35 protein-coding genes and 2 riboswitches are annotated in these 40,943 nt (G+C 47.0%); of the genes, 9 read left to right on the plus strand and 26 right to left on the minus strand.

Annotated elements, in window-relative coordinates:
- Positions 1 to 71: 71 nt before the first annotated feature.
- The 6 genes from IC21_RS00075 to IC21_RS00100 form a co-directional block, all read right to left on the minus strand.
- Positions 72 to 560 (minus strand): glycosyltransferase, encoded by a 489-nt coding sequence (locus IC21_RS00075; protein WP_050996438.1) that lies wholly within the window; start codon positions 558 to 560, stop codon positions 72 to 74.
- Between the two features lie 25 nt (positions 561 to 585).
- On the minus strand, positions 586 to 1,284 hold the full coding sequence (locus IC21_RS00080; protein WP_029142499.1) for a sugar transferase: 699 nt from the start codon (positions 1,282 to 1,284) through the stop codon (positions 586 to 588).
- 12 nt (positions 1,285 to 1,296) lie between these two features.
- A complete protein-coding gene (galU, locus tag IC21_RS00085; RefSeq protein WP_029142498.1) occupies positions 1,297 to 2,193 on the minus strand; it encodes a UTP--glucose-1-phosphate uridylyltransferase GalU in 897 nt (298 codons plus the stop codon).
- A 322-nt stretch (positions 2,194 to 2,515) separates the two neighbouring features.
- Positions 2,516 to 3,280, minus strand: a complete 765-nt coding sequence (locus IC21_RS00090; protein ID WP_029142497.1) for a tyrosine-protein phosphatase — start codon at positions 3,278 to 3,280, stop codon at positions 2,516 to 2,518.
- 125 nt (positions 3,281 to 3,405) lie between these two features.
- On the minus strand, positions 3,406 to 4,101 hold the full coding sequence (locus IC21_RS00095) for a CpsD/CapB family tyrosine-protein kinase (RefSeq protein WP_017550934.1): 696 nt from the start codon (positions 4,099 to 4,101) through the stop codon (positions 3,406 to 3,408).
- Positions 4,091 to 4,828 (minus strand): YveK family protein, encoded by a 738-nt coding sequence (locus IC21_RS00100; protein ID WP_029142496.1) that lies wholly within the window; start codon positions 4,826 to 4,828, stop codon positions 4,091 to 4,093. Before IC21_RS00100 ends, IC21_RS00095 begins: the two co-directional genes overlap by 11 nt.
- Positions 4,829 to 5,121: 293 nt before the next feature.
- Between IC21_RS00100 and IC21_RS00105 the strand changes: the two genes are divergently transcribed.
- On the plus strand, positions 5,122 to 5,934 hold the full coding sequence (locus IC21_RS00105; RefSeq protein ID WP_029142495.1) for a hypothetical protein: 813 nt from the start codon (positions 5,122 to 5,124) through the stop codon (positions 5,932 to 5,934).
- A gap of 173 nt (positions 5,935 to 6,107) precedes the next feature.
- On the opposite strand, the gene IC21_RS00110 is transcribed toward IC21_RS00105, so the two are convergent.
- Positions 6,108 to 6,701: a sigma-70 family RNA polymerase sigma factor gene (locus IC21_RS00110; RefSeq protein ID WP_019720335.1), complete on the minus strand. Its 594-nt coding sequence runs from the start codon at positions 6,699 to 6,701 to the stop codon at positions 6,108 to 6,110.
- 287 nt (positions 6,702 to 6,988) lie between these two features.
- On the opposite strand from IC21_RS00110, the gene IC21_RS00115 reads away from it, so the two are divergent.
- Both IC21_RS00115 and IC21_RS00120 read left to right on the plus strand, forming a co-directional pair.
- Complete coding sequence (locus tag IC21_RS00115; RefSeq protein ID WP_029142494.1) at positions 6,989 to 7,462, plus strand: competence protein ComK; 474 nt, start codon at positions 6,989 to 6,991, stop codon at positions 7,460 to 7,462.
- A gap of 458 nt (positions 7,463 to 7,920) precedes the next feature.
- Positions 7,921 to 8,106 carry a CsbD family protein gene (locus tag IC21_RS00120; protein WP_013858290.1) on the plus strand — a complete coding sequence of 62 codons (186 nt, stop codon included), beginning with the start codon at positions 7,921 to 7,923 and terminating at the stop codon, positions 8,104 to 8,106.
- 882 nt (positions 8,107 to 8,988) lie between these two features.
- Here the strand turns inward: IC21_RS00120 and metH are convergent.
- The 6 genes from metH to IC21_RS00160 all read right to left on the minus strand — a co-directional run bounded on the left by metH (position 8,989) and on the right by IC21_RS00160 (position 19,506).
- Positions 8,989 to 12,453, minus strand: coding sequence for a methionine synthase (metH, locus tag IC21_RS00130; protein WP_029142492.1), 3,465 nt, complete (start codon positions 12,451 to 12,453; stop codon positions 8,989 to 8,991).
- 76 nt (positions 12,454 to 12,529) lie between these two features.
- Positions 12,530 to 14,365, minus strand: coding sequence for a bifunctional homocysteine S-methyltransferase/methylenetetrahydrofolate reductase (locus IC21_RS00135; protein WP_029142491.1), 1,836 nt, complete (start codon positions 14,363 to 14,365; stop codon positions 12,530 to 12,532).
- Positions 14,366 to 14,432: 67 nt separating this feature from the next.
- Positions 14,433 to 14,534: riboswitch (SAM riboswitch) on the minus strand.
- Positions 14,535 to 14,834: 300 nt separating this feature from the next.
- Positions 14,835 to 15,614 carry a hypothetical protein gene (locus IC21_RS16925; RefSeq protein WP_168940014.1) on the minus strand — a complete coding sequence of 260 codons (780 nt, stop codon included), beginning with the start codon at positions 15,612 to 15,614 and terminating at the stop codon, positions 14,835 to 14,837.
- Between the two features lie 174 nt (positions 15,615 to 15,788).
- Positions 15,789 to 16,751, minus strand: a complete 963-nt coding sequence (locus IC21_RS00150) for an LCP family protein (protein WP_029143163.1) — start codon at positions 16,749 to 16,751, stop codon at positions 15,789 to 15,791.
- Between the two features lie 849 nt (positions 16,752 to 17,600).
- A complete protein-coding gene (gene uptA, locus IC21_RS00155; RefSeq protein WP_013858283.1) occupies positions 17,601 to 18,200 on the minus strand; it encodes an undecaprenyl phosphate transporter UptA in 600 nt (199 codons plus the stop codon).
- Between the two features lie 31 nt (positions 18,201 to 18,231).
- Positions 18,232 to 19,506, minus strand: a complete 1,275-nt coding sequence (locus IC21_RS00160; protein WP_029142900.1) for a VTT domain-containing protein — start codon at positions 19,504 to 19,506, stop codon at positions 18,232 to 18,234.
- A gap of 1,165 nt (positions 19,507 to 20,671) precedes the next feature.
- On the opposite strand from IC21_RS00160, the gene IC21_RS00170 reads away from it, so the two are divergent.
- Positions 20,672 to 20,995: a winged helix-turn-helix transcriptional regulator gene (locus IC21_RS00170; protein ID WP_017554234.1), complete on the plus strand. Its 324-nt coding sequence runs from the start codon at positions 20,672 to 20,674 to the stop codon at positions 20,993 to 20,995.
- A 44-nt stretch (positions 20,996 to 21,039) separates the two neighbouring features.
- Here IC21_RS00170 and IC21_RS00175 read toward each other — a convergent pair whose 3' ends face one another.
- The 5 genes from IC21_RS00175 to IC21_RS00195 all read right to left on the minus strand — a co-directional run bounded on the left by IC21_RS00175 (position 21,040) and on the right by IC21_RS00195 (position 25,161).
- Entirely contained in the window at positions 21,040 to 22,125 is a 1,086-nt protein-coding gene (locus IC21_RS00175) for a DUF1648 domain-containing protein (RefSeq protein ID WP_029142902.1), read from the minus strand.
- Entirely contained in the window at positions 22,113 to 22,514 is a 402-nt protein-coding gene (locus tag IC21_RS00180) for a GntR family transcriptional regulator (RefSeq protein WP_017554236.1), read from the minus strand. Before IC21_RS00180 ends, IC21_RS00175 begins: the two co-directional genes overlap by 13 nt.
- Positions 22,515 to 22,899: 385 nt before the next feature.
- Positions 22,900 to 23,607, minus strand: a complete 708-nt coding sequence (locus IC21_RS00185; RefSeq protein ID WP_029142903.1) for an amino acid ABC transporter permease — start codon at positions 23,605 to 23,607, stop codon at positions 22,900 to 22,902.
- Between the two features lie 25 nt (positions 23,608 to 23,632).
- Positions 23,633 to 24,286, minus strand: a complete 654-nt coding sequence (locus IC21_RS00190) for an amino acid ABC transporter permease (protein WP_029142904.1) — start codon at positions 24,284 to 24,286, stop codon at positions 23,633 to 23,635.
- A 65-nt stretch (positions 24,287 to 24,351) separates the two neighbouring features.
- Complete coding sequence (locus IC21_RS00195; protein ID WP_013858275.1) at positions 24,352 to 25,161, minus strand: transporter substrate-binding domain-containing protein; 810 nt, start codon at positions 25,159 to 25,161, stop codon at positions 24,352 to 24,354.
- Positions 25,162 to 25,221: 60 nt separating this feature from the next.
- Between IC21_RS00195 and IC21_RS00200 the strand changes: the two genes are divergently transcribed.
- The gene (locus IC21_RS00200) at positions 25,222 to 25,413 is read left to right on the plus strand and encodes a hypothetical protein (protein ID WP_029142905.1); all 192 of its coding nucleotides are present in this window, start codon (positions 25,222 to 25,224) and stop codon (positions 25,411 to 25,413) included.
- A 209-nt stretch (positions 25,414 to 25,622) separates the two neighbouring features.
- Here IC21_RS00200 and IC21_RS00205 read toward each other — a convergent pair whose 3' ends face one another.
- The 3 genes from IC21_RS00205 to IC21_RS00220 all read right to left on the minus strand — a co-directional run bounded on the left by IC21_RS00205 (position 25,623) and on the right by IC21_RS00220 (position 28,263).
- Positions 25,623 to 26,351 carry an amino acid ABC transporter ATP-binding protein gene (locus IC21_RS00205; RefSeq protein WP_029142906.1) on the minus strand — a complete coding sequence of 243 codons (729 nt, stop codon included), beginning with the start codon at positions 26,349 to 26,351 and terminating at the stop codon, positions 25,623 to 25,625.
- Between the two features lie 309 nt (positions 26,352 to 26,660).
- On the minus strand, positions 26,661 to 27,686 hold the full coding sequence (locus IC21_RS00215; protein ID WP_017551741.1) for an AI-2E family transporter: 1,026 nt from the start codon (positions 27,684 to 27,686) through the stop codon (positions 26,661 to 26,663).
- Positions 27,687 to 28,077: 391 nt separating this feature from the next.
- The gene (locus IC21_RS00220) at positions 28,078 to 28,263 is read right to left on the minus strand and encodes a twin-arginine translocase TatA/TatE family subunit (RefSeq protein ID WP_013858271.1); all 186 of its coding nucleotides are present in this window, start codon (positions 28,261 to 28,263) and stop codon (positions 28,078 to 28,080) included.
- Between the two features lie 175 nt (positions 28,264 to 28,438).
- On the opposite strand from IC21_RS00220, the gene IC21_RS00225 reads away from it, so the two are divergent.
- The gene (locus IC21_RS00225; protein ID WP_029142908.1) at positions 28,439 to 29,275 is read left to right on the plus strand and encodes an undecaprenyl-diphosphate phosphatase; all 837 of its coding nucleotides are present in this window, start codon (positions 28,439 to 28,441) and stop codon (positions 29,273 to 29,275) included.
- Positions 29,276 to 29,753: 478 nt separating this feature from the next.
- On the opposite strand, the gene kimA is transcribed toward IC21_RS00225, so the two are convergent.
- The 4 genes from kimA to IC21_RS00250 form a co-directional block, all read right to left on the minus strand.
- Positions 29,754 to 31,574 carry a potassium transporter KimA gene (gene kimA / locus IC21_RS00230; RefSeq protein ID WP_029143121.1) on the minus strand — a complete coding sequence of 607 codons (1,821 nt, stop codon included), beginning with the start codon at positions 31,572 to 31,574 and terminating at the stop codon, positions 29,754 to 29,756.
- A gap of 109 nt (positions 31,575 to 31,683) precedes the next feature.
- Positions 31,684 to 31,832, minus strand: a riboswitch (cyclic di-AMP (ydaO/yuaA leader).
- A 1,185-nt stretch (positions 31,833 to 33,017) separates the two neighbouring features.
- Positions 33,018 to 34,400 (minus strand): glycine--tRNA ligase, encoded by a 1,383-nt coding sequence (locus IC21_RS00240; protein ID WP_029141278.1) that lies wholly within the window; start codon positions 34,398 to 34,400, stop codon positions 33,018 to 33,020.
- A 472-nt stretch (positions 34,401 to 34,872) separates the two neighbouring features.
- The gene (locus tag IC21_RS00245; protein WP_029142995.1) at positions 34,873 to 35,895 is read right to left on the minus strand and encodes an HD-GYP domain-containing protein; all 1,023 of its coding nucleotides are present in this window, start codon (positions 35,893 to 35,895) and stop codon (positions 34,873 to 34,875) included.
- A 135-nt stretch (positions 35,896 to 36,030) separates the two neighbouring features.
- On the minus strand, positions 36,031 to 36,504 hold the full coding sequence (locus IC21_RS00250; protein ID WP_029142994.1) for a hypothetical protein: 474 nt from the start codon (positions 36,502 to 36,504) through the stop codon (positions 36,031 to 36,033).
- 143 nt (positions 36,505 to 36,647) lie between these two features.
- Here IC21_RS00250 and IC21_RS00255 point away from each other — a divergent pair, with 143 nt between their 5' ends.
- The 3 genes from IC21_RS00255 (at position 36,648) to ric (ending at position 39,596) form a co-directional block, all read left to right on the plus strand.
- Positions 36,648 to 37,766, plus strand: a complete 1,119-nt coding sequence (locus IC21_RS00255) for an NADH-dependent flavin oxidoreductase (RefSeq protein WP_029142993.1) — start codon at positions 36,648 to 36,650, stop codon at positions 37,764 to 37,766.
- 280 nt (positions 37,767 to 38,046) lie between these two features.
- A complete protein-coding gene (locus tag IC21_RS00260; RefSeq protein WP_029142992.1) occupies positions 38,047 to 38,583 on the plus strand; it encodes a YceI family protein in 537 nt (178 codons plus the stop codon).
- A gap of 308 nt (positions 38,584 to 38,891) precedes the next feature.
- Positions 38,892 to 39,596 (plus strand): iron-sulfur cluster repair di-iron protein, encoded by a 705-nt coding sequence (ric, locus tag IC21_RS00265; protein ID WP_029142991.1) that lies wholly within the window; start codon positions 38,892 to 38,894, stop codon positions 39,594 to 39,596.
- Positions 39,597 to 39,649: 53 nt separating this feature from the next.
- On the opposite strand, the gene IC21_RS16930 is transcribed toward ric, so the two are convergent.
- On the minus strand, positions 39,650 to 40,150 hold the full coding sequence (locus IC21_RS16930) for a hypothetical protein (protein WP_168940015.1): 501 nt from the start codon (positions 40,148 to 40,150) through the stop codon (positions 39,650 to 39,652).
- Positions 40,151 to 40,943: the final 793 nt, after the last annotated feature.

The following is a 40,943-nucleotide window of genomic DNA, read 5'->3' on the forward strand; positions in this document are numbered from 1 at the left end:
ATTTGAAAACCTGGAAGAAAAGAAAAAAACAGGATCATTAATTCTCTAGAGCCTCGTTCAAGGGTAATTTTTTATTTTGGCAGAGGCTCTGAATTAACTAACTCATGCTTTGAAATATTTAATATTAGATCTGTTCTATACGCTAATATTTTTTCTATAAGACCATATAATCGTTTTTTTAAATTAGATGTTTCCATTAAAAAACTCCAACCATGGGGACAGTAAACAATTTTTATATTCTTTTTTGAACAAAAAAAGAATGGTATTCTTACTATTATTCCAGCAAAAGTGCTGTGCACGTGAACTATATCTGGTTGTATTTGATTAATTAGCCTTTTTATAAATAGCATGGCTTTAATTATATAAAACGGATTTCTTTTATATTTATAAAAGAATATATTATTTTTGCATATTGGGAATTCCTTTTCTGATTTACTGTCACTTAAAGCTAAAAAAACACTATCAAATTCTTCACTGTTTTTTTGATAACGAAGAACATTATATAAATAAGTATATACCCCCCCTTTTACGTATTCTCCAACATGTAAAATTTTTTTCATTAAATCTCCACCGATTCATTTCATTTTAGTAGGCATTATTTGGTATTATCATAATTTTCAAAGTTTTTAATATTAATTTTATGTCTAACCAGATCGTTCTATTTGTAATATAATTAATATCCAAATCCACCATTTCACAAAAACTTAGTTCGCTTCTACCACTTACCTGCCATAAACCTGTGCATCCAGGTTTAACAAGTAATCTTTGCATATCATACTTAGTATAGTCAGCAACCTCTCTTGGCAACGGTGGCCTTGGCCCCACCAAACTCATTTCTCCCTTTAGTACATTCCATAGTTGAGGAAGTTCATCAATACTTGTTTTTCGAATAAACTTTCCTATCTTGGTAACACGCGGATCTTCTTTAAGTTTAAACATAGCACCTTCAATTTCATTATATTTCAAAAGGTCTTTTAGTTTTTCTTCCGCATCGGACACCATGGAGCGGAATTTATACATGTAAAAGGTCTTGCCATTTTTTCCAACTCTTACTTGTTTAAAAAAGACTGTCCCTTTAGGATCTTCAATTTTTATGAGAACAGCAACAATTAAAAATAACCATGATAAAAAAATGAGCCCCATACTCGCACCAATTATATCCATCCCACGTTTTATCATTGTATAGGTTTTTTTCTCTTCAAATTCAATCTTTTTTGTGGTCTCTATTTTCTGGGTAGCAGAGGGCCTTACAACCGAACTGGAAGCATAACTGGTGTCAGCCACTTCAAATACCCCCTATTTCGTTTCCAATACACTTGTATTTGTTTTTTCAATGATTCCTTTCATCATTTTTAACAAGTCTTTGCTCAATGTCTCATCCTGTAAAGCCATTTCAATTTGGGATTGAATAAAGCCAAGCTTTTCCCCTACATCATACCGCTTACCCTCAAACTGATAAGCAAATACTCTTTGAATTTGATTCAACTGCTGAATCGCATCCGTCAACTGAATCTCTCCGCCGGCACCCTTTTCCTGCTTATCCAAAAACATAAATATCTCAGGCGTCAGCAGATAGCGCCCAATAATCGCAAGATTAGATGGTGCCGTTCCCTGTTCTGGTTTCTCAACAAACTTTTCTACTTGATAACTACGTCCGTTTTGGGAAGCTGGTGCAATGATCCCATAACGGTGCGTTTCTTCTTCCGGTACTTCCTGTACACCTATTACAGAAGAATGGGTTTTTTCATATTCGTCAATGAGTTGTTTTAAACATGGCGGGTCATTCTGCACGATATCATCACCAAGCAGGACCGCAAATGGCTCGTCCCCAATAAAATTTCGTGCACACCAAACAGCATGTCCCAAACCAAGAGGCTCTTTCTGTCGGATATAGTGGATATTGGCTAAATTGGAAGAATAGCGGACTTTATCTAAGAGGTCGAACTTCCCTTTTTCAGCAAGGTTTTGTTCGAGTTCCCAAGCGTTGTCGAAATGGTCTTCAATTGCGCGTTTCCCTTTTCCGGTTACAATGATGATGTCTTCGATGCCGGATTCAACGGCTTCTTCGACTATGTACTGGATCGTAGGCTTGTCTACAATCGGCAGCATTTCTTTCGGCATGGCTTTTGTTGCAGGCAAAAATCGTGTTCCGAGCCCTGCAGCCGGAATGATCGCCTTTCTCACTTTTTTCACGTAAATTCCTCCTTATTCTAATTGATTTTTAAGATTTGCGCAGTGCGATAAAAACAATCGATGTTTGTTCTTCCAACATTCGGGTATAAAAATAATTATCGGGCATCTAACCCGCCCTCACACCACACTCTTGACGACAGGCGTCTAAGGTGCACGCGCACCCACAGCATGGCCGAGTGCCTCGCACGATAACGGATGAGAGACATACCCGAAAATAGCTGTTCCAAAATCAAACAATGTTGGATAAAACTGTTTGCTAAAAACAGCGGAGCAGCCCACATAGCATCATTCATCTACCCGGAATGTTAAAAAAGAAAGCCGATTAAAACAAACCAAACAGTTTCTTTTGTTTTACCGGCTGCGGAATTTCTCTGTAGATAGCTTGGCCTTTGGCAAGCAGTTCGGCGTTTTCCGTAAAGAAATAGAGCATATCTGTGCCGTATTTCTTTTCGAGTTCATCCGTTGCTTCATCCATTTTAAAAGCACGGGTTTTCACATTATGGGCGTCTGATGCAAGAAAATGGGTGAGATTTGCTTCTATCAGCTGTTCAGTGAATTTTTTAATCTTTTTCCCGAAAGCACCCGTTAAGCTTGCGGCTGTAATTTGTGTTGCCACACCATTATTCACCATTTCATACAACCGATCCGGATGCTGGATCAATTCCGCGTTCCTTTCCGGATGAACAATAATTGGCATTAAGCCCTTCACTTGTATCTCATATAAAAGGGTTTCCGCATAGCGCGGCACATGCCCCGAGGGGAACTCGATAAACAGGTAAGAAGTGCCGGCCAGCGTTTGAATTTCTCCTTTTTCATAGTCTTCCAAAATTTCGCCATAAATCCGGTTTTCCTGCCCTGGCAGAATCTCCAGATCAATTTGTTCTTCTTTCAATCTTTCATTCAGTTCATTGACTTTTTGAACGATTTCTGTTTTGCGGTTTTCATATTTTCCGTTCATATGATGAGGGGTAGCAATAATCTGCTTGATCCCCTGGGAGACGGCTTGTTTTGCCATATCAAGGCTGTCGTATATCGTTTGCGCACCGTCGTCAATGCCTGGTAAAATATGGCAATGGATATCCATCATCCCGAACCCCTCCAAACCTGTCAAGAAATGAAATTTCGTTTCAATTAAAATCAAACCCTATACAAAATTATAGTGCATTTTTACCATTTTTCAATAGTTATTGGAAAACTTACGTGCAAATGGTGTCAATCTTTTCCGTAATAGTAATAATAATGCGTGTTTTGGGTTTTCTTGTTGTTCAGGACAACGCCAAGCAGATTGGCATTGGCAGATTCCAGCAATTCTTTTGCCTTTTTGACAGCTTCCACTTCCGCTTTCCCGCTTGAGACGACAAGAATCGTGCCATCACACTGGTTGGTCAGCACCTGCGCATCGGTCACAGCCAAAACCGGCGGGGTATCCAGTAAAATAATGTCGTACTGTTCTTTTGCTTCTTTTAAAAATTCCTTCATTGCCCGTGAGCTTAACAGTTCTGCCGGATTTGGCGGAATTGGGCCGCTCGGCAGGAGATGCAGATTTTTCACATCACATTTTGAAACAGTCTCCAGCAATGTCCCCTGCTTGGTCAAAACCGTTGTCAGTCCGAATGTATTGGTCATGCCAAACGTATAATGGACGGTCGGACGCCGCAAATCGGCATCGGCGAGCAGCACCTTTTTTCCTTGCTGGGCAAAAACGACAGCGAGGTTGCCGACAATCGTCGATTTCCCTTCTCCAGGCCCGCTTGAGGTAACCATCAGAATCTGCAGGTCATTGTCAACGGAAGAAAAACTGATATTTGTACGGATTGTCCGGAACTGTTCGGAAATCGGTGACTTTGGATTTAGCTTTGCGATTAATTTTCTTCTCGTGTTCAACAGCTTTGTTTTTTTAGGCGCCAACCGTCTCAACCTTTCCTTTTGTTTTTTTTCCTGCACGGTGCAAACCATTCAGTTCCTGATCATCAATCTGCCCGATCACGCCGAGGACAGGCAATTGCAAAATTTGTTCAACATCTTGCTCATCTTTAATCGTATTGTCGAGGTATTCAAGCAGAAAGGCAATCCCGACACCCGCCATCAGGCCGACCACAAGCGCAATTGCAATATTTAAAAGCGGTTTCGGGCTGACAGGTCCCTCGGGCACTTGTGCTTTTGAAATGACAGTCACATTGTCGACTTTCATAATGGATTTGATTTCTTTTTTGAACACTTCCCCGATTTTATTGGCAATTTTGGTTGCTATATACGGGTTTGTATCTTTTACCGTCAAAGTAAAGACTTGTGAATTTTGCTCTGTGCTGACTTCAATTTTGTCGTTCAGTTCGTCCGTTGTCATGTTGAGTTTCAGTTCGTCAATCACTTTATCCAGGATCGATGGGCTCTTAATAATCACATTATATGTATTGACCAGCTGAACGTTTGTTTGTACGGCATTGGTGGTATACATCGATTGGTCATCGCTTGCTTTATTGACAAGGATTTGTGTCGAAGATTCATAGACAGGCGTCACCACAAAATAGGTCACAATGGCCGTCAAAATCATCGCCCCCAGTGTAATCAGTGCGATCATGGAAAGGCGTTTGCGCAGCACCTGCATCAATTCTTTTAAACTAATTGTGTCTTCCATAAGTTCCTCCCCTAAAATTTGCAGCACAAATGCGAAATAGATAGAAAACTATCATACATTATATCATAGATCATCCCGAAATTTGCGGGAAACTGAAATAAATTTAAACAATTTGATACACTTTGTATTAAACCACAATATTTTGCAGAAAGAAACCGGTTAGATAATCTTCCTGTATTTACCTTTGGCGGATTTTCTTTCAATTTTGGTTGTGTAATTTGTCTTTTTTTGTCATAATTTTTTATAGGTTTGCACGGGCGTTTCATAAGTGATGATGAGCGGAGGTATGATGTATGAAAATATTCACGGCGATTTTGTCGGCTGTTGTCGTCATTGCCGTATTGGTAGTTGGGCATCTGTACTGGGGGTATAAAACGGATCCAAGCCGGTTCAAGCCGGATTCTGTAGCAGTAAAAGCGGAAAAGACAAAGGCAGAACCGACCACGGGGAAAAAGCGCGACGTAAACAAAACGGGCCAGCCGGAGACTTCTCTAGTGGCTTACACGAAAAACTGGCCGAAAAAAGCCCGCGCGGATTTTGAAAACGCACTTTCCAAGAAGCGAGCCTACAAAATTGCGATTGTCGGTTCGGACGCGATGGGTGCGAATACGCATGGCTGGGGGCCACAGTTGAAGCAGGCGTTGAATGATACGTACGGCAGCCATGTGTCGGTTTCCCTTTTTTCCTATCATTTAAATTCCGATGAGTTTATCCGTGAAGGCAAGTATAAAGACGTCGCCCATTTCAAACCGGATCTCATTTTGTTTGAGCCGTTTATTTTAATCAACAACGGGGCTGTGGCGATGGACAATCAGCTTGAGGATATCAAAACGGCCGCTGCTGCCTGGGGTGATGCAGTGCTTGTGATCCAGCCGTCATACCCGCTCTATAAGGCGGCAAACTATCCGGCGCAGGTGAAAGAGCTTGAATCGTACGCAAAAAAAGAAGGTTACACGTATCTGGACCATTGGAAAAACTGGCCGGATCCGGACAGCGACGCATTTAAATCGTATGTCACCTTTCAAAACGGCGAGCAAACCGCCCCGAGCAAAAAGGGCACAACAGCATGGTACGACTACTTGCGCAAGTTTTTTATCGCAGATTGAGGAAACCGTTCGGCAGCCTTGGGAAACCGGGGTGTCCTGGACGGGGGAGGCAAGGGCAAAAGCGGCGAACACCCAATCATCGTGGATGCTCGCCGCTTTTTTAGTTTATCAGTTTTTAGTTCGTTTCATGTTGCTTTCGCTACCCCGGATGTATTGCCTTCACGGGCACGCATTCAGTGCTGCCTCTCTTTTTGTTCCATATTTTTTTTGATTTTCTCGAGGGCTTGCCTCCGCCATTTTTTTACCGCCTCGGCGGACTTGCCTTCGCGGGATGCGATTTCGCCTTGTTTCAGTTGTTCATAAAAGGCAGCCACTACCCACTTTTTCTCTTTTTCCGAAAGGCCGTCGCAATACGACAGCAACGTTTCAAGTTCAAGCGGGGGGCGGAGCGACTCGTCCACTTTCACATTCCAAAATTCATCTTTCGGGCACGCAAACATTTCTTCCTCCCTCCGCTTTTTCGTAAGTTCGGTCAGCATTTTCCCGCGGATCGTGTTGTATGCGTAACTTGTGAATGACCCTTTGTCATCCTGCCTGTTTTGATACGCTTCCCACAGTGCAATCATGCCGATCTGCTCAAACTCATCGATGTTTTTGTAAATGCGGAGTTTGCGGATCATATGAAAAATCATCGGCCGGTATTGCCGGAGCACTTCTTCAAAACTTTCCATTTTGCTTCCCCTTTTGGAAAGCGCGCTTTCCTTGAATTCCCGGGTTGATTGTAAAATAACAGGTTCAAAGGGAGAGGGCGAACCGGCGATGTGCATCTTTTCGTTTCCAAAACATCCAGTTTTCCGCACGAAAATTTAATGTTTTTTAAGGGGAAACGTGAAATTTTGCCCAAAATTTACACGGATTATAAATAATAACAAAATTGTAAATTCATACTTTATTTTTTAGAGATTTATAGTATAATAGGACCAGGGAACAAATGATATCCCTCTCTTTCAGGGGAAGGATATTTTGGCAGCAGCAAGACACGGCACCCCTGGCCTCCTGCCCTTCATACAGAAGAGAGGGAATGCACAATTGACAACAGGGGGGAGTTTTTTAGATGAATAAAACAGATTACCTCATTAGAGAAGAAACGATGGCGCTGGATACCGCATTTGACCCGGAATATCAGACAATCATTTATGATCAGGACGGCGTTTTTCACTCACGGAAGAGCAAGCTTGAATTGTTGCGGGAAGCTTGCATTCATTACCGGATGTGCGATTTTGAAGGCGTTCTCAAAGGCACAAAACAAATTTTTAACTTTAATAAGGCACCGGTTGTGTTGGGGGATGGTTTGATTGCAACGCCGACAAAATCCCCGAAATCGTATGACTGCCAGTTCATTTTCCTTGCGAATGTGGTAGACTTTAACGCCACAGCGGACGGCCTTTATGTGACTTTTTCCAACCAGCAAAAGCTAAAGCTGAACTGCTCCATGCATACATTTCAAAAGCAATTCAGCCGCACAATGATTTGTGCCGGCTATTACCATGGCCTCGGCAAATACATACCATGGAAGAAAATGATCTAGGGGCATTCCGGGGGCTTTGAGAACGGGCGTGCAATTCCTGAAGTTGGGCGATACAGGAATAAACGAAACGAACATTCATCCACTCTGCAAAACCATCCAACCAATGTACGCATGCGTTTCCTTCCAATTTTGCCGGACGGAGAAATGATGCGCATGCGTTCCCTTTACCTATGTTCCGCTTTATGAATTTTAAATTTACCTGTCCCCTACTCTTGTTGCGAATCTACATATTTTGGGTTATGGCAGTTTTTCCTATCTGATTTGGCCAGGATTGTGAAGTGCCGATCCTGTATTTTGGCGCGGCTGTCCAAATTTTGCGCATGGCTTTGATTTGGTTTTGCCTCAATTTGCGCCATTTTGGATGTTGATCCTCTCCATCGATTTCTTTTGCATTTTTCGTTTATCGGCCTGAGATCAGGGAATAGGAAAGATGAACAATATGAATGGGAGGAATGAAAATGGATCAAGACGCCATGAAGGACAAGCTTAAAGGAAAAGGGAACAAATTGAAAGGCGAAGCAAAAGATACATGGGGTGACATTACCGGCGATGCGAAGAAAAAAGCTGAAGGCAAAATGGACAAATTGAAAGGCGAAGCCCAGGACTCGGTCGGCGATGCAAAAGACCGCCTCTCCCGTAAGTAAGCACTTTGCTTTTGATAAGACACTGGAAGATTGGCTAATGTCAGAACAGGACAAAACAGTTCAATGCGGATTTGACGCCCGTGCCACAAAGGATACGGCAGGGGCGGAAGGATGAAAATCCGCCGCAGTCGCCGCACATTTTCAGATAGATTTTTAAGCTCGGATTCCGATATCCGGGCTTTTTCATGTGGGTATTTCCGTGGAAATATTGCTGGTTTTGTCGAAATTAAGCCTATCATGTCATCTTGTTAGGGCAGCAAAAAAGCCAATATTCGCAGCGTTTGAGAATGTTAGGCTGGATGAGGAAGCATATGTCTTGGCCTTGGCAAGGGTTGTAACAGCACTGGCTGAATTTTAGATGTAAAGGTTGCACCCGGAGCTGATTTAATGTAGGCGTTCATGCCACAGGGAACGTGGCAGGTGAGTAATTTTATAGAAGGAAAACGGGGTCAAGCATTTTCGGGCTTGCTGGCAAGTGGTATTTGTTCAAAAAAACCTGTTCAACATGCACGGTTGCACAATTTTCATTGGAATGTTTCCCGTGGAACATTGAGGGCGGAACAGAAAAGCCAGTGCAAATTTTGTCGATTAATACGGTTTTTTGCAGAATGGTATATGGGTCCGGGTTCCGCATTCTTCTGTCGAAGCCGCAAAAATGCAGCATGGCGCCTATGGTAAGAAAGTGGCGGGTAAGCTACAAAATTTTCGACTGATTGTTAACATGGACTGCTCTACGGTAAGATTTTTGCCTGTCAGTTACACGATTAGGAAAGCGATGGAATTTTCAGCCGCTTGTTCACGTAGAAAACGTCCATGTTTTCTTGATGTATGGCCGTTCCTTGCTTTAAAAAACCCAAAGCGGTCCGGGGCCCGCTTTGGGGGTCATACCGCAAAGTATCTTGCCTCCGGATGGGAGAACACGAGCGCGGTGACGGCGGCTTCGGGTTCCATCATGTAGCCTTCGGTCAAGTGGAGGCCGATTTTTTGCGGTTGCAGCAATTTAAACAGTTTGGCCTGGTCTTCGAGGTTCGGGCAGGCCGGGTAACCGAAAGAGTAGCGCTGGCCCTGGTATTTGGCGGCAAAGCGTTGCTGCATTGTGAAACCGGCCGGGTCCGGGAAGCCCCATTGGCCGCGCATCAGTTCGTGCAGCCGCTCGGCGAAGCCTTCTGCCGTTTCGAGGGCAAGCGCCTGGAGGGCATGGCTTTTGAAATATTCGCCTGCCTCTTTTAAATAGCGTGCGTGGTGGCGGATGTTTTTGCCGGCGACGACCGCGAACATGCCGACATAGTCAACGACCCCGCTGTCCACGCTCCGGACATAATCGGCAAGGCACAAATACGGCGGCTTTGCCTGGCGCGGGAACGTGAACCGCTCTAAAATGGATAAAGATTTCGGATCTAATACTCCAGGCTCTCCAGCCGGTTCATAAACAATCAAATCATTACCATCCGCCTGGGCCGGGAAAAACTGGTATACGGCGGATGGCTGAAGCAGTTTTTCTTTCATCACCCACTCGCGCAGTTCATCCACCTGCTGCTTCAGCTTACTGGCGCGTTCGTCTCCCTCCGCAAGCAGTTTTTCGACGCGGCCTTTCAATCCTAAATGGTGGCCGAGGAGCATTTGCATGTTCACGTAGGGTTCGATATGGGAAAGCGGATAATTGCGCAGCACATGCCGCTTCAAATCCGCCGGCTGGTAAACGCGCGCATCCGGGGATACCGAAGAGCGGCGCGGTAAAGTCGCAACCGGCGCACCGCCGGCATTCGCCGCCGCCACCCTTGTCCCGCCGCTGCGCTGGTTGGCAAGTTCCGTTTCGAGCGAGCTGCGTTCCGATTCATCCTGCAATTTGTTTGCAAGCGTGAGGCCCTCCATTGCGTCTTTTGCATACAGCACAAGCCCCTCATATTGCGGAGCGATTTTATTTAACGTGAATTTTCGCGACAAGGCTGCACCGCCGACCAGTATCGGCTGGCGGATGCCCGCTTCCCGCAAATCCTGGGCAGTGACAACCATTTGCTGGGCGGATTTGACAAGGAGGCCGGATAGCCCGATCACATCCGGTTTCTCTTTGCGGACAGCGTGGATAAGATCAGCCGGCGCCACTTTGATGCCAAGGTCCACCACTTTATAGCCATTATTCGACAAAATGATGTCGACCAGATTTTTGCCGATGTCATGGACGTCGCCTTTCACGGTTGCGAGCAGCACTTTCCCCTTTGTGCTTGTTTCATTTTTTTCCATAAAAGGCTCAAGGAATGCGACAGATGCTTTCATAACTTCCGCACTTTGCAAGACTTCTGCGACGATGAGCTGGTTGTCATTAAACAGGCGGCCGACTTCCGCCATCCCGTCCATAAGCGGGCCGTTGATAATGGCGAGCGGATCCGGGTATTCTTTCAAGGCCTGTTCTAAATCCGGGATGAGGCCTTCTTTCGTCCCTTCGACAACATCATTCGCAAGCCGTTCGGCAAGCGTCATCGTGCTCTTTGGCGCTTTTTTCTCCTGCACTTTGCCGCGGTAATATTCGGTGAACGCGGCGAGGGCTTCGTCACTCGCTTCAAACAACAGTTTTTCGGCCATTTTCACGTTCTCTTCCGGGATGGACGCAAAGCGTTCAAGCTTTTCTGTATTTACGATGGCGTAATCCAGCCCGGCTTTCGTACAGTGGTAGAGAAACACGGAGTTGAGCACTTCACGCCCGGCAGGCGGCAGCCCGAATGAAACATTGCTGACGCCGAGGATCGTCTGGCATTCCGGCATCGCTTCTTTAATGAGCCGGATGCCTTCGACTGTTTCTTTTGCTGCGCCAAAATACTGCTTGTCGCCGGTGCCGGCAGGGAACACGAGCGGGTCAAAAATGAGATCACGCGGGTTGAGCCCGTACGTATGGACGAGCAGGTCATAAGAGCGGCGCGCAATCTCAAGTTTCCGTTCGGCAGTGACAGCCATCCCCTCTTCATCGATCGTGCCGACGACAACGGCACCCCCGTATTTTTTGAGGAGCGGCACGACTTTTTCAAACCGTTCCGTCCCGTTTTCAAGGTTAATGGAATTGACAATGCTTTTTCCTTGGCAGTATGTAAAAGCTTTTTCGATCACGTTTTCATCCGTGGAATCGATCATAAATGGCACTTTCACTTTTTTCACGGCGATTGAAATAAAGTTTTCCATGTCGCTGATTTCATCGCGGTCCGGGTCGGCGAGGCAGATGTCGATGATCTGTGCGCCGTTTTTGACCTGGGTGCGGGCAATTTCGCTTGCTTCTTCCCATTTGCCTTCTGCGATCAGGCGCCGGAACTTGCGCGAACCGATGACGTTTGTGCGTTCGCCGACAAAAATCGGGCGGGTGGACGGGTCATCGTAAATAAAAGGTTCGATGCCAGAGACGGCGTGGTGCTCTTCTTTTGCAGGCTGGCGCGGCGGGAGCCCGGCTAGTGCTTCATTCAGCGCTTTGATATGGGCAGGTGTTGTACCGCAGCAGCCGCCTGCGATGTTAAGCCAGCCTTTTTCGGCGAAGCCTTTCATTTTTACAGCGAGCGATTCCGGTGTTTCGTGGTAATGCCCTTCTTCGTCGGGAAGCCCGGCGTTCGGGTAGCAGCTCACTGCCGTTTTGGCGAGCCCCGCGAGTGTGCGGATAGAGTCAGCCATGAACTCCGGGCCAGTCGCGCAGTTGAGCCCGACGGCGGCCGGCTGCATATGCGCGACGGAAATGTAAAATGCTTCGATGTTCTGGCCGGCAAGCGTTGTGCCCATCGGTTCGATGGTGCCGGAGATGAGAAGCGGCAGTTTTTTTCCGGTTTCGTTAAATGCATCCGTAATGCCAAGAAAAGCGGCTTTGACGTTCAGCAAGTCCTGCGATGTTTCGAGGAGGAGCACGTCGGCCCCGCCTTTTATGAGCCCGCAAGCCTGTTCCTGGTAGGCGGTTTTGAGCGCGCCAAAAGTGGTGCCGCCTGTGACGGAGAGCGTCTTTGTTGTCGGGCCCATTGAACCGGCGACAAACCGCGGCCGGCCGGGTGTGGAAAATTTTCCGGCAGCCTGCTTGGCGATGCGCGCAGCTTCGATGTTGATTTTTTCGGCAAAGTGCCCAAGGCCGTACTCGTTAAGGACGATGGACGTTGCGCCAAATGTGTTCGTTTCGATGATGTCGGCCCCCGCTTCGAGATATGCTTCATGGATCGAGCGGATTAGATCGGGCGCTGTGAGATTCAAGTATTCATTGCAGCCTTCGTATGCTTCGCCGCCAAAATCTGCCGCGGTGAGGTGTTGCTGCTGGATCATCGTGCCCATCGCCCCGTCGAGAATGAGAATGCGGTTCGCAAGCTGCTGTTCAAATATCGTTTTCCCCATGAAAAATGCCCCCTTTGGTTGTGCGTTTGATCGGTTAAATTCAGGTTGCCGGGTAGCCAAAGAATCTCCTATACTTTTAGAAAATGCCCGCGCTGCGCACTGCTGTTTTTTCGTGGATGTAGCGCGTGCATTCCACTGTGAGTTCATAGCGTTCAAGCGGCGTAATCAGGTAAATGCCGTTGAAATAGGCGAGGGCCGCATCGATCAGGGTACGGCTGATCGCAAGGCTTTCTTCGCGCGCTTTCACAGGGTCGCCGTTTGTTTTTTCCATCGCTTGCAAAATATCATCCGTCAGTGTGATGCCCGGCACTTCATTGTGCAGAAAGACCGCGTTCCGGTAGCTGGTAAGCGGCATAATGCCAAGATAGATCGGCGCGTCCAAATGCTTCGTGGCTTCATGGATTTGCTCGATTTTTTCCGTGCTGAAGACAGGCTGGGTGATAAAATAATCAGCACCGTGGCGGATTTTGCGTTCCAACCTCCCGACCGTTTTATCGAGATTGCGGACGTTCGGGTTAAATGCAGCTGCGACGGAAAAATTTGTTTTCCGCTGAAGCGATTTGCCGGAATGGGAAATGCCATCGTTAAATTGCTTGATCATTGCGATCAGTTCCATTGACGACAAATCGTATACGCTCGTGGCCCCCGGGAAGTCGCCGATTTTCGACGGATCCCCTGTGACGGCAAGCACCTGGTCAATCCCGAGCGCGGCAAGGCCCATTAAGTGCGACTGCAGCCCGATCAAATTGCGATCACGGCATGTAATATGAACGAGCGGCCGGATGCCCTGTTTCTCTTTTAAAATCGCGGCAATCGCTGTGTTGCTGATGCGCGGGCTTGCAAGCGAGTTGTCGGCCATTGTCAAGGCATCGATGCCGGCGTCGTGCAGCGCTTTTGCCCCTTCGAAAAAGCGGGCTGTGTTCAGCGTTTTCGGTGTGTCCAATTCGACAATGACGGAACGGCTTTTTTTTACAATTTCATGCAACGGCGGTTCGTACTGCGCCGGGGCGGCCGCGATTTCGATTTTCGGCGGGCGGACCGTTTTTTCTGTGACAGGCAAAAGCCCCTGCACCCCTTCTGCGATTGCTTTGATGTGGGCCGGCGTTGTGCCGCAGCAGCCGCCGATCAGGCGCACACCCTGTTCGACAAGTTTTTCGGCGCATGTTTTAAAATAATCGGCGTTATTCGTAAATGTGAACCGGCCTTCCTCGTAATCTAAAAGACTTGCATTCGGGTATGCGGACAAAAAGGCACGCTTCGGTATCGGGATTTCTTCGAACGCCTGGATCATGTGGTGCGGACCGAGCCGGCAGTTCAGGCCGGTCACATCGGCGCCGCGGTTTTCAAGTTCCTTGAAAGCATCGCGGACCGGGGTTCCGTTTTGGAGCACGCCCGGTTCGATAAGCGAGAACTGGGCGATGACCGGGACATCCGCTTCTTTTTTCGCAATGTCAACGACCGTATACAGTTCTTCAGCGTCAAAATACGTTTCCAGAAGCAGGGCATCGACTCCTTCGTTCAGGAGGTGAAAAATCTGTTCGCGGAACGTACGCTTAATTTCGGCAAGTGTTGCTTCGGTTTTGCGCTGGCCGCGGATGCCGCCGACCGTGCCGAGTATGAATGTATCGCGGTTTGCCGCTTCTTTTGCAATCCGGACGGCCGCTTTGTTGATGTCTTTTACTTTTTCTTCCAGTCCATACTGTGCAAGCTTGATATAGTTGGCACTGTACGTGTTGGTCTGGATGACCGATGCGCCAGCTTCGATATAGGCGCGGTGGATCGCGTGGATGTCTTCCGGGTGGCTCAGATTGAATGACTCATAACATGTGTTGGCGCCGTATGCATACAGCAGCGTCCCCATTGCCCCGTCCGCAACAAGGATGCGGTTTTTTAACGTTTCGAGAAAGTCCAACTTTTTACACTCCCTTTGCATGATATGAAAAAAGCCTCCCGGAAAAGGAGGCAAGATGACAACATTCTCCTTATCTTTTCAGGTATACCTGTTGGATTTAGCACCGTGCCGTATGGGCTGGTTGCTGAGGTTTCATCGGGCCAAGTCCCTCCGCCTCTCTTGATAAGGCTATTCGATTGAACGTACTTAAAATTTTGACTTATTTATACTTTACACTTTGCCGGGTGACATGACAAGGGGGAAATTGAAATTCATATTGGATGCGGTTTCGTCCCTTTTGTCTAATTGGCTTTCTTTTGCCTTTTTGAGCCCTCCAAAAGGACAATTTGCTCCCGGTACGGCTTTCTTTTGTCTTTTTGAACCCTCCAAAAGGACAATTTGCTCTTGGTCCAGCTCTCTTTTGTCTTTTTGAACTCTCCAAAAAGACAATTTGCTCCTGGTCCGGCTTTCTTTTGTCTTTTTGGGCCCTTCAAAAAGACAATTTGCTCTTGGTCCGGCTTTCTTTTGTCTTTTTGAGCCCTTCAAAAGGACAATTTGCTCTTGGTCCGGCTTTCTTTTGTCTTTTTGAACCCTCCAAAGAGACAATTTGCTCTTGGTCCGGCTTTCTTTTGTCTTTTTGAGCTCTCCAAAAGGACAATTTGCTCTTGGTCCGGCTTTCTTTTGTCTTTTTGAGCTCTCCAAAAAGACAATTTGCTCCCGGTACGGCTCTCTTTTTTCTTTTTGAACCCTTCAAAAAGACAATTTGCTCTTGGTCCGGCTTTCTTTTGTCTTTTTGAGCCCTCCAAAAGGACAATTCGCCCCTGATCCGACTCTCTTTTGTCTTTTTGAGCTCTCCAAAAGGACAATTTGCTCCTGGTCCGGCTTTCTTTTGTCTTTTAGAGCTCTCCAAAAGGACAATTTGCTCCCGGTACGGCTCTCTTTTGTCTTTTTGAGCTCTCCAAAAAGACAATTTGCTCCTGGTCCAGATCTCTTTTGTCTTTTTGAGCTCTCCAAAAAGACAATTTGCTCCCGGTACGGCTCTCTTTTGTCTTTTTGAGCTCTCCAAAAGGACAATTTGCTCTTGGTCCGGCTCTCTTTTGTCTTTTTGAGCTCTCCAAAAAGACAATTTGCTCCTGGTCCAGATCTCTTTTGTCTTTTTGAGCCATTCAAAAAGACAATTTGCTCTTGGTCCGGCTTTCTTTTGTCTTTTTGAGCCCTCCAAAAGGACAATTCGCCCCTGATCCGACTCTCTTTTGTCTTTTTGAGCCATTCAAAAAGACAATTTGCTCTTGGTCCGGCTTTCTTTTGTCTTTTTGAACCCTCCAAAAGGACAATTTGCTCCCGGTACGGCTCTCTTTTGTCTTTTAGAGCTCTCCAAAAGGACAATTTGCTCCCGGTACGGCTTTCTGTCTGCAACAAAAAAAAGAGCCGGAACCGGCCCCTGTTATTCATCCAAAAACTGTTTGATGGCTTCGGTATTTTTTTCTTTGTCCACTTCGAGCGCGGCGCCGACGCCCGGATAATTGACATTGGTATAGGTACCGGCAACCGGTACGGTCATTGTTTTGACCTTAAGGTTGCCATTGACCATGGCGTCTTTGACGAGCGCAAGAATGTTCATTTTGCTCATGTTGGTGGCCATATACGGCTGGATGGTTCCGAGCAGTTTCGGTGCTTTGGCGATGCCGTTCACGCTGAAGACTTCAGATTGGAGCGCTTTAAGCACTTTTTGCTGGCGAGCAACCCGGCCAAAGTCGCCTTGCGCATCATGTCTGAACCGTGCGTAGGCGAGGAGTTGTTTCCCATGCATGAGCTGTTTGCCAGGATAAAGCGTCAAGCCGATGTTTTTCGACATTTTATGTTCGACGTTCATTTCAATGCCTTGAGGCGCCAGGGTATCGACAATTTTAACAAAGCCTTGGAAATCGACGAGTGCATAATATTGCACATCAATGTCAAAATTGGTTTTGAGTGCTTGGCGGAGCAGTTCAACGCCCTTCTTTTGATGGTTCAAATTGCCAAGATAATAGGCAGTGTTAATTTTATAGTTTCTATACCCCGGGATTTCGGCATAAATGTCACGCATAATCGAAATGAGCTTCACCTGGTTATTCTTCGGGTCATATTGGGCAATCATGATGGTATCGGTTCTTGAATCTTCTTGCCCGCGCCGATCAATTCCGAGAAGGAGAATATTGGTGCGGCCATTTGCATCCTTTTTACCGTTAAATTCCAGATTGTCCATATTTAAGGCATCATTCGGGTCTGTCTGATGAACGCCAGCGTAGTATTGATAGGCTGTGTAACCCGCGCCGGCGACGATGAGCAGTAAAAAGAGCATAAGGAACACTCTGCGCCAGCGGACTCTTGACCGTTTTTTCTTTTTTTTCGCTACTCTTGACTCCATAGAATCCCTCGTTTTAGTAGTCTGTCTTCATTATTATTATCTAAAAGCGGCAATTTGTCACGAAGATTTTGATGAAATTTTGTTATTTTTGTCGAGATCATAATTTGTGGGGGATTTCACATAACTTTCATCCAAAGTTAAGGCGTTTTTTATTTTCCAGCGGTATATTGATGTTTGTCATCAGGTAAGAGCTTTTGTTGGTTCGTCTGCTTTGTGCAGGCGTTTTTTTATGGCCGGAGACGTGGAGGCCTTAAGCATTTATTAAGTTTCGGCAGGTATCTTTTTCTTTGCAAGAGAGCTTACAACCTACTTTTTTCATATGCCCCTTTTTTAGGCCGCCGCCCTTGTGCAGGCGGTTTTTTTCTGGGCATAGTGGGCAAGCCTGCCTCTTTTCGGAATTTCGGCCTGTTAAGGTTGTTTTAAGCTTTCGGCGTTATCCTTTTTCTTGTAATCAGGCAAGATGAAAATCCGGCTTGCTTTTTCATCCATGTTAACCCCCTTTTTTGGCCGTCTGCTTTGTGCAGGCGGTTTTTTTCTGGGCAAAGTGGGCAAGCCTGCCTCTTTTCGGAATTTCGGCCTGTTAAGATTGTTTTAAGCTTTCGGCGTTATCCTTTTTCTTGTAATCAGGCAAGATGAAAATCCGGCTTGCTTTTTCATCCATGTTAACCCCCTTTTTTGGCCGTCTGCTTTGTGCAGGCGGTTTTTTTGGTTAAGGATTTTGAACAATTATAGCAGCTAATCCCCTCTGTATCTTTGATTTAGTGGGAGTTAGCCGTTCTTGGGATCCGAACCCCACCGTTTCCACTCTTCCCTCATCTATGGAAAAAGCCTGCCCCCCTAATCAGAGGGTCAGGCTCTTTTTTTCTTGCGGTACATCGAGTAAGCGATATAAAGCACAATGATGATGATCGCGATAATGGTAACCGGCTTGACATAAGGAGCCGCGACGTCATCAATTTGTGCCCAGTTTGATGCGAGACGTTCACCGAGAAAGATAAACAGCACCGCCCAAGGAATGGTCGCAAGCAGCGTGAAAAAAATAAATTTGAAATACGACATTTTGGCAATGCCGGCCGGGATCGATATGGCCTGGCGGATGACCGGGATGAAACGGCCTGTAAAAATAACGCCGGCGCCGTACTTGTTGAACCATTCTTCCGCGAGATCGAGATGCCTTTCGTGAATCAGCAAATATTTGCCGTACTTTAGCAGGAACGGGCGCCCGCCGTATGCACCGATCCAGTATAAAATCAGTTGGGCAATCAAAATGCCGAGTGTGCCTGCTGCAATGGCCCCAAAATAATTGATCTCTCCGCGGGAAATTAAATAACCTGCATAGGCAAGGACAATCTCGCTCGGGATAATCTCAATCGCAAGCCCGAGTGCAACACCGAAGTAACCCAGATCAGCGAGTGCTGTTAAAATTTGTGTGACAAAATCTGAGAACATGTTTCCCCTCCAACATTTGCTTTCTTATCCATCATATCATACGGAAAATTTCCAGCAATAAAATATTTAAGCCAAGCCAGACGCCACCGAAAACGTAACCGCCCGCAATGTTGCTCGGCACTTCAAGGCTGAAATAAATATGGCTGACAGCTGCGAACAACAGAACAGCTAAAAGAAGCACATCCATAAACGTATGGACCCAAAACATCTCAGCGTGCCGGACGACGAGATATGTAAAATAGCCGTAAATGATCAGAATCATCATCGCCTGGTCGCTCGGAAAAGAGAAGACAAAGTGGGAAAACGTCGGAATTTCCGTTTCCGTCATACGGTGGAACACTTCATGCAGCACGTTTTGATAGAGTTCCCCGCCGATTGTAACAAGCAGCATAATCAAAAATTCGTGCGTGCGGTCTTTGCCTTTCCAAATGATCCAAAGTACCGACAACACCATGACGAGAATGAGCGCTTGCCGCGAGCTGAGCGCCAGCATTCCTTTCAAGGCGCCTGCCCAATGGTGTTTGAACAAAAGCGATACGATTAAAGCGGTCACCTCGTTGAAGTCGCTGAAATCTTCGCTGAAAAGGTTTTGAACCATTGTGATCATTAACACAATCAAAAGCAATGTCGCCAGCGTGGTGCCGATGATCACAAACTCGGCGCGCACCCGGCTGCGGAAAATCAGGAAAAGACGCCGGAGCACCGCCATCATTACCCAGAAAATCTGCTTATGGAAATAGCGGAACACATAATACGCGATGATTAAACCGGCGCTTACAATGCCTCCAATGACGAGATATTTTTTCACAGCTTCGTGGAACTGCTCCCACTGCGGGCCAAGCAGCTTCCCGAGGGAGATAAACGTGCTTGTCCAAATCAAAGCGCCGGAATAGGCAAAAATGGCAAATGACCGGAATGGCAGTTTCGTAATTCCGGAAAAATAGCCGGTGATGTGGCGGACACCTGGTATAAAATACGCGACGAGAAGCAATTTATTCCCGTATTTATTAAACCAGCGCGATTGTTTTTCAAGCTGTGCCGGGCCAAGATGGATAAAATGGCCGTATTTATGTAAAAACGGGCCGCCGAGCCGCTGCCCGATAAAATAAGCCGTTGTCATGCCGGCAGATGTCCCGGTGGCGGCAATGAGGATGCTCAAAATCCAGTTCAGCTGCCCCTGGTGCACCATATAACCGGCGTAGCTCATCAACACTTCGCCTGGAAGCGGAACTGCAATCATTTCAAGCAGAAGTGCCAAAAGCAGCACAATATATCCATATTGATCGACGTAGGATGTCACCGACATTTGTATCCCTCTCTTAAACGGCGTCAATGAAAACGACCGCTTTTGTTTGCAAAAAGTTCACCCCGCTTACAGCCATTTTCGGGCATCAGGCGGAGGTTTGTCAAAAAGGTTAAGACTTGGTATTTGTCCTATTTTAGGATAGGCACTTCGCAGGGAATCATTCAGTTTTAAAACCAGCTTTCTTCCCCAGGACAGGCGCGTTTTTTACACCCGTTTTGCGTCAAGTCGGGTATGGCGTTTTCTGCTTTCGGCTGCTATTCACCAGGCCTTGGGGAATTTTTTACATGAGCTTATTGGTTCGGTTTCCGTATTTTGCCAGGGAACCTTCAAGATTCAGTGTTTTATTTTCAAACTCATTTTATCCGCTTTCGGCCGCTATGCTTCACCCGGATCCGTATGATTTTTACACCTGTCAATCTTATTCGGGATTGGAAAGTTCACAACCTCCTTGTTGTTTTCGGCCAGGAAATTACATTTGCGGGTGAACGGGGGTTAGAAGAGGGCTTGATTGACCAAGTCCATTTTAACAGATTTTTGAAAGAAGCCTCCCATCCTCATGGCCAAAGTGCAGGCGGGAGATGACTTCAAGCGTTCGCCTGACTGGTCACATTTGGCAATCGCAATTGCTGTCTGTCTTCAGGATGGTGTACCGAATTGCCGGTTTTCGCTGCGGTTTGATGGCTGAAAATTTGAGAGCCATTTTTCCACGTTCCCATAAAACTTGTTCAGGGCTTGAAGTATTGGTAGCCGGCAAAGCCTACAGCTGTATAGAAAAGTAATTTTTTCACCTTAAAAACCTCCCTTTCTTTACTCCCTTTATTTTATATGAAAATTCAATGGATTGGAAGAACTTTACCCGGACAGGACTTATCGGAGCATTTCCTTTTTCGTTTTTTGTTTGGAGGCGGCACTGTTTCACTGAGCATTTCATCCCATTTTTTCCCGGGGATTTTTCGGTTCGTATGGGGCCATTTCCGTCCCGTTTTTGCCTGTCGCGGGTTTGCCGGCTTTTCCGCCGAACACAGCATTTCCCCTGGATATTTTTACAACAGGGATTGTTAGCTAGTTACTTTTAGTAAGTTTACAATTCATGTATAATGGTTAAAAAGGCTTTTGTTGATATAGCCCCGGAATGCAGGGTTGATGAGAAAGGTGCGTTTCAAAAATGGGAAACCAAAGTTTATGTCCGCGTTTCGAAAAGGCGTTTCAGCTATTGGGAAAACGCTGGGTTGGCGTGATTATCCGTGTCCTGTCTGATGGGCCGATGCGGTTTAACGAAATGGCGGAGCGTATCCCGCATATCAGCCAGAAGGTGCTTTCGGAACGGCTGAAGGAGCTGGAAGACCAGGGCATCCTTGTGCGGGAAGTGTACCCGGAAAGCCCTGTCCGGATTGAATACCGGCTGACGGAAAAAGGCGAGGCCATCAAACCGGTCCTTGATGAAGTGCAAAGTTGGGCAGACAAATGGGTTGATCTTGAAAGTGAATGATAAAAGGGGTTGCTTCCATTCTCTGGAGCAGCCCCCTTGTTTTTTTAAGAAAAGAAAACAGCAAGCAAAAGCGGAATCAGAATGATAAGCCCGATGATGGCCCAGCCTGCCGGATGCGCAAGGTTCAGGGTCCAGCCGCTTCCGAACCTTTTTTCCACCCATAAAGAAGGATCGTTGCGGTTGAAGTAAAAAACACCGAGTTTCCAATACGCATCGTCATCATACTGGAAGCGGCCCTGAACGGCACCATTGCCCACGCGGATGCGGCTGCCGCCCTGCCCGGTGGTAACCGAGAGCACGACCGCCCCGGCCACAATCAACAATACCGCGCCCATGCCCCCGTATGAAAGCAAGAAGATCGGGACCGGCACAATAAAGGAAAGCTGAATCGCAAAAAACAGTAAAATGAGAAGCAGGCCTGCGATGATCATAAATGCTGACCATCTGCGCCGGAAACGGACATTTTGCTCGAGGGAAGTTTCCGGATTGGCGGCATTGAGCTGCTGCTTGCTTTTGGCAATCATTGTATTCAGCCAAATGAACAAGATGAGCAAAAGCAGCTGGACAGTTGGCAGTTCGAACACGCTCCGGTACGATTTTTCCACCCAGTCTGTCGGTGTACCGTTAAAATCGTAATGCATCGCAATCCGGTCCGGAATCCGCCCGTAGCACAACCATGTCACCAGGAAAGTGGCTGCTGTCACGCTTGCATGGATCAGAAACCATGCGTTGGAAAAAATGAGTTTCTGGCTCCGGAATTTCGGGTCGACCATGACCGCCTGCTTTTTCCCGGTTGCCCAGTTCCGTGCCGCCTTGACCGCTTTCATTTTCCGGTGAAAATAAAGATAGATGAGAAAATCGCCGGCAATGTCGGCAAAGACTTCGAGAGCGAAACCGGTTTGAAGCAACCGGCTTGTGCGCACGGCCATGAGCAAAGCGGCTGCCAGAAGGATACTGAAGGCAATAATGGCTGCGGCGTATTGTTTTCTTAGTTTTTTCAGTTCAGGATCCGGGTAGGCTTCTTCCGGGATGGTGACCCCGAAACTTTCCGTTCTTCTTGTGATATACGGTGTCACTGCCATCATGGCGGCAACCAGTCCGAAAAAGATCAATACGATTACGGTTTCCATTGTTCTCCCACCTTTTGAATATCGTTGTATAGCTTTTCGCACATTTTTAAAAAATGCTTGTCGTCCAGGCCGCGGCAGATCGCTTCGCTGATAAGCGGGCGCAGTTTTTCCGCAAGGCTTTCAAGATACGGTTCATCGGCCGGGGGCATCTGTTCAGGCTGGATGACAACCCCCTTTTGCCGGTGGATCTGGATAAAACCTTCCTGCTTCAGGATTTGGTAGGCTTTATTAACCGTGTGCATGTTGACGCCGAGGTCGGATGCCATCGCCCTCACGGATGGAAGCGAATCGCCCGGTGCCAGCTCTTTTGACGCAATGCCTTCAATGATGCTGTTGTGCAGCTGCTGGTAGATAGGAACATCAGACTCAAGATCGATTTTAATGAGCATGAACATCATCTCTTTTATTTGGGTTATTTGTTATATATAATGTATAACAGTTAACACAAAAAAACAAGGGATATTTGGTTTGTTTTTCTTTTTTTCGGCCTGGGATATAGAAGGCAAAAAATGGCGAGACACTGCGAATGGTGGTGTCTCGCCGTTTTTATGTTTGCCTCGGGCCACTTTTTTTCGTTTTTTAACTTAGACTGCTGCAAGTTTTTCATCCTGGGCAGGGCTAACGAACCAATATTTTCGTTATAAGTTAACGCAGACCGCAGCTTAGGTATAGGAAGCCGCCCAAATTTTGAAATCGGCACCCCGCAGAGCAATTGCAAACGGCTTATTCAAGAAAAAAGCGGGAAAAAAAAGAGGAACCTCGGGACGGGTTCCCCTAGAGCAGATTTTCTGTTGTGTTCACAAGCTGTTTGGCAGCGGAGCGGTCCGGGTCGAGGCGTTTTTCGAGCCGGCGCGCGAGAATGGAAAGCAAGTAGTTGACAACAAAATACATAAAAGCTGCCATGAGCAGAATCGGGATGATGTATTTTGATCCGCCTTCCCCGTTATAAATCCCTTTTGCATTATGCAACAGTTCCGGCAGCGAGATGATGATTGCAAGCGAAGTGTCTTTTAACAGTGAGATGAACTGACTCACGAGCGGCGGGATCATTTTTTTCAAAGCCTGCGGCAAGATAATGTACCACAGCGTTTGGATATAACTGAGGCCTGACGAACGGGCAGCTTCGATCTGGCCTTTTGGGATGGCGTTCAGGCCGCCGCGCACAATTTCAGCGATCATCGCGGATTCGAACACCGTCAGCGCCGAAATGGCTGCAGCCGTGACGCTCATTTTCACGCCAACTTCCGGCAAGGCAAAATATGTAAAGAAAATAATCAAAATCAGCGGCAGGTTCCGGGTGATTTCCACAATAAGTGCCACGATTGGCGATAAAACCGGGATTTTGGCGTAACGCAAGATGCCGAGGATACAGCCGATGAGAAAGCTCAGCACGATTGCAACAAAAGCCACTTCCAATGTTACCGCAAAACCCTTTAGCAAATAAGCCAGGTTTCCGCTTGAATAAGCTCCGGCAAAATCCATCACATTTCCCTCCTTTAAATATGATTCAACTGCTTCTGGCCAGCCGGCGTTCAAGATAGTTGACAAGCAGGCTGAGCGGGATCGTCAGAATGAGATAAAACATGCCGACGAAAATATACGTATCAAAAGTGACCCATGTTTTTTCATGAATGAGATCGGCGTAATACATGAGGTCGAGTCCCGCAAAAACGCCGAGGATCGAAGAGTTTTTGACCAGGTTCAGGAATTGGTTGCCGATCGGCGGAATGACGATTTTGATTGCCTGCGGGAGGACGACGTAACGCATCGCCTGGATATACGTCAAACCGGTTGACCGTGCGGCTTCAAGCTGGCCCTTGTCCACCGATTGAATGCCGGCACGCACGGCTTCCGCAATAAAAGCGGCAGTGTAAATGGAGAGCGCAATGGTGCCCGCGATAAAGCCGCTTAAATTAATATGAAAATAGCTGAGCCCGTTATAGAAAAAGAACCCGGTCAGGATTAACGGAATATTGCGGACGACTTCGACGTAGACTGCGCCGATAAAATTCAGCAGTTTCACGGGGGCCAGCCTGAACACGGCAATGATGTTGCCGAGAATGAAACTGGCGGCAAGGCCGATGATGCTGATTTTAATCGTATTGACAAAACCTTTCATGTATAAGTCGATATTGTCGGTGAGGATGGAAAAATCGAGCACGCTGTTTCACTCCTTTGCGGTTTAATCAGGAGAAAGGGATGGGCGATTTTGCCCACCCCTTATCCTTATTCTTTGATCCATTTGTTTTTGATTTTGTCGTATTCCCCGCTGTCTTTCAGTTCTTTCAAAGCTTTGTTGACGGCTTTTACGAGTTTCGTATTGCCTTTTTTCATCGCGATGCCATACGGTTCATTTGTGAATGTCCCGCCAACGACTTGATAGTTCGGATCCTGGGCAGCCATGCCGTAAAGGATCGAGTTGTCGGTTGTCAGCGCATCCCCTTTTCCGGATTTCAAAGCCGTGAACGCCTCCTGATAGTTTTCATATTCCAGCACTTGCGTATCCGGTGCGGCTTTCTTGACGTTGTCCCCGGAAGTTGCACCTTTTACTGTCAATACTTTTGTGCCTTTTGTCAAATCTTTGACGCTTTTAATCTTGCTGCCTTTTTTCACAAGGAGCGACTGGCCGGCATCAAAGTAAACATCCGAGAAGTCCACCACTTTTTTCCGGTCCGGCGTGATCGTCATGGTCGCGACAACCATGTCAACATCGCCGTTTTGCAGCATCGGAATCCGGGTTTTCGATGTAACTTCTTTCAGTTCGACTTTGACTTTGTCACCGAAAATTTTCTTGGAAATTGCTTTTGCGATGTCTACATCAAAGCCTTCCACTTTTCCGGTTTTCGGGTCTTTGTAGCCAAATAGATATGTATCATATTTGACTCCGACGACCAATTTCCCTCTGTCTTCGATTTTTTTGATCGGATCATCGCTTGCAGAGCCGCCTGTCGTTTTTGATTTGCCACAGCCTGCGACCAGTGCTGCTGCCAAAACAAAAATTAATCCTGTTGCTAACCATTTTTTTACTTTTCCCATTTGAATCCCCCTTTTTTATTTATGGCCACCGCGAAAGCAAGCGCTTTGCGGAAGTCCCCAATGATGAATGATTTTGTGCTGGTGCTGCCTTTGGATGAAGCCCGGGTATTCCCGCGGGCCGAACCTGCGGATGACGCACGCGCAATTCCCTGGCTTATGGCCGCTGCTCCCACGCGCCATCCCCGGATACGAATGTATATGCAGATGCAGATGGTTTATGACCGCGACGGGTACCGGCTTTCCGGCGATTGACAGCCGCCATGCATGGACCAATAGCTGCACATGGTTTTCACCCGATTTTTGGCATCCTGCCCGGGCGTGGCGCAGGATGTTTGGCTGCCATTCGTAACCGGCATCCCAGCGATTGATGCCGCCATACATGGACCCGATTGTCGCACATGGTTTGCACCCGATTTTTAGCATCCTGCCCGGATACAAATATTTTGCCCGTGGCCTCATGATTAATGGTTCAGTACACGGTTTAAGAAGGTGCGGGCGCGTTCTTCACGCGGGTTTTTGAAAAAGGCTTCCGGTGTATTGTCCTCGATGATCCTCCCCTGGTCCATAAAAATAACGCGGTCCGCCACTTCGCGGGCAAAACCCATTTCGTGCGTGACGACTACCATGGTCATGCCGTCTTTTGCAAGTGATTTCATAACGTCGAGCACTTCTCCGATCATCTCGGGGTCCAGGGCGGAGGTCGGTTCGTCAAACAGCATGATGTCCGGCTCCATTGCCAGCCCCCTAGCAATGGCGACACGTTGCTGCTGGCCGCCTGATAACTGTGACGGGTAGGCGTTTGCTTTATCCGGAATACCCACCCTTTCTAGGTAGTGCATCGCCTTTTTTTCCGCTTCTTCCTTGCTTTGGCCCAGCACTTTGATCGGCGCCAGCGTGATATTTTGCAAAACGGTTTTATGCGGATACAAATTGAAGTGCTGGAAGACCATGCCGATATTTTTGCGAAGGTCGTTGATATCGGTTTTTTTATCATTGACTTTCATATTGCGGACGAAGAGTTCGCCGTCCGTGATTTCTTCCAGGCGGTTGATGCAGCGGAGCATTGTGCTCTTCCCTGATCCGGAAGGGCCGATCACAACGACGACTTCCCCTTCTTTTACTTCAAGGTTAATATCTTTTAAAACGTGAAAATCACCATAGTATTTGTTGACATGATGGAATGAAATCACATCTTCACCTCCCGGCTGCTCATCTTTTTGGTGTGCGCTTCCAGAATTTAGAAACCTTCCATTACTCCCTATTTTAGAGTATATCAATCTATTCAGATAACATCAATATTTTTATTGGAGGTATTTTTCTGTTTTTTGAAATGGATTTTTGGGTGAGGTATTTTTTAAAAATATTAACAATTTCAGAAATCCCTTTAGAAGAAGCCTATAAAATTTCCCGTGAAGAAAGCAGCCTGTTTCATTTATTCACTAAAAAAGCCATTCCAAAATGCTTACCCATTTTGGAACGGCTGGCGCACATTGTACACATTATGTTTTTTTCTTTGGCTCCGTACTTTGGCCGGTAACTTCAAGAACATCAAGGAAGAACATCACAATGGGAATACCAAGAATGAGCCCCCACAAACCGAAAAAATGCTCACAAAAAATTAAAATGAGAAAAGTGTAAAAAACAGGCATATTCGTTTTTGAGGACATCAGCTGCGGATTCAGCACATAGGCTTCCACGGCATGCACGATGACAATCAAAATGAGGACATACAGTACTTTCATTCCGCCACCGATGCTGTAAGCGATGATACAGAGCGGAATGAGCGAGATGAAAACGCCGGCGACCGGGATAAGGCCGAGAGCAAAAATGAGAATGGCGAGCCCGAATAACTGCGGAAAGCCGAGAATCCAGAGACCGATCGTAGTAAGAACGGAATTCACAACGGCGATAATGAACTGGGCCTCGATCACTTTCCCGAATGTCCCTACAAATTTGACACCGAAATACTCGATTTCATCGTAAAACGCTGCAAGTTTGCTCTTTTTAAACTGTTTTGTAAAACGGATGATCCGCTCTTTTTCAAGCAGGAAAAACAAACTCAGGATAATGGCCATGAAGACCTGGATGCTGACTTTGCTGATGCTTGTAAAATAATCGAACAGGATAGAAACGCCTTTTTGTGCGTAGTCGACAATTTTCTTTTCCTGGATGTTTTTCACAATATAATTCAGTACTTCATTGTGCTGAGGTTTTGTGTAAAAATCGGAAATCTGCATAACAAGCTGGGTAATTTCATTGACCAGGATCGGAAAATATTTGATCACGCCGAGTGTGAGGCCGCCGAGAATCAAAATATACACGATTAAAACAGCCAGTCTGCGTTTGATCGGAAACCATCTTGTCACAATTTTTTGCAGTCTGTTGACAAGATAGGAAAAAATAAAGGTGAGCAGCATCAGGTCCATCATGCTGCGCAGAAAATACAGGATAAGTGTGATCAGCACAAAGATAAGAACCCTTCTGACCCCCCGTTTTTGAAATAATGAAAACAGCCGGTCTTCCATCGTATTGTTATTACCCCCTCCGGATTCAAAGGAACCATTTTTCTGTTTACCCTTATCTTAACACATTTATAGCCGGTTCAAGTAATTTAGCCGGCGAGGGATGTGTAAAATTTTTTCCTGCCATAAAAGGAAATAAACCATACAGATGAATCAGCCCATGGGGAGCCCTCCGTTCCTGCTGCTATATAAAAAGAACTTAAGTTTTTCGCGTCAAAATCAATTACGATCAGGAAAATTGAATCCGTCCCCGGGGACAGGGCGTTACGGTTGCATTTTCGGCCCGTGAAGGTGTCAGGGGCGGATGTTTTTCGCTGTTTTACCGTGAAAAGCGTTTGGAAAATGGCGGGGGGAATGCAAAAAACGGGCCGCTGTGTTTTACAGCGGCTTATGGTTATGATTTGCTTTTTTTCACTTGTGGCTTTTCTTCTTCATCAATGGCGTCGCGCACGCCTTTTTTGAATTCGCGCAATGTTTGGCCGGCTGCCCTTCCAAGCTGCGGGAGTTTCGACGGGCCGAAAATTAAAAGTGCAACAACAAGGATAATGAGAATTTCGCCAAAGCTGAGATTTCCAGGCATTTTTTCCCCTCCCCGGGCTTCTTTATCTTTATCTTATAGTGTATTGTAAACATTTTCAACTTATAATCACCGGAATACAGTTTATTTTCAGATTAGGCAAGGCGGGGTTCGTAAAAAAATTTATTCGTTTTGGCCGGCGTCCATGGTAGAATAATGTAGTCTGGAGGTGACGTTTTTGCATTTGTGGAATTTGTTTGTGGCCGCAATTCTCGGTCTTGTGGAGGGGCTGACAGAGTTTGCCCCGGTTTCTTCGACGGGCCATATGATTATTGTGGATGACTTGATTTTGAAATCGAATCATCTTTATGGCACTGAAGCGGCAAATGTATTTAAAGTGGTGATCCAGCTTGGGTCCATTATGGCGATGGTGGTCGTATTCTGGGACAGGTTTTTAAATTTGCTCGGCCTGAAGAAAAATATTACGAGAGAGCAGATGTACGGTGAACGGCTGAAATTGACGCATGTGATTACCGGTCTCGTTCCGGCGGCTGTGCTCGGCTTTTTGTTTGAAGATTATATTGACGCCCATCTGTTTTCGGTGAATACGGTACTTGTTGCCCTTGTGGCCGGGGCCGTTTTGATGATTGTGGCGGATCTCACGCGCCCGCGCCGGCCGAAGACGGAGACGGTCGACCAAATTACATATAGACAGGCGTTTGTGGTTGGGCTTTTTCAATGTCTTGCCCTGTGGCCGGGTTTTTCACGTTCCGGTTCTACGATTTCAGGCGGCGTCCTGCTTGGCATGAGCCACCGTGCTGCAGCGGACTTTACGTTTATTATGGCTGTGCCGATCATGTTTGGCGCGAGCTTTCTTTCGCTTGTAAAGCACTGGGGCGCCGTGACGCCTGAGACGATTCCGTTTTTTATTACCGGATTCATCAGCGCGTTTATTTTCGCCTTAATCGCGATCAAGTTTTTCCTCGCATTGATCAACAAAGTAAAGCTGATCCCGTTTGCGGTATACCGCATCCTTTTGGCGATCATTTTGCTTCTTTTGATTTGGAACCGATAAGATTTTGGCTGCGCAGCGTTGCGTGGCTTTTTTTTTGCGGGGATGGGCCGGGGAGCCGGGCATGCTTTGGCAGAAAGGGACTGTGTGATGATCCGGCTGTGTATCTTGGAAATTGCGCGGCGCTGATTTTCATTCTTCTGCTGGTGCCGCGTTCATTGCGGCATGGGCGTCTAATTGGACGAAGCAGGAATGCGGGGCCTTTGCTTTGTCTATCCTGAAAATATGCGCCGGCTGGTTTTCATTCTTCTGCTGGTGCCGCGTTCATTGCGGCATGGGCGTCTAATTGGGTTTTCCAATTAGACAAAATGGGCGGGCGGGGCCTCTGTTTTGTCTAATTAGGCATTCTAATTAGCAGTACGCAGGGGACAGCTCTTCCTTTTTGTCTGTATTAGACTTCCCATTTAAACATTCCTGGCACGCCCTTGCCCTAAATATTTTCGATGCTGTACGAAAAAAGCTGCCAGATCCGGCAGCTTTTTTACTTTTTAAAATGGTAGGGCATTGTTGCAACGACAACGTCTTTTTCCCATAGAAGGCGCATCCGGATGAGGAGCGCAGACTGGTTGTGCAAAATGTTTTGCCAGCGTTTTTTCGGGATGAATTGCGGAATGAGCACCATGACCTGGTACTCGTTTTCTTTTGCTTTCCGCTGGATAATTTCCAAAAATTTTGCAAGTGGCTGGACAATGCTCCGGTAAGACGAGTGCAGGGTGACAAGGCGGACATCACAACCCCACTCTTTCCACTTTTCTTCCATTTTCTTCTCGTCTTCATGATCAAAAGCGACATAAACGGCAATGACCTGATCCGAGAGCGATTTTGCATAATTAATCGTCCGCTCCACGACCGTTGTAATGCCGGCCACCGGGACAATGATCACATTGGAGTGGATTTCTTCCTGAAACATGCCTTTAATCCGCAGCTGCTCGCCGACCGCCTCGTAATGCCGGTTCACTTTCCGGAAAATATGCATGACAATCGGCAGGAAGATCAAAACCGGCCATACTTGCGTAAATTTCGTAATGAATAAAATCGCAAGGACACTAAATGTAATAATGGCACCGACAAAGTTGACCGACATTTTGCCGGCCCAGCCCCTCGGCCTTTGAGTGACCCATTTCACAATCATGCCGCATTGCGCAAGCGTAAACGGAATAAACACACCGACTGCATACAATGGAATGAGGCGCTCGGTATTGCCCTGGAATGCCACAATTAAAATCATGGAAGCAACGCCGAGAAAAATAATGCCGTTTGAGTAACCAAGCCGGTCACCGCGGATCGTGAACATGCGCGGCATAAATTTGTCCCTTGCCAGGTTAAAAGCGAGCTGCGGGAACGCTGAGAACCCGGTGTTCGCAGCAAGCACGAGAATTAAAGCCGTAGTTGCCTGGACGAAATAGTACAAAACACCGTTGCCAAGTGTCCGGTGGGCCATTTGCGATACAACGGTTTCTGTTTCTTTCGGTGCAATGCCGAGCCAGTATGCGAGAAAACTGATGCCCGCCAAAAGCGATGCCAGAATGATACCCATCATGGCAAGCGTGCGGGCTGCGTTTCTCGGTGCCGGGTCGCGGAAGTTCGGGATCGCGTTGGAAATGGCTTCGACCCCTGTCAATGCCGAACAGCCGGATGAGAAAGCTTTTAACAAAAGAAACAGTGAAATGCCGGCGACCGGCGTACCGATATGCGGATGCAGGTTTTGCGGGATTTGCCCCGTTACTGTTTTGAATAAACCGACAACAATGATGACAAACAATGAGAATACGAACAGATAAACCGGGTAAGCGAGCACATTGGCCGATTCCGTCAGCCCGCGCAAATTCAGAATCGTAATGATCAGAACGAGAAAAACCGCAATCTGCACACTGTACGGATGCAAGCTCTGAAACGCGGAAGTAATGGCATCTGTTCCGGCTGAGACGGAAACGGCCACCGTTAAAATGTAGTCCACCAGCAAAGATCCGCCCGCAAGAAGGCCAGGGGTGACGCCGAGATTTTCTTTCGAGACACGGTATGCCCCGCCGCCTTGCGGATAAGAGTAAATGACCTGGCGATAAGATAAAATAAGTGCAGCCAATAAAATTAAAATGCCGACTGTAATTGGAATAGAATACCAAAATGCCAGCGCCCCCACTGTGGCAAGTACAATCAGCACCTGTTCAGGCCCGTACGCAACAGATGAAAGCGCGTCGGATGAAAGAATGGCCAATGCTTTTAACTTGGTCAGCTTCTGCCCTTCAAGTTCATTTGAACGAAGCGGTCTCCCAATTAACAATCGTTTTATCGTGGTGAACATTTGAATGGTCTCCTTTTATCTGCAGTGTTTCAAAAATGCTTCCCCTAAAATAAGAAAAACCACAAAGAGAATTCATCTTCCCTGTGGTCTATTGCCCGATCACAGTTTCACATCCTCTCTTATAACGCTGACGGGGTTAGCTGTCGGGTTCGGGCATAAGAGTGGCCCTGCCTTTTAAAAAAAGGCTTCACCCCAGAGCGGCGCGCGGCCGCCAACCTGGTTCCCCCGTTCCGTTTCCGGATTAAGCGGTTCAGTTATGAAACACAAATTTTTCATACGACATCCTATCTTACTCCCGTTGCCATGGTTTGTAAAGACTATTTCGCAATTGCGTTTCGGTATGTCCATCTTTACCCGCCATATCCCCGGGCAAACTGTCTTTATTCACAGTACCTAATTTTCGATCATGCTTCTTTTGTAGAATATCCGAATGTGCCTAAAGCACGCAAAAAGCAAGGTTTTTCGGCAAATCCGGAGTAAAGAGATAAACAGAGTTAGGAAGGTAAAACCTGAGGATGAAAAGATGACCTCTTGGGGCAGGCGGATCAATTGGAAACATAAGACCAAAAGAGGCGCGAACCCGGTGGAATTGTCTAATTAGGAGCTCCATTCGGGCCCGAAATGTCCTTTTGAAGCCGTCAAAAAGACAAAACGAGCGGCATCAGGTAACGAAATGTCCCTTTGAACCTGTCAAAAGGACAAAAAGAAGTTGCATCCGGGCCCGAATTGTCCTTTTGAAGCCGTCAAAAAGACAAAACGTGCGGCATCTGGTAACGAAATGTCCTTTTGATCCTGTCAAAAGGACAAAAGGAGTTGCATCCGGGCCCGAATTGTCCTTTTGAAGCCGTCAAAAAGACAAAACGTGCGGCATCAGGTAACGAAATGTCCTTTTGATCCTGTCAAAAGGACAAAACATGCCGCATCCGGGAATGAAATGTCCCTTTGATCCTGTCAAAAGGACAAAACATGCCGCATCCGGGAATGAAATGTCCCTTTGATCCTGTCAAAAGGACAAAAGGAGTTGCATTCGGGCCCGAATTGTCCTTTTGAAGCCGTCAAAAAGACAAAACGAGCGGCATCAGGTAACGAAATGTCCTTTTGATCCTGTCAAAAGGACAAAACATGCCGCATCCGGGAACGAATTGTCCTTTTGAAGCCGTCAAAAAGACAAAACGAGCGGCATCAGGTAACGAAATGTCCTTTTGATCCTGTCAAAAGGACAAAACACGCCGCATCCAATTGGACAAATTAGGCGAAAACCCGTTGAAAATGTCTAGTTAGGCGTTCTAATTGGACAAATCCAAGCGTAAAACCCGTTAAAAATGTCTAATTAAGGTCTAATTAGGCGTTCCAAACGCCAAAATCCATTACGATCAGGATAGATTTGCTTATGGCTGTCCGGCGCACCAACAAAGAAAAAAACCCGCAAGTTGCGGGCTTTTTTTAAAACTTAATTTTTTCTTCCAAAAAGGCTTTAAGTTCCGTGATTGGCACGCGGGTTTGCTCCATGGTGTCGCGGTCGCGGACGGTCACCATGTGGTCATCGCGCGAATCGAAGTCGTATGTGATGCAAAACGGCGTGCCGATTTCGTCCTGGCGGCGGTAGCGCTTGCCGATCGACCCGGTTTCGTCAAAATCAACCATAAACGTTTTCGACAAATCCGCAAAAATGTCGCGTGCTTCATCCGATAATTTTTTCGATAACGGCAGCACTGCGGCTTTGTAAGGCGCAAGGGCCGGATGCAAATGCATGACCGTGCGGGTTGTGCCGTCTTCGAGTTCCTCTTCTGCATAAGAGTCAATCAGGAATGCCAGCGCTACACGGTCCGCCCCGAGCGACGGCTCAATGCAGTACGGAACAAAGCGTTCATTCGTTTCCTGGTCAAGATAAGTGAAATCCTCGCCGGAATATTCCATATGGCGTTTCAGGTCGTAATCAGTACGGGAGGCAATGCCCCACAGTTCGCCCCAGCCGAACGGGAAGTTGTATTCAAAGTCGGTTGTCGCATTCGAGTAATGGGACAGTTCTTCTTTTTCATGGTCGCGCAGCCGCAAGTTTTCTTCCTTCATGCCGAGATTCAGCAAAAATTCGCGCGCATATTGTTTCCAGTAGTCAAACCATTTGAGCTCCTCGCCCGGCCTGCAGAAAAATTCAAGTTCCATCTGTTCAAATTCGCGCGTGCGGAAAATGAAGTTCCCCGGGGTGATTTCGTTCCGGAAACTTTTGCCGATTTGGGCAATCCCGAATGGCAATTTTTTGCGCATTGTCCGTTGCACATTTTTAAAATTGACGAAAATGCCTTGTGCGGTTTCCGGGCGCAAATACAGTTCATTCGTGCTGTCTTCGGTTACGCCCTGGTATGTTTTGAACATCAGATTAAACTGGCGGATGCCGGTCCAGTCTTTGCTGCCGCAATCCGGGCAGGCGATGTCATGCGTTTTGATCAGCTCTTCCATTTTTTCAAACGGCAGGCCGTCGACAATCATGTCGATCCCTTTTTCATGCAGGGCATTTTCGATCAGCTTGTCGGCACGGTGCCGGGCTTTACAATGTTTGCAGTCGATCATCGGGTCATTAAAATTGCCGAGGTGGCCGCTTGCTTCCCATGTGCGCGGGTTCATCAGGATCGCAGCATCGAGGCCGACATTGTACGGCGACTCCTGGATGAATTTTTTCCACCAGGCTTTTTTGACGTTGTTTTTGAATTCGACGCCGAGCGGGCCGTAATCCCAAGTGTTGGCAAGCCCTCCGTAAATTTCCGAACCCGGGAAAATAAACCCGCGGTGTTTCGCGTGCGAGACGATTTGATCCATCGTGACGCTCATTGTCATCTCTCCTTTTTTCATTGAAATGGTTTCCCCTGGGGACGGGAATGTTTCCATATAAAAAGCTCCCGGCTCCAGGCAACAGCCTGGGGACGAGAGCTTGAATTCCCGCGGTTCCACCCCAGTTGATGCGGAATTTCCGCACCCACTTTCCATGAAAAAACTCCGGACTGCCGTTTCACCGGGTTCCTTGCCGGGCTTCCACCGCCCCCGGCTCGCTTGAAAAGGAAAAGTTCCGGCTACTATTGATCCTTCATCGTCGCTATTTGAATAGAAATACTATACCAAAACCGGGCAGGACAAGTCAATGCCCGGCTTGCTTTGGAATGAATATCTGCCATACTTTGCAAACCTTCTATTTTTGTTGAAATATCCGGGCGGCCGTACTGCTCCTGTCCGCCTTTCCGGCCCCAAAAAGGCACGCTTTGTCTTTCAAGTCGTTTTTTTTACATTTCATACAAAAGAGCCCCGGTTAATTGGGATTGGCAATTTGAAACAAAGTCAGCTTTTGTTCCATCAGGTTTAAAACCGGGTACCCTTCGACTTTAAGGACAGGCTGGTTTGGATGAAGCGGATGGATCCGGATAATGCTCCCTTTTATCCCGTTACGGAGTGTAATCGGTTGTTTCCGGTAATTTTCCATCAGGAAGTTGGCAAACGGGAGGACAATTTCCCGATCGAGCCGGCCGGCATCAGCATCTGCCATTAATTCGTCAATCGCAAAAAACACCGGCTGCCTCCTGCGGTATGCGCGGTTGGAGCAAATGGCGTCAAACGTATCTGCCACCGATATAATTCCGACAAGAAAAGGAATGGTTTTCCTGCCATCCGGGTAGCCTGAGCCGTCCAGCCGTTCATGGTGCATCAGGACCCCTTTTAAAATCATCGGGTCGAGCGATGTTTTCTCAAGCAGCCGGTAACCCGCTTCCGGATGCTTCTTGATCAAGGCAAACTCTTCGTCTGTTAGTCTTCCCGGTTTATTAAGAATTTGCGGGTCAATGGTGAACTTGCCAATATCGTGGAAAAGCCCCATTTGCGCCAGCAGGCTTTGCTTTTCGGGATGCAGCTTCAAAATTTTCCCGATATTGGCAGCGATCAGCCCGACATGGATACAGTGTTTGAACAAATATTCGTCAGCGGAGAAATGCTCCATTAGTTCCAAAATAGACGTCCGGGTGGCAAACACTTCTTTGTAAAGCTTGCGAAAATTTCTTTCCATACTCTCCACTTCTGCATCACAAAGGGTTGTTTTCACTTGAATGATGTGCTGGAGTTCTTCCATTTCATGGTAAATATTCTCATATAATAAGTCATGGAAGATCCCGTGCGCTTCGGTGGCAATGCGCCTGCCGTCCAGTTCCGGATCGCGGATGACTTCATATTTATTTAAAATGGCAGCAAGCCTTTCTGTAAGAAACGTCCCTTTTCGCAGCAACAGGACGCCGCTATTGGAATACAAATCTTCTGCTAACTTTTCCCCTTTTCGAAACACCATTGAAAAAGCTCCCCTTGAACGTACTTTTTTTACATTTTAACACAGGAAATGTTAGTGAGAGGAAGCCTTTCCGATTTTTCTTAAAAAGTTCATTTATGTTCCGCTACCTGCCAGGCATCCCATTGCAAGCGGGTGTCAGTTTTCCACCGCACTTTCCTGTTTCAGAAAACGTACGACTTCCGCATAGTTTCCCGTAACGAGCGCCGGGTTTTGCAACAATTCCTCTATTCTTTTTGTATCATCCGTTTCGACGAGAACAAATCCGGGAAACGCCTGCAGCTGGATCAGCGGATTGATGCGGCGGATATCTTCATATTGATAATGCAGCTCCAAGGAGACATGATCCATTTCAAGAAACGGCACATGCTCTTCTTCATACCACTCTTCATCTGTCACAACGATCAAAGTATAATAGCGCCGGTTTTCCGCTGCCCGTGAATGACCTTTTTCACTGATGATCCGGTCAACGCAAATCAGGCCACCCATTATGATGAACGCAAATACAGCGTACAGCCATAAATGGGACAACAACAGCAATACCGCTGTAATCAACGAAAGGACACTCAACCTTTTTGCCACCATTTGAAGCAGTAAAAGGACATCACTCATCATTCACGTCTCCCAATTCATGATGTAAAAAATACTTTCCTATATGATATGCCTGCATGGTTGAATCGGTGCTTTTCGTTTTCGTTTTTTTGCAGATTGGAACATAATAAAAAAGCGAAAGCAAACAGGAAAGGAGCACTACCATGAGCAAATACGATAAACTGTTTGAATCCATTACGTTTAAAAGCGGCGTCAGGGCGGAAAACCGCATCGTGATGGCGCCGATGACCCATTATTCCTCGAATGATGACGGCACGATTTCCGATGCTGAGCTGCGTTATTACGCGGAACGTGCCAAAGGGCCAGGGATGGTCGTGACGGCATGTGCCAATGTTACGGAAAACGGAAAAGCGTTTACCGGGCAACCCGGCGCGCATACAGATGAAATGGTTGAGAGCATGAAAAAACTGGCGCAAACGATTCAGCAAAACGGCGCAAAAGCGGTTGTGCAAATCCACCATGGCGGCCGCGAATGCCCGGCTGAACTCGTGCCCGGCGGGGATGTTGTGAGCGCGAGTGAAACAGATTCGTCAGACGGCAGCGTCCATGCGCGCGCGTTGACAGGAGAAGAAACCGCTGAAATTGTGAAAGCATTCGGCGAAGCAACACGCCGCGTGATCGAAGCCGGTTTTGACGGCGTTGAAATTCACGGTGCAAACGGTTATCTGATTCAGCAATTTTTCTCCCCGTATACGAACCGGCGTGAAGACGAGTGGGGCGGCAGCCTGGAAAAACGGCTTGCATTCCCGCTTGCTGTCGTTGATGCTGTGAAAAAAGCGGTGGCGGAATATGCAGACCGGCCGTTTTTAGTCGGATACCGCTTGTCCCCGGAAGAACCGTACGAACCGGGAATTACGATGGATGACACGTTCGCGCTGTTGGATGCGCTGATGGAAAAAGAGCTCGACTACGTGCATATTTCCCTGCAGCATTTCTGGTCTAAAGCCCGCCGCGGCGGTGAACCCGGCCGTCCGCGCATGGAACAGATCGTGGAACATACTGCAGGCCGCGTGCCTTTGATCGGCGTCGGTTCCCTGCACACAGGAGACGAGGTTTTGAAAGCAATGGAAACCGGCGTGCCACTTATTGCCCTCGGCCGTGAGCTTGTCATGGAACCGCATTGGGTGGAGAAAATCAAAGCCGGACAAAAGGATGCGATTCAAACCGCGTTACAAAAAGACGACCGCGAACGGCTCGTTATTCCGGAACCGCTGTGGAAGATGATCATCTCAATTCCGGGCTGGTTCCCGTTTGCAGAGTGACATCTGCCTGCTGCACGGCATTGCTCCGCCTGCCGAATCTGGCCTAAGGCTTTAGCAGCTTAGTTTGGCACACATTGCTGCGGGCTTTAGCAGCTTTTGCGCAACTTACGGCATGCCCGGACTGGTTCCCGCAAACACCGTTAACATGCAGGTTTCTGCCTGCTGCTGATTCAGAAAACCGACCCATTTTAAAAAATAGGTTCGGTTTTCTTGACTTTTTTCACTTACAATATTAAACTAAGTTACGAAAAGTAAGTTTTAAAAACAGGAGGAATTCATGATGGCAAAAACAAAATGGGCAGTTGACTATGCACACAGCACCATTGATTTTACAGTAAAACATATGATGATTTCAAAAGTAAAAGGGTCTTTTCAAAATTTTGAAGTCGAACTCGAAGCCGATCCCCAGGATTTAACGGATGCAAACATTTCTTTTATTGTTGATGCCAGCAGCATTAGCACGAAAAATGATGACCGCGATAATCATCTTCGTTCTGCAGATTTCTTAGATGTCGAACAATATCCGAAAATTACATTTGTCTCCAAGTCGGTTACAAAGGCAGGAAACAATGAATATAACGTCACCGGTGATTTGACGATCCGTGGCGTGACAAAAGAAGAAACATTTAAAGTCACATTTGAAGGGATTTCGAAAAACCCGATGAGCGGTGCGGAAACCGCCGGCTTTAGTGCAGAAGGGACCGTAAAACGGAGCAACTACGGCCTTACTTGGAATGCAGCCCTTGAAACAGGCGGTGTCCTCGTTGGCGATGAAATCAAATTTACGGTGGAATTAGAAGCAAGCAAAGCAGAATAATTGCGGAAGCGCCAATTTAAATTGGCGCTTTTTTCTTTGGTCAGATCATGCTGCTTAGGCCAAGGATCAGTTGAAGCTACTGAAAAAGCCTAAGAGAAAACAAAAAATGGCGAGACACCACCATTCATAGTGTCCCGCCATTTTTTGCATCCTTGTATAAATAAAAATAAAACATCATTTTTTCAGTGCTCTCAATCACTTTTTTCTATTAAATAAGAACTTTTCTCAATTGCTGTGATGTGCATCACAAATAAGCGGGTGCTGATGGTTTATGATGAAGACAGCAATGAAATGGAGGAGTGAATTCGATGGAACGTTTTACAACAAACCAGACTGTCGGGGAAATTGTAACTTTATTTCCAAAAGCGGCGGATCTGTTTAAAGCAAACCGTATTGATTTTTGTTGCGGCGGCAATGTGTCTGTGAAAGAAGCAGCGGAAAAGCGCAACCTGTCAGCAGATGAACTGGTTGATGCCATTTGCAACCTTTATGGCCAATATGCCGGAAAAGCCGTTGGGCAAAATTGGAATGAAGCGGGCTATACGGAAATTGTCAACCACATTCAGGCCACCCACCATGCGTTTTTGCGCGAGGAGCTGCCAAATTTGAGCCCGTATGTGACAAAAGTGATGCGCGTCCACGGCGGCAACCACCCGCATCTCATCGAAGTGCATGAACTGTTTAACCAATTAAAAGCAGAACTGCTGGCGCATACTGAAAAAGAAGATGCTGAACAATTTCCGGCCATTCGTGCATACGAAAGCCATCCATCTGCCGCTAACCTGAAAGCCGCGACAGCCGGTTTGGCCGATCTTGAAACGGAACATGCCGCTGTCGGGGAAATTTTGCACCAGCTCCGCGAAATTACAAATGACTATACATTGCCGGAAGGGGCATGCCGTACATTCCAGCTCGTGTACCAACGCCTTGAAAATTTTGAAAATGATACATTCCAGCACATTCACCTGGAAAATAATATTCTATTCAAGCGGTTACTCGAAGAAGCCGTTTGACTTTTAAAAGGCTGTCCTCCCAGGCAGCCTTTTAAAAAGGGGCGGTTTGCTTTTTATTTTTCTTTCCTGGCCCCGGGGAAGGACAACTCGTTGCGCGTGCGTTCCTCTTTTGTCGTTTTAAGACCTCCAAAAGGACAGTTTGCTCGGATTCCAGCTCTCTTTTGTCTTTTTGAGACCTCCAAAAGGACAATTTGCCCGGATCCCAGCTCTCTTTTGTCTTTTTGAGACCTCCAAAAAGACAATTTGCCTCTGGTCCGGCTTTCTTTTGTCTTTTTGAGACCTTCAAAAGGACAGTTTGCTCGGGTTCCAGCTTTCTTTTGTCTTTTTGAGACCTCCAAAAGAACAGTTTGCCAATGGTCCGGCTTTCTTTTGTCTTTTTGAACCCCCCAAAAGGACAATTTGCCCCTGATCCGGATTTCTTTTGTCTTTTTGAGACCTCCAAATGGACAATTTGCCTCTGGTCCGACTCTCTTTTGTCTTTTTGAGACCTCCAAAAGGACAGTTTGCTCGGATTCCAGCTCTCTTTTGTCCTTCATAGTCGCGATGAAAGACATTTCGCTGCCTGGACGCCACTCTTTTGTCTTTCATAACTCCGATGAAAGACATTTTGCTGCGTGGGCAACCCCCTTTTGTCTTTCATCACCTCGGTGAAAGACAATTCGCTGCGCGGGCACTTCACTTTTGTCTTTCATAGCTCTGATGAAGGACATTTCACTGCCCGGGCGCCCCTTTTTTGTCTTTCATCATCCCGATGAAGGACATTTCGCCCCGCGAACGCCCCCTTTTTGTCTTTCATCATCCCGATGAAAGACATTTCGCTGACTCGGGCGCCCCCCTTTTGTCCTTCATCACCCCGATGAAAGACATTTCGCTGCCTGGACGCCCTCCTTTTGTCCTTCATAGCCTCGATGAAGGACATTTCGCCCCGCGAATGCCACTCTTTTGTCTTTCATAACTCCGATGAAGGACATTTCACTGCCCGGACGTCCCCCTTTTGTCCTTCATCACCCCGATGAAGGACATTTCGCCCCGCGAACGCAACTCTTTTGTCCTTCATCACCCCGATGAAGGACATTCCGCCCCACGAACGCCCCTCTTTTGTCCTTCATCACCCCGATGAAGGACATTTCGCCCCTTGGAGGCCCCTCTTTTGTCCTTCATAGCCTCGATGAAGGACATTTCGCCCCTTGGAGGCCCCCCTTTTGTCCTTCATCACCCCGATGAAGGACATTTCGCCCCTCGGACGCCCCCCTTTTGTCTGGATTTAAGTCAATATTTTGGACACCAATAAGTGAAATTTAATTTTGATCTCATGCCATATTTTTCATGACATCGCTGGTCGCTTGA

The sequence above is a fragment of the Heyndrickxia coagulans DSM 1 = ATCC 7050 genome (genome assembly GCF_000290615.1).
GTDB classification, from domain to species: Bacteria; Bacillota; Bacilli; order Bacillales; family Bacillaceae_C; genus Weizmannia; species Weizmannia coagulans.

Bases quoted from the DNA above. Each gene is read 5' to 3' on its own strand.
- IC21_RS00255 (WP_029142993.1), top strand. From the start codon at position 36,648: ATGAGCAAATACGATAAACTGTTTGAATCCATTACGTTTAAAAGCGGC.
- IC21_RS00200 (WP_029142905.1), top strand. From the start codon at position 25,222: ATGATGAATGATTTTGTGCTGGTGCTGCCTTTGGATGAAGCCCGGGTA.
- IC21_RS00180 (WP_017554236.1), bottom strand. From the start codon at position 22,514: ATGCTCATTAAAATCGATCTTGAGTCTGATGTTCCTATCTACCAGCAG.
- IC21_RS00150 (WP_029143163.1), bottom strand. From the start codon at position 16,751: ATGGAGTCAAGAGTAGCGAAAAAAAAGAAAAAACGGTCAAGAGTCCGC.
- IC21_RS00195 (WP_013858275.1), bottom strand. From the start codon at position 25,161: ATGGGAAAAGTAAAAAAATGGTTAGCAACAGGATTAATTTTTGTTTTG.
- IC21_RS00100 (WP_029142496.1), bottom strand. From the start codon at position 4,828: ATGGAAGACACAATTAGTTTAAAAGAATTGATGCAGGTGCTGCGCAAA.
- IC21_RS00105 (WP_029142495.1), top strand. From the start codon at position 5,122: ATGAAAATATTCACGGCGATTTTGTCGGCTGTTGTCGTCATTGCCGTA.
- uptA (WP_013858283.1), bottom strand. From the start codon at position 18,200: ATGTTCTCAGATTTTGTCACACAAATTTTAACAGCACTCGCTGATCTG.
- IC21_RS00185 (WP_029142903.1), bottom strand. From the start codon at position 23,607: ATGGATTTTGCCGGAGCTTATTCAAGCGGAAACCTGGCTTATTTGCTA.
- IC21_RS00240 (WP_029141278.1), bottom strand. From the start codon at position 34,400: ATGAGCGTCACGATGGATCAAATCGTCTCGCACGCGAAACACCGCGGG.
- IC21_RS00245 (WP_029142995.1), bottom strand. From the start codon at position 35,895: ATGGTGTTTCGAAAAGGGGAAAAGTTAGCAGAAGATTTGTATTCCAAT.
- kimA (WP_029143121.1), bottom strand. From the start codon at position 31,574: ATGTTCACCACGATAAAACGATTGTTAATTGGGAGACCGCTTCGTTCA.
- IC21_RS00250 (WP_029142994.1), bottom strand. From the start codon at position 36,504: ATGAGTGATGTCCTTTTACTGCTTCAAATGGTGGCAAAAAGGTTGAGT.
- IC21_RS00215 (WP_017551741.1), bottom strand. From the start codon at position 27,686: ATGGAAGACCGGCTGTTTTCATTATTTCAAAAACGGGGGGTCAGAAGG.
- IC21_RS00175 (WP_029142902.1), bottom strand. From the start codon at position 22,125: ATGGAAACCGTAATCGTATTGATCTTTTTCGGACTGGTTGCCGCCATG.
- IC21_RS16925 (WP_168940014.1), bottom strand. From the start codon at position 15,614: ATGGCTCAAAAAGACAAAAGAGAGTCGGATCAGGGGCGAATTGTCCTT.
- ric (WP_029142991.1), top strand. From the start codon at position 38,892: ATGGAACGTTTTACAACAAACCAGACTGTCGGGGAAATTGTAACTTTA.
- IC21_RS00120 (WP_013858290.1), top strand. From the start codon at position 7,921: ATGGATCAAGACGCCATGAAGGACAAGCTTAAAGGAAAAGGGAACAAA.
- metH (WP_029142492.1), bottom strand. From the start codon at position 12,453: ATGGGGAAAACGATATTTGAACAGCAGCTTGCGAACCGCATTCTCATT.
- IC21_RS00075 (WP_050996438.1), bottom strand. From the start codon at position 560: ATGAAAAAAATTTTACATGTTGGAGAATACGTAAAAGGGGGGGTATAT.
- IC21_RS00090 (WP_029142497.1), bottom strand. From the start codon at position 3,280: ATGATGGATATCCATTGCCATATTTTACCAGGCATTGACGACGGTGCG.
- IC21_RS00260 (WP_029142992.1), top strand. From the start codon at position 38,047: ATGGCAAAAACAAAATGGGCAGTTGACTATGCACACAGCACCATTGAT.
- IC21_RS00115 (WP_029142494.1), top strand. From the start codon at position 6,989: ATGAATAAAACAGATTACCTCATTAGAGAAGAAACGATGGCGCTGGAT.
- IC21_RS00110 (WP_019720335.1), bottom strand. From the start codon at position 6,701: ATGCACATCGCCGGTTCGCCCTCTCCCTTTGAACCTGTTATTTTACAA.
- IC21_RS00160 (WP_029142900.1), bottom strand. From the start codon at position 19,506: ATGTCGGTGACATCCTACGTCGATCAATATGGATATATTGTGCTGCTT.
- IC21_RS00220 (WP_013858271.1), bottom strand. From the start codon at position 28,263: ATGCCTGGAAATCTCAGCTTTGGCGAAATTCTCATTATCCTTGTTGTT.
- IC21_RS00170 (WP_017554234.1), top strand. From the start codon at position 20,672: ATGGGAAACCAAAGTTTATGTCCGCGTTTCGAAAAGGCGTTTCAGCTA.
- IC21_RS16930 (WP_168940015.1), bottom strand. From the start codon at position 40,150: ATGTCTTTCATCGCGACTATGAAGGACAAAAGAGAGCTGGAATCCGAG.